A 57,098-nucleotide genomic window follows, 5' to 3' on the forward strand; every position below is an offset into this window, starting at 1 on the left:
GCATGGGTTCGATCAGGCGTAGTACGAAGCCCTGCGAGATGGCGTAGTCCAACAACCGCCGCACGTCCGCGTGCGGCGTTGCCGCGTGCACGACGCTATTGAGCTTGATGGGCGCAAAGCCCGCGTCGCGCGCAGCGGCAAGGCCGGCCAGCACGTCCGCCAGACAATCGCGCCCCGTGATCTGCTTGAAGGCCTCTGCGTCCAACGTATCCAGGCTGACGTTCAGCCGCGTCACGCCCGCCGCGCGCAGCGCCCGCGCATGGCGCGCCAGCCGCGTGCCGTTGGTGGATACCGACAGGTCGGTCACGCCAGGCATGGCGGCGACCACGCCGGCCAGATCCGCCACGCCCCGACGCAGCAGCGGCTCGCCGCCCGTCAGCCGCACCTTGCCTACGCCCAGCGCCACAAACAGGCCGATCACCCGCGCCATTTCGGCATGCGTGAGCCAGTTGGCGGGCGTTTCAAAGCCCTTGAAATCCTTGGGCAGGCAGTAGCTGCAACGCAGGTCGCAGCGATCCGTGACGGACACGCGCAGGTAATCGATGCGTCGGCCGTAGCCGTCGGTCAGCGTGCAAAAGTCGCGGGCGGCGGCGGGGTCGTCCATTACCGCAGGGTCGCCCATCACGCGGCCCTCCCGCCCACCACGCGATCCGCCTCGCTGCCTTGCAGGTCTATGCCCTGCACGTCCGCCTGATCCACCAGCAGCTTGGTGTATTGCCGCCAGGCGGTGTCCTGGCTCATGGCCGACAGCGACGCCGCGATCTGCTGCGCGACGTGTTCGTAGGGCAGCATGCGCCCTTCGATGCGGCGCGTCACCCGCACGATGTGCAGTCCGTGCCGCGTTTGCAGCAGCTGCGGCAACAGCCCGCCGGACGGCAGCGCGAACACCGCGCGTTCAAACTCGGGCACGGTATCGCCCCGGCCCAATTGGCCCAGGCTGCCGCCCACGGCGGCCGACGGGCAGTTGGACTGCTCGCGCGCCACCTGGGCAAAGCTTGACGGATCGGCCAGCAAATCTTGCAGCACCACGTTGGCATGGGCGCGCAGCATGTCCAGGTTGACGTCGGGCGTCACCTGGAAAAGGATGTGGTCGGCTTCGACCAGCTCGCCCACCATGAAGCGCTGCGGATTGGCATGATAGAAGCGCCGGCAGGCGGCGTCGTCCGCCACCGGCGCGGCGGCCTGGCGGGCAAGCAAGGCGGTGATGATGGCGTCTTCGTTGTCACCGATGGCGCTGTCGTTGGCGCCGTTGTTGTCGGCGTCCTGGTTGCCGACGCTAACCACGCCCAGGCGTCGCGCCTCGTCCAGCAACACCCGCCGCAAGACCAGCGCCGTGATGGCGTTGCGCATCGGGTTGCCGGCGTCGGCGTGCAAAGGCAGTTCACGTTCCAGATCGGCGTCGTTCAGTTCGACGCCATTGACGATGACAGGCATGTTGGGCTCCTGGTTCAAACGGTTTCAGCGTGGGCGCACCAGTTGCCAGGCGCGGCCCAGATAGCCCAGCGAGGCAAAGCCGCTCCAGACGTGGACCAAGCGGGTGAACGGGAAAATCACGAACAGCGTCAGCCCCATGAATAGATGCGCCTTGAACAGCAGCGGCACACCCGCGATATGGCTGGCGGCGTCGCCCTGGAACGTCACGATGTGCTGCGCCCACGTCATCAGCCGCACCATCATGTCGCCGTCCATGTGGCCGGCGGACAGCACGATGGTAGACAGCCCCAGCAGCAAGGTCACCAGTATCCAAAGCAGCAGCAGCTTGTCGCCCGGGCGCGTCGTGCGCGCGATGCGCGGATCGGTCAGGCGGCGATGGATCAGGATCAACAGGCCGATCAGGCACAGCCCGCCCATCACGCCGCCCGCCACCATGGCCACCGTCTGCTTGAGCGTGTGGCTTACGCCCAGCGTGTCCCACACCACCACCGGCGTCAGCAGGCCGGCCAGATGGCCGAAGAACAAGCCCAGGATGCCGACGTGGAAAAGGATATTGCCCAGCCGAAGCTGGCCGCGATGCAGCAGCTGCGAGCTGTCGGTCTTCCAGGTGTATTGCTCGCGCTCGAAACGGGCCAGGCTGCCCAGCAGGAAGACGGTCAGCGCAATGTAGGGATAAATACCGAAAAGGAATTGATTCAGGGAATTCATGATGCGTCGTCCTGAGCACGAATGGGGGGGGTGGCGCGGGGATAGAAGCGCACGGCTTGTGCGCCATCGCCCGCGAACGGCCGCAGCAGCGGTTCCACGCCGTCCGCGCTGACGCCGAACGTTTCCATGGCTTCGTCCATGTCGCGCACGGGCGCGTCGGTCTGCTCGCGCGGCACCACCCGGGCCGCCGCGCGCAGCACCTGGAAGATTCCCGCGTACGGGCTGTCGCCGCGCGCCAGCCGCGCACCGATGGCGGCCAGCACGTGGATGGCCTCGTCCAACAGGTCTTGCGCGTCGGCCGGGTCGATCACGCCCAGAAATTCCAGGAACAGCGGCACGTGGTCGGGCAGCTCGGACACGACCGGCTCAAAGCCGTGCTGCCGGTACGTATCCAGCAGGTCGACCATGGCCTGACCCCGGTCACGGCTTTCGCCATGTACGTGTTCGAACAGGTGCAGCGAATGCGAGCGGTTGCGGTCGAAGGTGGCAACGTAGTTTTCCTGCACGGTGGTCAGGTCATTGGTTGCCAGATAGGCGACCAGCGGTTGCAAGGCTTCTTCGGCGTCCGGGTCGTCGGTCAACGCGGCCTCGACCTCGCCCAGCGCGTCCAGCAGATCGGGCTCGGGGTAGCTGAGCAAGGCGGAAAGCAAGCGGTAGTGCGTCATGGTGTTCTCTCCTGTCCTAGCGCGCCTGGGCGGCCTTCTTGCGGGATTTGGGCATCTCGATGAAGATTTCGCTGCCCTGCGGCTTGCGGCCGAACAAAGTGCCTTCGGACACGCCGCCCGAGCAGCCGTTGCCGAAGGTAAAGCCGCAGCTGCCTTTTTCGTTGAAGCTGTCTTCCACGATTTCCTTGTGGCTGCTGGGTACGACGAAGCGGTCTTCGTAGTTGGCAATCGCCATGATCTGGTACATGTCCTGCACCGTTTCCTCGGACAGCCCCACCTGTTCCAGCAGCGCCGTGTCGCGTTCGCCGTGCACGGTTTCCGAGCGCTTGTAGGCGCGCATCGCCAGCATGCGTTCCAGCGCCTGCAACACAGGCGCTTCCTTGCCGGCCGTGAGCAGGTTGGCCAGGTAGCGCACGGGAATGCGCAGGCTGGACACGTCCGGAATCATCGCGCTCTTGCCCACGGTGCGCTGCGGCATCTGGCCGGCTTCGGCCGCCGTCTGGATAGGGGACAGCGGCGGGATGTACCAGACCATCGGCAAGGTGCGGTATTCCGGATGCAGCGGAAACGCCACGCGCCATTGCACGGCCATCTTGTAGACGGGCGACTGCCGGGCCGCTTCCAGCCACGATTCGGGTATGCCCTGTTCGCGCGCGGCGGCGATCACCGCCGGGGAATGCGGGTCCAGGAACAGGTCCAGCTGCGATTCATAAAGGTCCTGTTCGTTGGCGGCGGCGGCCGCGCGTTCGATCTGGTCGGCGTCATACAGCATGACGCCCAGGTAGCGGATGCGGCCCACGCAGGTTTCCGAGCACACGGTGGGCTGGCCGGCTTCAATGCGCGGATAGCAGAACGTGCACTTCTCGGCCTTGCCGCTGCTCCAGTTGTAGTAGATCTTCTTGTACGGGCAGCCCGAGATGCACATGCGCCAGCCGCGGCATTTGTCCTGGTCCACCAGCACGATGCCGTCGTCTTCGCGCTTGTAGATCGAGCCCGACGGGCAGCTGGCCACGCAGGCGGGGTTCAGGCAGTGTTCGCACAGGCGCGGCAGGTACATCATGAACGTGTTCTCGAACGTCGAGTACATCTCTTTCTGCACGCCTTCGAACAACGCGTCGCGGCTGCGCGCGCTGAATTCACCGCCCAGGTCGTCTTCCCAGTTCGGGCCCCAATGGATCTTGTCCATCTTCTTGCCGGTCAGCACCGACACGGGGCGCGCGGTGGGCGGCGTTTGCGACAGCGGCGCGTTCTGCAGGTGTTCGTAATCGAAGGTGAAGGGTTCGTAGTAGTCGTCAATGGCCGGCAGGTTCGGGTTGGCGAACAGGTTGGCCAGGATGCGCAGCTTGCCGCCCTGGCGCGGTTCCAGCTTGCCGGCGGCGGTGCGCTTCCAGCCGCCCTTCCACTTGTCCTGGTTTTCCCATTCCTTGGGGTAGCCGATGCCGGGCTTGGTTTCCACGTTGTTGAACCAGGCGTATTCGACGCCGTCGCGGCTGGTCCAGACGTTCTTGCAGGTGACCGAACACGTGTGGCAGCCGATGCACTTGTCCAGGTTCAGCACCATGCCGATTTGGGCGCGTATCCTCATGATTGCTTCTCTTCTTGTTGCGTGGCTTGTTCAGCCGGGTCCTCGACCAGCGGGCCTTCCAGCCAGTCCACCTTCTTCATCTTGCGCAGCACCACGAATTCGTCGCGGTTGGCGCCCACGGTGCCGTAGTAGTTAAAGCCGTAGGCCTGCTGCGCGTAACCACCGATCATGTGCGTGGGCTTGAGCACCGTGCGCGTAACCGAGTTATGGATGCCGCCGCGCTTGCCGCTGGTTTCCGCGCCGGGCACGTTCACGATCTTTTCCTGCGCGTGGTACATCAGGCACATGCCCACGGGCACGCGCTGGCTGACCACGACGCGTGCGGTCAAGGTGCCGTTCACGTTGAAGACTTCAACCCAGTCGTTGTCCACCAGGCCGGCCTGTTTGGCCTCGGTTTCCGACACCCACACGTGGGGGCCGCCACGGCTTAAGGTCAGCATGCGCAGGTTGTCGGAATAGGTGCTGTGGATGCCCCATTTCTGGTGCGGCGTCAGCCAGTTCAGCACCAGTTCCTTTTCGCCGTTGGGATACTTGCCCAGCATGGGCGCCACCGTCTTGGTGTCGATGGCGGGCTTGTACACGCACGAACCCTCGCCAAAATCCAGCATCCAGCGGTGGTCCTGGTAGAACTGCTGGCGGCCGGTCAGCGTGCGCCACGGGATCAGTTCGTGCACATTGGTGTAGCCCGCGTTGTAGCTGACCTCTTCGCTTTCCAGCCCCGACCACGTCGGCGCCGAAATGATCTTGCGCGGTTGCGCCTGGATGTCCCGGAAACGGATCTTGTCGTGCTCGCGGCCCACGGCCAGGTGGGTGTGGTCGCGCCCGGTGATCTTGCCCAGCGCTTCCCATGCCTTGACCGACACATGGCCGTTGGTTTCGGGCGCAAAGGTCAGGATCATTTCCGCCGCGTCGATGGCGGTGTCCAGGCGCGGGCGGCCCTGGCTGACGCCGGCCTCGCCCACGCTGGCGTTGATGCCGGCCAGCTCGTGCACTTCGTGCTCGGTGTTCCAGTTGATGCCCTTGCCGCCGTTGCCCAGCTTGTCCAGCAAGGGGCCCACCGACGTGAACTTGCGATAGATGTCGTTGTAGTCGCGCTCAACCACCGTCATCGACGGCGCGGTCTTGCCCGGCACCAGATCGCATTCGCCCAGTTTCCAGTCGCGCGGTTCAAACGCCTGGCCCAGTTCTCCCGGCGTGTCGTGCATCAGCGGGGTCAGTACCAGGTCGCGGCGCTTGCCCAGGTAGGGGCCGCCGATCTCGCTGAACTTCCTGGCCAGCAGCTTGTAGATTTCCCAGTCGGTCTTGCTTTCCCACAGCGGCTGCACGGCTTCGCTCAAGGGGTGGATGAAGGGGTGCATGTCGGACGTGTTCAAGTCGTCCTTTTCGTACCAGGTGGCCGTGGGCAGCACGATGTCGCCGTACAGGCAGGTAGTGCTCATGCGGAAGTCCAGCACCGTCAGCAAGTCCAGCTTGCCCTCGGCGGCGTCTTCCTGATAAGTCACTTCGGTGGGCTTGATGGCGGCGGCTTCGTCGCCGAACACGGCGTTTTGCGTGCCCAGCAAGTACTTCAGGAAGTACTCGTGGCCCTTGCCGCTGGAACCCAGGATGTTGGAGCGCCACACGAACATGTTGCGCGGAAAGTTGGCCGGGTCGTCCGGATCTTCGCAAGACATGCGCAGCGCGCCGGACTTCAGTTGTTCCACGGCGTGCGCCACGGGATCCTTGCCGGCGGCGTCGGCCTGGGCCACGAGGTCCAGCGGATTGGTGCGCAGTTGCGGAGCCGACGGCAGCCAGCCCATGCGTTCGGCGCGCGCGTTCAGGTCGATCATCGACAGGTCGCCGTACTTGGCGCGGTCGGCGGTGGGGCCAAGCACTTCCTGCACGTTCAACTTTTCATGGCGCCACTGGCTGGTGTGGGCGTAGAAGAACGACGTGCCGTTCATCTGGCGCGGCGGACGCACCCAATCCGACGCAAAGGCCAGCGGGGCCCAGCCGAACTGCGGGCGCAGCTTTTCCTGGCCCACGTAATGCGCCCAGCCACCGCCGCTCTTGCCCACGCACCCGCACATCATCAGCATGTTGATGATGCCGCGGTAGATCATGTCCATGTGGTACCAGTGGTTCAGGCCCGCGCCCACGATCACCATCGACTTGCCTTCGGTGTCGTGCGCATTCTGCGCGAATTCGCGCGCCACCTGGATCACCTGCGCGCGCGGCACACCGGTATGCTTTTCCTGCCAGGCGGGCGTGTAGGCCACGTCATCGTCGTAGGACGTGGCGACGTTGGCGCCGCCCAGGCCACGGTCCAGGCCGTAGTTGGCCATTTGCAGGTCGTACACCGTGGCGACCAGCGCGTCCGTGCCATCGGCCAGGCGGATGCGGCGGGCCGGCAGGTTGCGCACCAGCACGTCGTCGTGCTCGCCGCCAAAGTACGGGAAGCCCACGCCCACCGTTTCCGCGCCCTGGCCCAGCAGGCTCAGGGTGGGCTCGATGGCCTGGCCATTGCCGCCATTGCGGGATTCCAGGTTCCAGCGGCCAACCTTTTCACCATCGTTGACCGCGCCCTCGCCCCAGCGAAAGCCGATGCTGCCGTTGGGCGCCACCAGGGCGCCGCTGTGCGCGTCCAGCACCAGCGTCTTCCAGTCGGGGTTGTTCTGTTCGCCCAGCGCGCCGTCAAGGTGCGAGGCGCGCAGGAAGTGGTCGGGTGCGTAGAAGCCATCGCGCGGCTTGAGCAACACCAGCATGGGCATGTCGGTGTAGCGGCGCACGTAGTCGCGAAAGTACGGCGACGGGTTGGCCGACAGGTGGAATTCTTTCAGGATGACGTGGCCCATCGCCATCGCCAGCGCGGCATCGGTGCCTTGCTTGGGCGCCAGCCAGATGTCGCCGAACTTGACCATTTCACCGAAGTCGCTGGACACGGCCACCGTCTTGGTGCCCTTGTAGCGGACCTCGGTGTAGAAGTGCGCATCGGGGGTGCGGGTCTGCGGCACGTTCGAGCCCCACACCATCAGGTAGGTGGAGTTGTACCAATCCGCCGATTCCGGCACGTCGGTCTGCTCGCCCCAGATCTGCGGGCTGGCCGGCGGCAGGTCGCAATACCAGTCGTAGAAGCTCAGGCATGCGCCGCCCAGCAGGCTGAGGTAACGCGCGCCGGCGGCGTAGCTGACCATGGACATGGCGGGAATCGGCGAAAAGCCGATCACGCGGTCGGGACCGAATTTCTTGATGGTCAGCGCATTGGCGGCGGCAATGATTTCGGTGGCGGTGTCCCAATCGGCGCGAACAAAGCCGCCCAGGCCCCGGACTGACTTGTAGCGCTTGGCGCGCACGGGGTCCTGGCTGATCCATTCCCAGGCGGCAATGGGGTCCATCGTCTTGCGGGCTTCGCGCCACATCTGCATCAGGCGGCCGCGGATCATCGGGTACTTCACGCGCTGTGCGGAATACACGTACCAGCTGTACGAGGCGCCACGCGGACAGCCGCGCGGTTCGTGGTTGGGCAGGTCGGGCCGCGTGCGCGGGTAGTCGGTCTGCTGCGTTTCCCAGGTGATCAGGCCGTTCTTGACGTACACCTTCCACGAGCACGAGCCCGTGCAGTTCACGCCGTGGGTAGACCGCACCACCTTGTCGTGCTGCCAACGGGCGCGGTAGGCGTTTTCCCACTTGCGGTCTTCATTGACCGTTTCGCCGTGGCCATCGGCAAAGGTGGATTTGACCCGGGACATAAACTTCAACCGGTCCAGGAAGTGACTCATTGTGTTTCTCCAAGAGCGCCGCGTCGGCGGCGCGTACTGCAATCGTTGCGCTGGTTTCACTGTAGGTCGGGGTCCGTTCCCCGACCATTCGCCTGAGGGCCAGGCCGGGCGCGGCAAAGTGACTAGTCACCCGCCGCGCGCTTTGTTCAGCAGGGCACCGGCGCGTTCCTGCGCGCATAGAACCACCACGTAATCACCATGCACGTGGCGTAAAAACCGATGAAGCAAAACAGAGCCGCCTGCACGCTGCCCGTCATTTCCAGCGACGTGCCGAAACTGCGCGGGATGAAAAAGCCGCCGTAGGCGCCGATGGCCCCGGAAAAGCCCAGCACCGCCGCCGATTCCTTGGCCGCTTCGCCTAGCGCACGCTTGTGCGCGTCGGGGCCTTTGCCCGCGGCCGCCTGGGTGCGCTCGCGCAGGAAGATCACGGGAATCATCCGGAACGTCGAGCCGTTGCCCACGCCCGTCAGCGCGAACAGCACAATGAACATCGCTAGGAAACCGTTGAAGTTGCCGCCCTGGCCGGCCCCGGGCAGGAACAGCATCACGCCCAGCACCGCCGCAATCATTCCGGCGAAGGTGACCAGCGTGACGCGCGCGCCGCCCAGCTTGTCCGACACCCAGCCGCCCACGGGCCGCGTCAACGAGCCCACCAGCGGCCCCAGGAACGCGTACGCCATGGGGTTGACGTCGGGGAACAGCGTCTTGGTCAGCATGGCAAAGCCCGCCGAAAACCCGATGAAGGAGCCGAACGTGCCCACGTACAGCCAGCACATCAACCAGTTGTGCTTGCGCTTGAAGATCACCGCCTGGTCCGCGAACGACGCACGCGCGTCGGCGATGTCGTTCATGCCGAACCACGCCGCGATGGCCGCAATGGCGATCGGTACCACCCAGATGAAACCGGCGTTTTGCAGCCACAGGTTCTGCGACGCGCCATTGACCGTGATGTCCTGCGGCGCGCCGCCGGCCACGCCGAAGACGCCCACCGAAATCACCACGGGCACGACAAACTGCGCCAGCGACACGCCCAGGTTGCCGATGCCGGCGTTAAGCCCCGTCGCCAGGCCCTTCTTTTCCTTCGGGAAAAAGAAGCTGATGTTGGCCATGCTGGAACTGAAGTTGCCGCCGCCCAGCCCGCACAGCAGCGCCAGGATCAGCAGCGTTGGGAACGACGTGGTGGGGTCGCGCAGCGCAAAGCCCATGCCCAACGCGGGCACCAGCAAGGACGCCGTCGAGATCGCCGTCCACTTGCGCCCGCCGAACACGGGCACCAGGAACGAATAGAAGATGCGCAAGGTGGCGCCTGACAGCGCGGGCAGCGCCGTCAGCCAGAACAGCTGGTTCTTGGACAGCATGAAACCGGCGCGGTCCAGGTTGACGACGACCACGCTCCACAGCATCCAGATGCTGAACGCCAGCATCAGCGCGGGAATCGAGATCCAAAGATTGCGGTTGGCGACGCGGGCGCCGGTCTGCTTCCAGAAGCCGGGGTTCTCCGGCTCCCAACGCGTCAGGACATGTGTGGACATAGGAGCCTCTATTTGGAGGAAATGGGTTGCGGGGTCGGAAGCGACGCCCGCCCCAGCGCCGCGCTTTCAGGGCGGAAGCTGAAGTGCATGAAGATCAGCGACACGCAGACGGTGCCGTACAGCAGCATGAAGGCGCTGGACCGAACGCCGGTCAGGTCCAGCAGCACGCCGAACAGGATGGGCAACACGAAGCCGCCCATGCCGCCCGCCAGGCCCACGATGCCGGACACCGCGCCGATGTTTTCGCCGAACTCGTCCGAGATGAACTTGAAGACCGACGCCTTGCCGATGGCCATGGCGATGCCGACCACGAACAGCAGCACAGTGAAGGTGACCGGGCCCAACGCAATGCCGAACTGCCGGGGGCCGCCGGTGGTCATCACGGTGAACTGGGTTTGCGGGTAGCTCAGCAGGAAGAACGCCACCCAGCACACCCACATCACCCACCATGTGGTCTTGTAGGCGCCGTAGCGGTCCGAGATCCACCCGCCCATGGCGCGCAAGACGCCGCCGGGCAACGAGAAGCAGGCGGCCAACAGCGCGGCCAGCTTCATGTCGAAGCCGTATTCGCCGATGTAGTACTTGGTCATCCACAGCGCCAACGCCACATAGCCGCCGAACACCACCGAGTAGTACTGGCAGTAGCGCCAGACGCGCGGGTCGCGCAGCATGGCAAATTGCGCCGACAGCGTGACGCGCTGGGTCACCCGGTGCGACGGGTCCGATGCCGAGAACATCCAGAACAGCACCGCCGTGACCAGCAGCGCCACCGCGTACACCTGGGGCACGATGACCCAGGCGCCGCCGGCCGCCGCGATCAACGCGGGCGCCACGAACTTGGTGATGGCCGACCCGGAGTTGCCCGCGCCGAACACGCCCATGGCCAGGCCCTGCTTGTTGCGCGGAAACCAGCGCGCCACATACGGCGTGCCGACCGAGAACGAGCCGCCCGTCAGGCCCACGAACAAGGCCAGCACCAGAAACTGCCAGTACTCGGTGGCGTAGGACAGCAGCCAGATCGGCACCACCGCCAACAGCATCAGGATGAAGAACACGGGCCGGCCGCCGTAGCGGTCGGTCCAGATGCCCAGCGGCACGCGCACCAGCGAACCGGTCAATACCGGCATGGCGGCCAACAGGCCGAATTGCGTTTCGGACAAGCCCAGTTGCGCCTTGATGGGTATGCCCAGCACCGCGAAGATCATCCATACCGCAAAGCAGATGGTGAAGGCGAACGTGCTTGAAATCAGGACCCGCATCGGCCTGCCGGACGGGGATGTTGCTGCTGTCATGGTTACTCTCGCTTTACTCACGAAGACATGGCGCTAGCCTAGGCACGCGCCGCGCCGGCGACCATTCGCCGGCCGACCATTCGGGCCACGCCGATGTGCCTAGTCACCCGGGTTCCGCGCCCGCGTTTGCGCTAGATCAAGCGTTGGCCTATGCCCGGCGCAGGCTCAGGCTTAATATGTATTGTGAATACACCTTCACCAATACACCTTCAAAAAAAGCGCAGACCGCCATGCCCCCGTTGCTGACCATCGATGAACCCGCCGCGACGCCACACCGCCCTCGCCCGCAATGGCGCGCCTTTACCGAAATGGGGTTCCGGCCGCTGTATCTGGCCGGCTGCCTGTGGGCGTTGGTATCGGTGTGGTTGTGGGTGCATGCGCCGGGTCGCATCACCGGGCTGATGGCCGGCGTGTTCTGGCATGCGCACGAAATGCTGTGGGGATTTGTCGCCACGGTTGCCGTGGGCTTTCTGCTGACGGCCGGCGCCAACTGGACGGGCAAGAACCCCTTGCGCGGCAACGCGCTGGCGCTCTTGTGCCTGTTGTGGGTGGTAGCGCGCGTGGGCTACCTGACGCCGGGCAGGCCCGCGTACGTGATCGCCGTCGTGGCGGACCTGGGGTTTTTCGTGTGGGGCGCCGCCGCCCTGGGCCGCGCCGTGTGGGTCACGCGCAACCAGCGCAACGCGGGCGTGCCGGTCTTGATGCTGGGCTTGGCCGCCACCAACGCGCTGTATTTATGGGCCGCCGCGCAAGGCGACTATCTGGCGGTGATGCGCTACTTCAATGCCGGCCTGCTTTGCATGGCCGTGCTGACGCTGCTGATTGCGCGTCGCGTGATTCCGTTCTTTGCCAAGCGTGCCGTGACGGGCCTGGACATACCCGCCCAGACCCGCAGTGGTCATTGGCAATTGGGCACGGGCGTGGCGGCCATTGCCGGTTTGCTTGCGGGGCAGCCGCGTCTGGCCGCGGCGGCCTTGACGGCCACGGGCTTGATCGCGCTATGGCAATGGGTGTCATGGAAGCCGTGGGCCGTGCGGCGCGTGCCGCTGCTGTGGATCTTGTATGCCGGCTATGTCGGCCTGGGCGCCGGGCTGCTGGTGGGCGCGGCGCAATTGGCGGGCGTGGTCGTCCGGCTGGCGTGGCCCGCGCACGTGATCGGCGTGGCGGGGTTTTCGGTGCTGATCGTGGGCATGGTGACCCGCACGGCACTAGGCCACCTGGGGCGGCCCTTGCAAACCGATCGCTGCATGGTGGCCAGTTTCGTGCTGGTGATCGTGGCGGCGCTGTTGCGGCTGGCAGCCCTGTGGCCCAGCGTGGCCGCCACCGGTCTGCTGCATGCCGCCACCAGCGCGTGGGTACTGGCGATGGCTCTGTACCTGTGGCGCTTTTTCCCGCTGATGATCCGCCCACGCGCCGACGCCGCCAAGCCGGCGGCGCCGATGATGCGCGTGATGCCGGTCGCCCGGCCGCGCGTCTGAGTTTGGCGGCCCGCCCCGCCTGCCCGCCTGCCTGTTTAACAGGCCGGTTTAGCAGGCCGGTATAGCCGTCTCGTTTAGCCGCGCCCTTCCCGGCGCTCGATCGCCTCGACTTCGCGGCGCATAGCCTTCAGCCACGCCTTCAGCAACGCCTGATCCGAGAACTGCATCACCTCGTGTTCCAGTTCGCCGATGTACTCCTGGATGTCGACGATGTCGTCATCCAGTTCTTGCAGCACCGTCTCGGGGTCGAACGAGGCGAACGAGTCCAGGTCGTAGCGCAGCTTGAAGCCTTCTTCGGCGTAGCTGGCCTGATGCAGCACTTCGTCCAGCTGCGCCTGCAAGGTGGCGTTGGCTTGCGGCAGGCCGTCGTCGGGCACGTCCGCCAGCGGCGTCAAATCCGGCGTGCCCAGCTTGCGCCGCGCCGCTTCTTCGTCCTGCATCGCCTGCCACGCCACCGCGTTCGGCGTGGTGTTGCGCAACGCAGCGCGGGCCAGCGCCAGCAGGTCTTCAGCTTCGTCGTCTTCGAACTGGTCCTGGATGATGCGCAGCAGTTGCGTCGGCGTGAAGGTCGACAGATCGGTGTCGGGGTCCAGCTCCAGCGCCTCGATCAGTTCCGCCTTGGCGTCTTCGGATTCGTCAGCGGCGGCCTCGTCGTAGTCCAGGCCACTGTGCTTCTTGTAAAGGGTCTTGAGCTTGTCGGCATCGCAACCGGCCGGCAGTTCGCCCTTGGCGTCCAGCAGCAGCAATTCCGCCGAAAACTCGGTCACCAGCTCGGACACGAATTCGCGTTCGGCCTTGGACAGCCCCATGTTCTTGTGCGCGTGGTCAAAGCACAGCACAAGCTTCATGCGCAGTTCGTGCAGCTTCTTTTCCAGCGGCGCCAGGCCTTCCGTGTACTTGCGCTGGTATTCGGCCTCGACCGCCTGCCATTGATCCAGGCGACCGCGTTCCGTTTCCAGGCGTGCCTGTAGCCGCTCGAATAACTGACGCGGGGTTTCCAGTGAATGTTGGCCCATGACCTGCTCCTTGCAAACCGGGTAATGAAAGTAGCCGCCACTCTAAACGATTCGGGCAAAGCCCTCTTGGGTTTTTCAGTTAATAACGCTAATCATTATTATTAATATAGAATCTCGGCTGTCCGGCACACCCTGCCCGCAACCTCTTCGCCACGTCTTCGCCACGTCAGCGCAACATCTCTCAGCACAACATCTATTTGGCAGTCCCGATGTCTTCGCCCCCCGCCGCGGGCCCTGCCGCTCACCGCGCCCCCGCCCCAGTCCGCCCCGCGTCCTTTCTCAGATGCCAACGTCGCGTGATCGCGACGGTAGCCGTGCTGATACTTGCCTTGGCAGCGGGCCTGGCCATGTGGTGGAAAGCGAAAAACGGCCCCGCCGCCCCCCGTCCACCCGAATACAACCAGATACCCGTTGCCGTCAGCGTCGCGGCCGCCCGCGTCGGGCCGCTGCAACGCGACCTGCATGCGCTGGGCACCATCACGCCCTTGACCCACGTTGTGCTGCGCAGCCAGGTTGAAGGCGAATTGTTGCGCCTGCATTACACCGAGGGCCAGGCCGTGGCGCGCGGCCAGCTCTTGGCCGAGATCGACCCGCGTCCCTATCAGGCGGCGCTGGCGGCGGCCGAAGGTGAATTGGCGCGCACGCAGGCGCTGCTGGACAACGCCCAGGCCGATCTACAGCGCTACCGCACATTGGCGCGCCAGGAATCCGTGGCCGGGCAGCAGCTGGACACCGCCCAGGCGCAGGTGCGCGCCTACACCGCGCAGCGCGAACTGAACCGCGCACAGGTGGCCGATGCACAGCGGCTGCTGGGGCTGACCCGCATCACTGCCCCGCACGATGGCCGCATCGGCCTGCGCCGCATCGACGCCGGCAACCATGTGCGCGCCAACGATGCCGACGGGCTGACCACGCTGGTGCAGACCACGCCCATTTCGGCGCTGTTCAGCATTTCGGAAACGCGGCTGGACTTGTTGCGCCAGGCGCAGGCGCGAACGGACGTGTTGCGCGTGCAGGCCTGGGATGCCGACGACCGCCGCCTGCTGGCCGAAGGCACGCTTGAAGCCTTGGACAACCGCGTCCAGACCGGCAGCGGCACCGTGCGGCTGCGCGCCCGTTTCGACAACACCGACGAATCGCTGTTTCCCAATCAATTCGTGAACATCCGGCTGGCCCTGGTCCAGCAAGACAACGTGGTCACCATTCCGTCGGCCGCCGTGCAGTATGGGTCCGAAGGCGCGTTCGTTTTTGTGATCGGCGATGACGCGCGCGCCACGCGCCGCGTGTTGCAGCTGGGCCCCGCCAACGCGGGCCATATCGTCGTGCAAGCCGGATTGGCGCCGGCCGAGCGCGTGGTGGTCGAAGGCGTGGACCGCCTGCATGACGGCCGCAACGTCCAGATCGTAGACCCCCTGACTTGAACCGCGCATGAGCCTGTCACGCCCCTTCATCCTGCGTCCGGTGGCGACGTCTTTCCTGATGATCGCCCTGCTGCTGTCGGGCATCCTGGCCTGGCGCATGCTGCCCGTGGCCGCGTTGCCGCAGGTGGATTACCCCATCATCCAGGTCACCACGCAGTACCCGGGCGCCAGCCCCAACGTGACGGCGCGCGCCGTGACCGCGCCGCTGGAACGCCGCTTTGGGCAGATACCGGGCTTAAAGCAGATGTCGTCCACCAGCGGCAGCGGCATTTCGGTCATCACGTTGCAGTTTTCGCTGGACGTGTCGCTGGGCGTGGCCGAACAAGAGGTGCAAGCGGCCATCAGCGCCAGCGGCTCGCTGCTGCCCGGTGACCTGCCCACGCCACCCGTTTACCGCAAGGTCAACCCCGCCGACGTGCCCATCCTGACGCTGGCGGTGACCTCGGATTCCCTGCCCTTGCCCACCGTGTATGACCTGGTCGACACACGCATGACGCAGCGGCTGTCGCAGCTATCGGGCGTGGGCATGGTCAGCCTGGCCGGCGGCCAGCGCCCGGCCGTGCGCGTGCAGGTCAACCCGATGGCGCTAGCGGCGCGCGGGCTGCAACTGTCCGACGTGCAGGAAGCCATCGCCAAGGCAAATTCCAATCAACCCAAGGGCAGCTTCGACGGGCCGGTGCGCTCCGTCATCATGGACGCGAACGACCAGCTGCAAAGCGCCGCCGAATACCGCGAACTGATCGTGGCCTGGAAGAACGGCGCGCCGGTGCGGCTGGGCCAGGTCGCCACCATTGAAGACGGCGCCGAAGACCGCTACCTGGCCGCCTGGGTCGACAAGCAGCCGGCCGTGCTGGTCAATATCCAACGCCAGCCGGGCGCCAACGTCATCGCCGTGGCCGACCAGGTCAAGGCGCTGCTGCCGCAACTGACGGCCAGCCTGCCCGCCGCCGCGCAAGTGCGCATCCTGACCGACCGTACCGAAAGCATCCGCGCGTCGGTGCGCGGCGTGCAATGGGAACTGGTGTTTGCCGTGGGGCTGGTGGTGCTGGTCACGTTCCTGTTCCTCTCCAACCTGCCCGCCACGCTGATCCCCAGCCTGGCCGTGCCGCTATCGCTGATCGGCACTTTCGGCTTCATGCACCTGGCGGGCTTTTCCACCAACAACCTGACGCTGATGGCGCTGACTATCGGCGCGGGCTTCGTGGTGGATGACGCCATCGTCATGCTGGAGAACATTGCGCGGTATCGCGAACAGGGGCACAGCCCGATGTCGGCCGCGCTGAAAGGCGCCGGGCAGATCGGCTTCACGCTGGTGTCGCTGACCCTGTCGTTGATTGCCGTGCTGATCCCGCTGCTGTTCATGGAAGACGTGGTGGGCCGGCTGTTCCGTGAATTCGCCATCACCTTGGCGGTGGCCATCCTGATATCGCTGGGCGTATCGCTGACGCTGACGCCCATGATGTGCGCGCGCCTGCTGCCGGCGCATGGGCAGTCGCGCCCCGGCCTGCTGGACCGCATCCAGGCGCGCTACGCGGGCTGGCTGGACATCACGCTGCGCCACCAGCGCCTGACGTTGATGGTGATGCTTGGCACCGTGGTCTTGACTGGCCTGCTGTACCTGGCAGTACCTAAAGGATTTTTCCCGGTGCAGGACGGCGGCGTGCTGCAGGGCGTGACGCAGTCCACGCAAAGCACCTCGTTTGACGCCATGTCGGGCAGGCAGCAGGCCGTGGCCCGGGCGCTGCTGGCGGATCCCGATGTGCAAAGCCTGTCGTCCTTCATCGGCATCGACAGCATGAACGCGACCTTGAACACCGGGCGGCTGCTGATCAACCTGAAGCCCTGGGCCGAACGCAGCGCGCCGCTAGCCGATGTCATGGCGCGCCTGGACGCGCGCGCCCGCGACGTGCACGGCATCTCGCTGTTTTTGCAGCCGGTGCAGGAATTGAATATCGAAGACCGCGTCAGCCGGGGCCAGTACCAATTCAGCCTGACGTCCCCCGATAGCGCGCTGCTGGCGCAATGGAGCCAGGCGCTGACGCAGCGGCTGGCGCAATCGCCCGCGCTGGCCGAGGTGTCGTCCGACCTGCAAGGCAATGGCCGCCAGGCTTACCTGGAAGTGTCGCGCGATACGGCCGCGCGCCTGGGCGTCACGATGGACGACGTGGTGCAGGCGCTGTACAACGCGTTTGGCCAGCGCCAGGTGGCCACGCTGTTCACGCAGTCGAACCAGTACCGCGTGGTGCTGGAAGTGGACCGCAGCCTGGCGCTGGGGCCCGAGGCGCTGGAACGCATCCACCTGCAAACCGAGGACGGGCAGGCGATTCCGCTGTCGGCGCTGGCCACGGTCAGCGAACGCGCGGTGCCGCTGGCGATCAACCATCTGTCGCAATTTCCGGCCGTGAACCTGTCGTTCAACCTGCCGCCGGGCGGGTCGTTGGGCGACGCCATTGCCGCCATTGAATCGGCCAAGACCGACATCGCCCTGCCGCCCAGCGTGGAACTGCGGCTGCAAGGCGCGGCCTCGGCATTCCAGGCGTCCTTGTCCAATACGCTGTGGCTGATGCTGGCGGCGGTGGTCACGATGTACCTGGTGCTGGGCATGCTGTATGAAAGCGCCATTCACCCCGTCACCATCCTGTCGACCCTGCCGTCGGCCACCGTGGGCGCGTTGCTGGCGCTGTTGATTACCGGCCGGCCGCTGGACCTGATTGCCGTCATCGGCATCATCCTGCTGATCGGGCTGGTCAAGAAGAACGGCATCATGATGGTGGACTTTGCGCTGGACGCCGAGCGCACGCGCGGGTTGGCGCCGCGGGATGCCATCCGCGAAGCCGCGCTGCTGCGCTTGCGGCCGATCTTGATGACGACGCTGGCCGCGCTGTTCGGCGCGCTGCCGCTGATGCTGGCCACCGGCTCGGGCGCCGAACTGCGCCAGCCGCTGGGCTGGGTCATGGTGGGTGGCCTGCTGGTCAGCCAGGTGTTGACGCTGTTCACCACGCCTGCGGTCTATCTGTTCTTTCACCGGCTGGGGCAGCGGCGCCCGGCCGGTGTGAGGCCCGACGGGCGCAACGCATGATCCGCGCGTTGCTGCACCGCCCGGTCGCCTGCCTGTTCCTGGCGCTGGCGTTGACGCTGCTGGGCGCGGTGGCGTGGCGGCTGTTGCCCGTTGCACCCTTGCCCCAGGTGGACTTCCCCACCATCGAGGTGCGCGCCGAATTGCCCGGCGCCAGCCCGGAAAGCATGGCCAGCACGGTGGCCGCGCCGCTGGAACGCGCGCTGGGCAGCATCGCGGGCGTCAGCGCCATGAGCTCGTCCAGCAACCAGGGCGCCACGCGCGTGCAGCTGCAATTCGAGCTGGACCGCGACATCAACGAAGCGGCCCGCGACGTGCAGGCCGCGCTGAATGCCGCGCGCGGCGAACTGCCCGCGGGCATGCCGCAAAGCCCCAGCTACCGCAAGGTCAACCCGTCGCAGGCGCCCATCATGGCGCTGGCCTTGAGTTCCGCCACGCGCCCGGCCGGCCAGCTGTATGACCTGGGATCGACGGTGCTGGCGCAAAAGCTGTCGCAGATCAATGGCGTGGGCGAAGTCACCCTGGGCGGCAGTTCGCTGCCCGCCGTGCGCGTGCAGGTCAACCCCAACGCGCTGGCCCATTACGGCGTGGCGCTGGACGACGTGCGCAATGCCATCGCGAATGCCGCGCCCCTGCGGCCGCTAGGCCAGCTGGACGCGGCCGGCCAGCGCTGGGAAGTCGGCACGCTGGACCAGCCGCGCGGCGCGGATGAATACGGCCGCCTGATCGTGCGCCACGACGACGGCGCGGTGATCCGGCTGGCGCAGGTGGCGCGCGTCAGCGATTCCGTCGAAAACCGCTACAGCAGCGGCTTTCACAACACGAATCCGGCCGTCGTGCTGACCATCAGCCGCCAGACCGGCGCGAACATCATCGAGACCATCGGCGCGATCAACGCCGCCCTGCCCGGCCTGCGCGCGCTGATGCCGGCCGACGTGGACCTGACGGTGGCGCTGGACCGCTCGCCCGGCATCAACGCCACCTTGCGCGAGGCCCACATCACGCTGGGCCTGGCGACCGCGCTGGTCATCCTGGTGGTGTGGCTGTTCCTGGGCAACGCGCGCGCGGCGGCGATTCCCAGCGTGGCGATACCCGTGTGCCTGATCGCCACGTTCGCCGTCATGCACGCGTGGGGCTTTTCGCTGAACAACCTGTCGTTGATGGCGCTGATCGTCGCGGCCGGCCTGGTGGTGGATGACGCCATCGTCGTGCTGGAAAACATCTCGCGCCACCTTGAACGCGGCCTGTCGCCCCGCAAGGCGGCATTGCGCGGTGTACGCGAAGTGGGCTTCACGCTGGTTGCCATGACGGTGGCGTTAAGCGTGGTGTTCGTGTCGATCCTGTTCATGGGCGGGCTGGTCGAACGGTTGTTCCGGGAATTCTCGATCACGCTGGTGGCGGCCACGGTGATTTCGCTGGTGGTCTCCGTGGCGATCATCCCGGCCTTGTGCGCGCGTTGGCTGCGCGCGGATCAACCTTCGGCCCAATCGCCGCAATCGCCGCAATCGCCGCAATCGCTTCCTTCGCGCCCGTCGCGCCTGCAATCGGCCTTCGCCCGCGCGCACGATGCCTACGGCCGGTCCCTTGCGCGCGTGCTGGGGCATGCGCGCTTGACCCTGTTGCTGCTGGCCGCCGTGGTGGGCTTGAACGTGTATCTGTACGTCGAAGCGCCCAAGGGCTTTCTGCCCGTGCAAGACACCGGCCAACTGGTGGGATTCGTGCGCGGCGACGACGGGTTTTCGTTCCAGGTCATGCAACCCAAGATCGACCAATACCGCCAGCTGGTGCTCAAGCATCCGGCCGTGCAGGACGTCATCGGCTACAACGGCGGCAGCCTGGGCATCAGCAATTCGCTATTCCTGATCCGCCTGAAACCCGCCGCCGAACGCGGCGAGTCATCTACCGAAGTCATCAACTGGCTGCGCACCCACGCACCGCCCGTGCCCGGCGGCATGTTCTTCCTGAACGTCGACCAGGACCTGCGCATGCCCGGCGGCTTCGGCAATTCCGGCGACCACGAATTGGCCATCATGGCCAGCGACGTGCCCGCGCTGCGCAACTGGGCGCGCAAGATATCCAAAGCCATGCAAGACATCCCCGAACTGCGCGACGTGGACGCCCAAGGCGACGGCGCCACGCAGCAGGTCGTCATCAACATCGACCGCGCGGCCGCGCAACGGCTGGGCGTGGACATGGACACGATCAGCAGTGTGCTCAGCAATTCGTTCAGCCAACGCCAGGTCGCCACCCTGTACGACGCCATGAACCAATACCGCGTGGTACTGGAGCTGGACCCGCGCTACACCGAAGACCCCGACGTGCTGGAGCAGGTGCAGGTGGTGGCGGCCGACGGCACGCGCATCCCCCTGACCGCCTTCGCCACCTACGACAACGGGCTGGTCAACGACCGGGTCTACCACGACGGCCTGTTCGCGGCCGTCGGCGTCGGCTTTTCGCTGGCGCCCGGCGTATCGCTGGAACAAGGCCTGGCCGCCATCGACGCCGCCATGGCCAAGCTGATGGTGCCGTCCACCATCCAGACGCGCCTGGGCGGCGACGCGCGCAACTTCCAGCAAAGCCTGCAAGACCAGCCCTGGCTGATCCTGGCCGTGCTGGTCGCCATCTACCTGGTGCTGGGCATCCTGTACGAAAGCCCCCTGCACCCGCTGACCATCCTGTCCACCCTGCCGTCCGCCGGCGTGGGCGCGCTGCTGGCGCTGCGCATCGCCAACATCGAATTCACCCTGATCGCGTTGCTGGGCCTGTTCCTGCTGGTCGGCATCGTCATGAAGAACGCCATCCTGATGATCGACTTCGCCCTCAGCCTGGAACGCCGCGAAGGCCTGACTCCCCGCGCAGCCATCCACCGCGCCGCCATGCTGCGCCTGCGCCCTATCGTAATGACCAACCTGGCCGGCCTGCTGGGCGCCCTGCCCCTGGTGCTGGGCATGGGCGACGGCGCCGAACTGCGCCGCCCCCTGGGCATCGCCATCGTCGGCGGCTTGATGATCAGCCAGTTCCTGACGCTGTATACGACGCCTATTGTGTATCTGGCATTGGAACGGCTGCGGGTGAAGCTGGGGGGTGCGGGGCGAGCTACTCCGGCCACCGGGGCGCGGCGGTCAGGCGATCCGACATGAAGGCCAGGAATTCGCGGGCTAGCTGCGGTAGCGTTCTGCCTTGCAGGGTCAGCACCTGGATGCTGCGTTGGCGCATTTCGGGGTTGGTGAATGGCACGGCGACCAGGCCGCCTTCGCCCAGTTGGCCCATCAGCGTCAGGTAGCCGGACAAGGCGACGATCTGGCTGCCGGGCAGCATCGGCAGGAAGGCCGCGGAATGGTTCGAGACGTAGGCGGGTTCGATGTGCAGGCCCGCGTTGGCGCAGGCGGCGTCGAACAGCTGGCGCACGGTGGTGCCGTGGTCGCCCAGGGATAGCGGATAGTGGACCAGGTCGCGCATGCCGATGCTGCGGCGGCCGGCCAGCGGGTGCTGGCGGCACATTACGGCGTAGACGGGTGCACGGGTCAGCAGCTCGGTTTTCAGGCGGTCGTCTTGCGCCGTGGTGTAGCGCAGCGCCATCTGGGCCAAGCCTTCAAGAATGTGGCGGCTGACTTCTTCGGGGCGCTCCACGTACAGATGAAAGCGCGCCTCGGGCCGCTCGCGTTTGAACTGCGCCATGCACATGGGCAGGAAGTGATGGGCGAAGCCTTCGGTGCAGGCCAGGCGGACCGTCACGTCGCCCACATGACCGCGCTGGCGAATTTCGGACGTGACGCGTTCTGCTTCCAGCGCCGCCGCATTGGCGTACGCGGCCAGTTGCCGGCCGGCCTCGCTCAGTTCCATGCCGCGCGCCTGGCGCTCGAACAGCGCAACGCCCAAGGCGTCTTCCAGCTTGGCAATCTGACGGCTGACCGCCGAGGCGGCCACGTGCTGCGACGCCGCCGCGCCGGCGATCGAGCCGCTGCGCGCGACCTCAAGAAAATACCGCAGTCCCAACGAGATCATCCCGCCTCCGTGTGACACATGCCAAAAAGGCAATGCAAAGATGCTAATTATCTGATTGTGGCATGTAGCGATGCGTAATAACTTTGTGCCTCCCTCGTCCCGAGTGCCGCCGTGAACCGCGAACAAGCCGTCCTGCAAGCCGTTGAAGCCTTTGACAATGGCACCCTTGAAGCCGCCCTGGCGCGTCGCGTCGCGTATGCCACGGAAAGCGAAGTGCCCGAGCAGGCGCCGATGCAGCACGCCTATCTGAACCAGGACCTGATCCCGGTCCTGAGCCGGATGGGCTTTGCCTGTGAAGTGCATCCCAACCCCAACGGCGTGGACCTGCCTATCCTGGTGGCGCGGCGCATTGAAGCGCCCGGCTTGCCCACCGTGCTGATGTACGGCCATGGCGACGTGGTGCGCGGCAATGCGGCCAAGTGGGAAGCGGGCCGAGACCCCTGGCAGTTGCAAGTGGACGGCGACCGCTGGTATGGCCGGGGCACGGCCGACAACAAAGGCCAGCACAGCATCAACCTGGAAGCGCTGCGGCAGGTGATTGCCGCGCGCGGCGGCAAGCTGGGGTTCAACGCCACCTGGCTGATCGAGACCGGCGAAGAAGCCGGTTCACCTGGCCTGGCCGCGTTCTGCGACGCGAAGCGCGATACGTTGGCGGCGGACGTGTTCATCGCCAGCGACGGCCCGCGTCTGCATGCAGCGCGCCCCACGCTGTTCATGGGATCGCGCGGGGCGGTTAATTTTGAATTGAAGCTGCGTGCGCGTGAACGTGGCTACCACTCCGGCAATTGGGGCGGCCTGCTGGCCAACCCCGCCATCGTGCTGATGCACGCCATCGGCACCCTGGTGGACGCGCGTGGCCGCATAACGGTGCCGGCGCTGCGCCCCCCCGCCATCCCCGACGCCGTGCGCGAGGCGCTCGCGGATCTTGAGGTAGGCGGCGGCGAGGACGACCCCGACATCAACGCATGGTGGGGCGAGCCCGGGCTGACGGCGCCTGAAAAAGTATTCGGCTGGAACAGCCTTGACGTGCTGACCTTTGGCGCGGGCGACCCGGCCAAGCCCGTGAACGCGATTCCGCCCGAGGCCGTGGCCTGGTGCCAGTTGCGCTTCGTGGTGGGCACCGATTGGCGCGCGCTGGAAACGCATGTGCGCGAGCACCTGCGCCTAGGCGGTTTTGAAGACGTGCAAGTGCGCGTCGGCATGCAAGGCGGCGCCACGCGCTTGTCGCCCGATAACGCCTGGGTGCGCTGGGCGGCGGCGTCGCTGCAACGCACGACCGGCAAGCGCCCCGCACTGCTGCCGAACCTGGGCGGCTCGCTGCCAAACGAAATTTTTGCCGACCTGCTGGGCCTGCCCACCTTGTGGGTGCCGCATTCATACCCCGCCTGCGCGCAGCATGCGCCCAATGAGCATCTGCTGGGCAGCGTGGCGCGCGAAGGGCTGGCCATCATGGCCGGCCTGTTCTGGGACCTGGGCGAAGCCGTTCCCGCCTGACCGACCGTTTCACTACCGAGAGCGTTGCCATGACTGCTAGATTCTGTGCCGCCGTGATGGCGTTCAACCTTGCCGTCGCCGCTTATGCGGGCGACGCCCATGCCGCCTACCCGGAGCAGCCGATCAAGATCGTTGTGCCCTTCACGCCGGGCGGCGCGACCGATACGGTGGCGCGGCTGCTGGCCAACAAGCTGTCGGGCCGCCTGGGCCAGTCGGTCATCGTCGAGAACCGCCCCGGCGCGTCCACGGTGATCGGCGCGGACGTCGTGGCGCGCGCCCAGCCCGATGGCTACACGTTGCTGCTGTCGGGCAGCACCACGTACACCGTCTTGCCCGCGTTGAATCCGTCACTGCCCTACGACCCCGTGCGCAGCTTCGAACATGTGGCCATCGTCGCCCTGGCGCCCGTGGTGCTGCTGGCGCAGAACGGCTTGGCGGCCACCACCGTGCAGGAAGCGGCGGCGCTGGCCAAGCAGCAAAGCAGCAAGGGCGGGCTGATGTACGGCACGTTCGGGCCGGGCTCGGCGCCGCATCTGGCGGGCGAAATGTTTGCCGAGGCCGCGGGCGCGAAGATGATGCCGGTGCCGTACAAAGGCAGCGCGCAGCTGATCACCGCGATGATCGGCGGCGAGGTGTCGCTGGGCGTGGACACGGTGTCATCCGCCGCGCCGCAAGTGCGCGCGGGCAAGGTGCGGGCACTGGCCGTCACGGGCGAACACCGCGTGCCGCAGATGCCGGACGTGCCGACTTTCGAGGAAGCCGGGATTCCCCAGGTGTCGTTCGTGGGCTGGTACGCCCTGGCCGCGCCGGCCCATACGCCCGCGCCGGTGGTCGACACGTTGAACCGCGCGGTCGCGCAGATCATGCAGGACCCGCAGGTGAAAAAGGCGGTGTCGGACCTGGCGTTGGAACCTGTGTTCTTGCCGGGCCAGGCGTTCAAGGACCGGATTCAAAAAGAAGTGCAGACGTTCAGCGCCGTGGCCAAGCGCGCCGAGATCAAGCTGGAATAGACGGAAAAACAGGCACGGGCGCAAGGCGGCTAGGCAGCAGCATCAGAGCCGCACCGCACCGCCACGCCACGCCACCTCCAAGGGCTGACACCACCAGTCACGACCGCAAAAAAAACGCCTGGTCATGCACGCCGCGAAGCGTGCACCACCAGGCGCCGGTGCAGGCCGCAAACGCGGCCTGCCAAACCGTCGGCGTCAGACCATCGGCGGCATCGTTTCCCGTTCGGGGTGCCGATGCTTGGCCAGGGCCTTGATGAACGCCGTCGCGCTTTTCGCGGGTGCGCCGCCGCCCATCAACAACCCTTCGTCGGCTTCGTCGGGCGCGATGCCCGCCGAGCCGAACAGTTGCCCGCCACGGCCCAGCCCCATCAGCGTCTTGCCGTGCCGGAAGGCGTCGCGCAGGAATTCCAGCGCGCGGCCGTCCGTCTGCAAGCGCGCCACGGCGGCGTCGCCCCCGGGCACCACCGCGCCGTCAAACAGCGTCGACGGGTGGTTGTCCAGCGACGCGTCGGCATCCAGCATGCCGCCGCCTTCGGTCTGCACGGGGCCGATGCGCTGGCCTACCAAGCGCACCACCACGCCGGCCTGGATCAACGCGTCGGCCACGGCCGACACGGCGCCTTCATCCACGCCCTCGGCCACCAGAATCGCTACCTTGCGCGTGGCCACATTGCCATCACCCGGCCTTGCGGTCAGCGACAGCGCGGGCGACACCTCGATCTCCGGCTTGGGCGGCTGCGCAATGGCACGGGGCAGCGGGTCGGGCAAGACCATGCCCAGCAGATCCGCCACGCCCTGGGCCAATTCGTCGGACACGTTGCGCAACGAGGCCACCATGCGCTGGCGAATCGCGGGCACCGTCACCTTGCTCAGTTCAAACGAGAACGCGTGCACGATGTGGCGCTTTTCCCAGTCGGTCTGGCTGTTGTAGAACAGCGTGGCCTGGTTGTAGTGCTCGGCAAACTTTTCGGGATGGCCGCGCAATTCGTCGCCCGCGATGGGCTCGGGAAACGGCACATAGCCTTCCATGCCGGCCTGAAACGGGCACCCGCCCGCCAGCGAGTTCGGCTCGTACGCGACGCGACCACGATGAATCGCCTGGCGGTGCATGCCGTCGCGCTGGTTGTTGTGCACCGGCGCCACGGGCGCATTGATGGGGATTTCGTGGAAGTTCGGACCGCCCAGCCGCGAGATCTGCGTGTCCACGTAGGAATGGATGCGGCCGGCCAGCAGCGGGTCGTTGGTGAAGTCCACGCCCGGCACCACGTGCGCCGTGCAGAACGCCACCTGCTCGGTCTCGGCAAAGAAGTTGTCCGGGTTGCGGTCCAGCACCATGCGGCCGATCGGCACGATAGGCACCAATTCTTCCGGCACGATCTTGGTGGCGTCCAACACATCGAAGCTGAAGCTGTCGGCTTCTTCTTCCGTGAAGATCTGCACGCCCAGTTCCCACTCGGGGCCCTTGCCCGCGTCGATGGCTTCCCACAGGTCGCGGCGGTGAAAGTCGGGGTCGGCGCCAGACACCTTGACCGCCTCGTCCCACACCTGCGAATGCGTACCCAGGATCGGCGTCCAGTGAAATTTCACCAGGCGCGATTCGCCACGCGCGTTCACAAAGCGGAACGTGTGCACGCCAAAGCCCTGCATCATCCGGTAGCTGCGCGGGATGGCGCGGTCGGACATCAGCCACATCAGCATGTGGGTGGATTCCGGCATCAGCGACACAAAGTCCCAGAACGTATCGTGGGCCGACGCGGCCTGCGGCATGCCGTGATGCGGCTCGGGCTTGACCGCGTGCACCAGGTCCGGGAACTTCATCGCGTCCTGGATAAAGAACACCGGCATGTTGTTGCCCACCAGGTCCCAGTTGCCTTCGTCGGTATAGAACTTGACGGCAAAGCCGCGCACGTCGCGCGCCGTGTCCTTGGAACCGCGTTCGCCGGCCACCGTGGAAAAGCGCACGAACACCGGCGTGCGCTTGCCCTTTTCGGCGAACAGCGACGCGGCGGTCAAGTCGGTCAACGGCCGATAGCATTCGAAGTAACCGTGCGCCGCCGAACCGCGCGCGTGCACGATGCGTTCGGGGATGCGCTCGTGGTCGAAGTGCGTGATCTTTTCGCGCAGGATGAAGTCTTTCAACAAGGCGGGGCCGCGCAGGCCGGCCTTCAGCGAATGCTGGTTGTCGGCGATTGGCACGCCCTGATTTGTCGTCAGCACCTGGCCGCTGCCGTCGGCGCGCACACGGCCCAAGCGGCCATCCACCGCGTTCACGCCGGGTTCGGCGGCGTCACCCGTCTTGGCGTTGGCTTCCGATTCCGACAGGGAACTGGCGCCCACGGACGGGTCCGGCGGTGTCGTGTGCGCGCCGGTGTAGGGGCAGCGCGCGCCTTCCTCGCCGTACTCGGCGGCCTTATTGGCGTTGTGCGGCAGGGACGCAACCGTGGCGCCCACGGCCGCGGCCCGCTTGAGCGCCGGGTGGACCGGTTTGCCCGCGGGGCCGGCGGCCGGGCCGCTGTCGGTATTCATATAGGCGGTGTCGACGGCGCCGGCCGCGCCCTTGTTTACGGGTTTCTTGCTTGCCATCAAGGCTCTCCTAGTGTTTGAGCATTTCGCCGCGGGCCTGCTCGGCGCGCGAGGCGCCAATGGCGGATTTCACTTGTTTGACTTCTTCAGGCGGCGGCAGCACGGCGGGCAGGCCCAACGATTCCACCCACAGTTCGCGCGACCAGCCCTGCGTGTGATACAGGTGATGCTCTTCGTCCAGCGCCACCGCGTCGTAGGCCTGCTTCAAGATGGCGGCTTCCTTGCCGGAATGCTGGTCGGCCAGCAGCCCGATCAGCGACCAGTTGGAATGGTCCTTGGTTTCGGCCAGCACCACGCATTCGGTCGCCACCAGCTGCGCGGCGTCGGGGTCACCGGCGTTGATGGCCATCTTCATGGCCTTGACCAGCGATTCCCCCAGGTGGCGCACCACCTCGCGGCCCGGCGTCTGCTGCGCGGGGTCAAGTCCCAGTTGTTCAAACACGGTCAAAAGCACACGTTGGTGCGTCCGCGTTTCTTCCAGGTATTCCTTCCACTCTTTCTTCAGGTCTTCATTCACGGCACAGGACACGGCGGTTTCATACACCGTCAAGCCGCCGATCTCGGTTTCCAGGGCCTGGTAAAGCAATTCGTTGATTTGTTTGGCATTTGCCGCTTTGCGTTTCATCAGGGGCTCCTTGTGTCCATGGGGATTCATGCCGGCCACGGCCCGCGAGCGCGCACCTGCCAGCATGAAACGGTCCTTCAGCAAGCGCCGTGCCCATCCGACGCCACAACAGCGTCCCCGATTCGCTTAGAATTGGAACCATTCTCAATACAAGATCCTTGCCGGCCGGCTCGCGGCGGCAATCAACGATAAGAGGCTTCCTCTGAAATCCGGTTTTCGCCTGTCAATGGCCTGGCTGCACACCTGGGTCGGCCTATGGTTTTCATGGCTGCTGTACACGGTGTTCCTGACCGGTTCGTTAGCCCTTTTCGCCGAACCCATCACCCACTGGATGACGCCCGAGCACCAGGCCGCCGAAGCGGCGTCGGCGGCCCAGGCCAGCGCGCCGGTGGACCGCGCGCGCCGGCTGGATCTGGCGGTGGACTACATGGCCAAGCATCACGCGGGCGCGGGCATGTGGGAGTTCTGGCCCGTTAACCGGGGCCATGACAACGGCTTGTCCGTCTACTGGTTCGACAAGAACGGCCTGTACGCCGAGGCCGAGCTGGACCCCGAGACGGGCGCCGAGCTTGCCGACCACCACGACGACGAAGGCCGCGCCACGCGGGGCGGCACGCACTTCGTGAACTTCCACTACATGCTGCATGAAAGCCGTTTCGGCGTGTGGGTGGTGGCATTTGCGACGATGGCGATGCTGGTGGCGCTGGTGTCGGGCGTGGTCACGCACAAGCGCATCTTCAAGGACTTTTTCACCTTCCGCGCCAAGAAGGGCCAGCGCTCGTGGCTGGACGCACACAACGCGGTGGCGGTATTGACGCTGCCCTTTCAATTCATGATTGCGTACACCGGCATCGTGATATCCAGCGCGCAACTGATGCCCGCGCCGGTCGCCGCGCATTACGGCGCCGGCATGGATGCCATGCGCCTGTATCTGGCCGAAATGCAGGGCGAGGAAAAACCGGTGCGCACGGGTCAGGCCATGTCCATGCCGCCCCTGGAACCGATGGTGGCGCGCGCCGAAGCCATGATCGGCCAAAGCGCACGCGCCGTCGTCATCCAGAACCCCGAAGACACCTCGATGCGCATCGCCGTGTACGGCTGGAACGAAGCCGGCGACGCGCAGCGCAACATCAGCGCCACCACGGGCATGGTTGAATTCCAGGGCGCGACCGGGCAGGTGCTGCGCATGCGCCCGGCGGGCGGGGTCAACGGCGGCGCGCCCGCCATGGTGCGCCAGGTGATGAACGACCTGCACATGGCGCCATTCGGCGGCTGGGCCATGAAGTGGCTGTACTTCGTGTGCGGGCTGGCCGGTGCCGCAATGATGGGCACGGGCGCCGTGCTGTTCATGGTGAAACGGCGCGCCAAGGCGGGCAATGAATTCGGCGCCGCCACGGCGCGCATGTACCGGTTGTTTGAAGGCATGAACGTGGCCGCGTTGGCCGGGCTGGCGGTGGCGTGCATCGGCTTCTTCTGGGCCAATCGGCTATTGCCCGTTGCACTGGAAAACCGCGCGCTGTGGGAACTGCGCTGCTTTTTCGGCTTGTGGGCGTTGATGTTGGCGCACGCGTGGCTGACTCGCCCGCGCACCGCGTGGATCGCCCAGCTTGGCTTGCTGTCCGCCTTGTGCCTGTTGCTGCCGATGGTGTCGCTTGCCACGCTGGGCGACCACCCCGTGGCGCAAATCGGCCGTGGCGATTGGGAAAGCGCGGGCGTTGAGCTGACCGCCGTCGCCATTGGCGTACTATCCGCGTGGGCGGCGATCCGGTTGTGGAAGCAGCCGCAATCCGCGCCTGCCCAGCGCACCCCTCGCGCGAATCACAAGGCCGCGGCATGAACACGAACGACCTATTTGGCATTGCGATGGCATTGCTGTTGACCTATTCCGGCATGGCGTGCCTGAGCCTGGCCATGCCGCGCCACTATGACCAGGTGTGGGGACGCGACCCCTCGGCCGGCCACACCCGCGTGCTGCGCGGCGCCGGCGCGCTGTTGCTGGCGCTGGCGCTTCTGCCCTGCGTGGGTCTGTGGGGCAACACGGTCGGCGTGGTGGCGTGGCTGGGTTGGCTGTCCGCCGGCGCGTTGCTATGGGTGGGCATGCTGTCCTGGGCGCCCCGCCCCGCCGCCCGCACCGCCGCGCTGGCGATGGCCATTTCCCTGGCGGGCATCGGCATCGGCTTCTAAGGCCAGGCGCCCGCCGGGCGATATTGCGATTTGTCCGTTGTCGCCTAGGCGTTTGACCCGCATCAATCCAGCCTGACATCGCGCCGCCGTGCAGCGCAAAAAACCGCTTTCCCCACCATATGTGGTGATAGAGTTTTGACACCCTACTACATATGGTGTCAGCGATGCTTCTTCAGCCCCCTCTCCCCCGCGACGTTCCGCCCGTGGCCTTCGACCGCGCCAAGCTGGTGGACGTGGAAAGCGCCATGGAGGAATACCTGGAACGGCGCGACTGGCGCGTCAACGCCAACGCCAACCAGGGGTACAGCCTAGGCGGCCTGATCTTGAACGTGGCCGGCAAGGTCACGGCCAACTACTGGCTGTCGCACGTCTTCACGCCAGAGGCCGGCCAGGCGCATCGCGACGGCGACATCCACATCCACGACCTGGACATGCTTAGCGGCTATTGCGCCGGCTGGTCGTTGCGCCAGTTGCTGACCGAAGGCTTCAACGGCGTACCCGGCAAGGTGGAATCCACGCCGCCCAAGCATATGTCGGCGGCCATCGGCCAGATCGTCAACTTTCTGGGCACGCTGCAAAACGAATGGGCGGGCGCGCAGGCGTTCAGTTCGTTCGACACCTACATGGCGCCCTTCATCCGCCGCGACGCGATGACCTACGCCGACGTCAAGCAGGCCATGCAGGAACTGATTTTCAACCTGAACGTGCCCAGCCGCTGGGGCACACAAACGCCCTTCACCAACCTGACCTTCGACTGGACTTGCCCGGCCGACCTGCAACAGCAAGTGCCCTACGTGGGCGGCGAGGAAATGCCGTTTTCCTACGGCGACCTGCAACACGAAATGGACATGATCAACCGCGCCTACATCGAAGTGATGATGGCCGGCGATGCCAAGGGGCGCGTGTTCACCTTCCCGATTCCCACCTACAACATCACCCCGGATTTCGATTGGGACCATCCCAACACCGACCGCCTGTTCGAGATGACGGCGCGCTACGGCCTGCCCTACTTCCAGAACTTCCTGAACTCCGACCTGGAACCGCATATGGTCCGCTCCATGTGCTGCCGCCTGCAACTGGATCTGCGCGAATTGCTCAAGCGCGGCAACGGCTTGTTTGGGTCTGCCGAGCAGACCGGTTCAGTCGGCGTGGTGACGGTCAATTGCGCGCGGCTGGGCTACACCAGCCAAGGCGATGAAGACCGCTTGATGCAGCGCCTGGACACCCTGCTGGACTTGGGTCGCGACGTGCTGGAAACCAAGCGCGCCGTGGTGCAACGCTATATCGACGAAGGCCTGTATCCGTACACGCGCCGCTACCTGGGCACGCTGCGCAACCACTTCAGCACCTTGGGCGTGAACGGCATCAACGAGATGATCCGCAACTTCACGAACGACGCGGACGACGTCACCACACCGGCCGGCCACGCGCTGGCCGTACGATTGCTGGACCGCGTGCGCGCCCGCATGACCGAATTCCAGGAACAGACGGGGCACCTGTACAACCTGGAGGCCACGCCCGCGGAAGGCACCACTTACCGATTCGCGCGCGAAGACCGCAAGCGCTTTGCCGGCATCTTGCAGGCAGGCACCGACGCGCAGCCGTACTACACCAACTCCAGCCAGCTGCCCGTGGGCCATACCGACGACCCGTTTCATGCGCTGCAATTGCAGGAAACGCTGCAAGGCAAATACACCGGCGGCACCGTGCTGCATCTATACATGAACGAGGCCGTCTCGTCGGCGCAGGCATGCAAGCAGCTGGTGCGCCGCGCGCTGTCGAATTTCCGGCTGCCGTACATCACCGTCACGCCCACGTTTTCCATCTGCCCCAACCACGGTTATCTGGCCGGGCACCACGAGTTTTGCCCCAAGTGCGACGCCGAACTGCTGGCCAGACAGGCCGCGTGCTGCGCGGCGGCTTGATGCTTGGTGCCTGATGCGCGATGTGTGATGCGCGATCCGTGATGCGTGATGCGTGATCGCCAGCTTTGATTGTCAACCTTTCCCCGATGCAAGGAGTTTCCTGATGCAAACCTTGACCCTGCCCGCCCGCGCCGCTGCCGTCACCGCCGCCAAGGCTGACGACCGCCCCGCCCTGTCGCTGGACGACAGCCAGCGCGTGCGCTGCGAAGTCTGGACCCGCGTAATGGGCTATCACCGCCCCGTTGCTTCCTTCAACACCGGCAAACAAGGCGAATTCAATGAACGCCGCTTCTTCGTCGAGCAACGCGCCTGAGGGCGCAGCGGAACACAGCCAGCCCGGCACGCGCAGGCTGGCCGTCAGGCCGGCCTACAGCGCGCCGCCGCAACCGGTTGCCGAAGCCCTGCCCCGGCATGCGCCGGCCATCGGCGGCCTGGTGCCTTTTTCCAGCGTGGATTGGCCGGGGCAACTGGCGGCGGTGGTGTTCATTTCCGGTTGCCCGTGGCGCTGCCATTACTGCCACAACACCGAACTGCAAACCCGCACCGCTCGCTACGACTGGCGCGATGCGCGGTCGTTCCTGCAGAGCCGTGCGGGCCTGTTGGATGCGGTGGTGTTCTCGGGTGGCGAACCGCTATCGGAACCGCGCCTGCCATCATTGATCCGCGATGTGCGGCGCATGGGTTACCGCGTTGGGTTGCATACGGCCGGGATTTATCCGCTGCGTCTGGCCGACGTGTTGCGCCATCTGGATTGGGTGGGTCTGGACATCAAGGCCGATGCGCAAGGCTACGACGACATCACCGGCCGGCGCGATTCGCAACGCCCGGCGATGGCGTGCCTGACGCAGTTGCTGTCGGCCGGCAAAGACTTTGAATGCCGCATCACCTGGCATCCCGATTGGCTGGACGAAACGCGGCTGCTGGCGCTGGCCGATGCGTTGGCCCGCCGTGGCGTGCGGCGCTTTGCCGTGCAGGCGGCGCGCAGTTCGCCGGGCACACCGCCCGCGCGGGCGTTGACGACACGGGCGCAGGCGCGCATGAGGCAGCTGTTTGAGGACTTTGCGTATCGATGACGCCACCTCGCCGCCACCTCATCGCAACATCATCGCCACCTCATCGCCACCTCATCGCCACCTCATCGCCGCGCCAACGCCGCCTCCAACGTCGCGTGAAAGCGCGGTGATCCGATCGCGCCCACATTGCACCGCGACCAGGGCGACACGGCCGTCGGGTCCACGCTGAACACGCGGCCCGGCGCCATGATGACTTTCTCGGGCATCAGCTCGGCGGCCAGCGTCAGCGTATCGTCCACGCCGGGAAACGCCGCCCACAAATACATCGATCGCGACGGCCGCGCGAACACCTGCGCGCCCAGCGAATCCAGCACCTGCAAGGCGTTGCCCGTGGCCGCTTCCAGCCGCTGGCGCAAGCGCGCAAGATGGCGTTCGTAATGCCCGTCGCGCAGCATCACGTCCACCATGCGCTCGCAATATTCCGAACTGCTGACGTGCACCAAGGCCTTCAGGTCGGCCAGGTCGCTGGCCAAGGCCGCGTTGCAGCCGATGAAGCCCACACGCAACGCCGCGGAAAACGACTTTGAAAAGCTGCCGATGTAGATCGTGCGTTCCAACTGGTCCAGCGCCGACAGCCGCACGGCCGACGTCGGCTTGAAGTCCGCCAGCGCGTCGTTCTCGACGATTGTCAGGTTGTGGCGCTCGGCCAGTTGCAGCACCTTGTACGCCTTGGCCAAAGAAATATCGGAACCGGTCGGATTGTGCGCCAGCGACTGCGTAAAAAACAGGCGCGGCTTCTCGCGCTGCAACAAGGCTTCCAGGGCGGCCACATCGGGGCCGTCCGCCAGGCGCGGCACGCCCAACATGCGCACGCCCGCCAGCTTCAGCTTGCCGAACAAGGGGTAATAGCCCGGGTTGTCGACCAGCACCGTACCGCCCGGCGGCACGAAGTAGCGGATCACCAGGTCCATGGCCTCGTTCGCGCCATGCGTCAGCACCAGCTGCGACGGCGCCACGTTAACCCCGACGTCGCCCAGCTTGCGCACCAGGCTTTCGCGCAGGGGCGCATAGCCAAAACGGCTGCCATAGCGGAACAAGGCGCCCAGCCCCGTGCGCACCACCTTCTGGTGATAGCGGTCCATGCGCATGTCGGCCAGCCATTCCACGGGCGGAAAGCCGTCGCCCGCCTGCACCGCATCGGGCTGCGTCTTGAGCTGTTCGCGCATCAGCCAGACGATGTCCATGGCGCGGCTCAACTGGCCCGGTTCTTCATCCGCCGCCTTGCGCGTGTAGCCGCCGTCCAGCACGAAAAAACCGGAGCCCCGGCGCGGTTCCACCAGCCCCTGCGCCACCAGCATTTCAAACGCCACCACCACCGTGTTCTTGGCGTAGCGATGCAACTGCGATAGCTCGCGCAGCGACGGCAGCTTGTCGCCAGGCCGGTACACGCCATCGGCAATCTGCTGGCCTATCAGCTTGGCCAAACTTTCGGCAATGGGGGCCGCGCGCGGCCGTCTTCCAGTCATGGCTGAGTCTTCCATAGGTGCATTCTTGCGCCGGGCGCTACTCAAAATTGGTGCAGTGCGATGGTACTGTTTGGCAAAACTGTACCTCTCAATAGCGGTACAGTTTACCTAGAATCAGGCCACCTAATACCAATACGGAGACCTGCCATCGTGGCCGATTCACGCCTACCCAACTTCCGCGCACTGACCCCCGCCGACCGCCTTGGCGTCATTGCGAAAGCCGCTTCGTTGACGCCCGAAGAACAGCAACTGCTGGCCCGGCCAGGCGCGCTGGCGCTGGACCGCGCCGACGGCATGATCGAAAACGTCATCGGCACGTTCGAACTGCCGATGGGTGTGGCCGGCAACTTCCAGGTCAACGGCCGCGACGTGCTGGTGCCCATGGCGGTTGAAGAGCCGTCGGTGGTGGCCGCGGCGTCGTACATGGCCAAGCTGGCGCGCGAGTGCGGCGGCTTTGAAACGTCCAGCACCCGCCCGTTGATGCGCGCCCAGGTCCAGGTGCTGGGCCTGACCGACCCGCACGGCGCGCGCCTGGCGCTGCTGCGCGAACGCGAGCGCATCCTGACGCTGGCCAACAGCCGCGACAAGGTGCTGATCGAGCTGGGCGGCGGCTGCCAGGACATAGACGTGCATATGTTCGCCGACACACCCCGTGGCCCGATGATCGTGCTGCACCTGATCGTGGACGTGCGCGACGCCATGGGGGCCAACACCGTCAACACCATGGCCGAAGCCGTTGCCCCGCTGGTGGAAGCAATCACCGGCGGTTCGGTGCGACTGCGCATCCTGTCCAACCTGGCCGACCTTCGGCTGGCGCGCGCCCGCGTGCGCCTGACGCCCCAGGTGCTGGACACCAAGGAACGCAGCGGCGCCGAGATCATCGAAGGGGTGCTGGACGCCTACACGTTCGCCGCCGTGGACCCGTACCGCGCCGCGACGCACAACAAGGGAATCATGAACGGCATCGACCCGGTCATCGTCGCCACCGGCAACGACTGGCGCGCGGTGGAAGCCGGCGCGCATGCCTACGCCGCGCGTTCGGGCCGCTATACGTCGTTGACGCAATGGGAAAAAGACACGTCCGGCGCCTTGGTCGGCACCATCGAAATGCCCATGCCCGTGGGCCTGGTGGGCGGCGCGACCAAGACGCATCCGCTGGCGCGCCTGGCGTTGAAGATCATGGACGTGCGCTCGGCGGATGAGCTGGGCCAGGTGGCGGTGGCCGTGGGCTTGGCGCAGAATCTGGGCGCGCTGCGGGCCTTGGCCACCGAAGGCATTCAACGCGGCCACATGGCGCTGCACGCGCGCAACATCGCGCTGGTGGCAGGCGCGGTGGGCGCCGAGATCGACACCGTGGCCAAGCGCATGGCGGCGGAGAAAGACGTGCGCACCGACCGCGCGCTGGCCCTGCTGGAGGAATTGCGCAAGCAGTAAGCGGCAGGCAGGAAGCAATAAGCCCTAAGCAATAAGCGATGAGCGATGAGCAATAAGCAGTGAGCAGCACACAGTCATAAGAACAGAGGCGTGCGCGGCCCCGACCGCGCCGCCCGCCCCCCAACGGAGAGAGACATGGAACCAAAATCGCCCGCGCCATCCTGGCGCCTGGCAGAGGTATGGAGCGACACCGTCGACCTGCGCCAATTGGCGTGGGCCATCGGCATTGGCATCGCCATCAGCGTGACCGGCTTTTTTGCCGCCAGCCGCTGGCTGCGCGGCATGGTGGCGTCGCCCGAACTGGCGCACGCCTACGCCATGCTGGCCGGCCTGGCCGGCTGCGTGATCGCGGGCGTGATCTGCGCCCGCCTGTTCCCGCCCAAGCGTGAAGTCATCGAACACACCTCGACGCACGACCCTGCCTGGCGCGCCGAAGTGCTGGCCGAACTGGCGGACCAGCCGGGCGGCCTGGGCTCGCTGGCCGACCTGCCCGAACCCGTCGTGCGCGAACTCAAAGAACTGGGCCTGTACGACCTGTTCACCGAACCGCCGCCCCCGCCCACCACGGCCGCCACGGTCTCCACCACCGCTTCCTCCACCGCCTCGCCGCAAGGCTCGTCCAAGGAGGCGCTGGCATGAGCGACCCGATCCTGCTTGAACAAATCATGGTGGCTGCCGCCATGGGCCTCTTGGGCGCGGTGGTGTTCGCGGCCATCGGCCTGGTGTCCGGCACCGACGAAACCACCACGCTTGCCCCGCTGACCTTGCTGGTGGTGCTGCTGGGCGTGCCGCCCGCCGGCGTGTTCACCTTCTTTCTGGCCGGCGCCGTGGCCAAGCACATGACGCATGCCGTGCCCACCGCGCTGCTGGGCATCCCCGGCGACACGCTGGCAACACCCTTGCTGCAAGACGCGAACATGTTGCGCAAGCTGGGCGTGCCGCACATCGCACTGCGCAAGATGGTGTCCGGCGCCATCGTGGCCGCCTTTGTGGCCGTGCCGCTGGCCGTGTTGTTCGCCGTGCTGCTGGCGCCGTTTGGCGCGGCCATCACCAAGTCGGCGCCGTGGATCTTCCTGGCGGCCGCCGTGCTGATCGCGTATTTCTCGGCAGGCCGCTGGGCGGCGGTCGCGCTGCTGGTGCCGTTCGTGGTGGTGATCATTGCCTTGCAAAGCCTGACGGCAAAGTACGGCGTCAAGCTCAGCATCAGCTACTTCCTGGGCATCGCCATCGGCCCGCTGATTGCCGACCTGTTCACCGTGATTTCGCCGATGGGCCGCGCGAAGATGATGCGCGAGAAGGTGCGCACGTTTTCGTTGGCGCCCGACGTCAAGGGCTGGTCGGGCTATTTCCCCAACCCGCTCAAGGTCATGGACCGCACGCAGACCCGCTGGACGCTGGCCACTGCCGCCATCTCCAGCGCCACGTTCGTGTTCAGCCCCGTCGCCATGACGGTGGTGCTGGGCGAGCTGGTGGGCTCGCGCATCAAGCACGCGTACCACCGGCTGACCACCGTGCTGTCCGCGCGCAATGGCGTCACCGAAGCCACCTACATCGCCGAAGCGCTGATTCCGCTGATCGCCTTCGGCCTGCCGCTCAGCCCCGTGGCGGCGGGGCCGGCGGCACCGCTGTTCAACGCCCCGCCCCGCTTCACGGTGGACGCGGCCACCGGCCAGACGCACAACCTGCACAACCTGCTGAATCACTGGGAATTCCTGGGCTACGGCATGCTGGCCGTGCTGCTGGCGGCCGTGGTGTCATACCCGTTTGCCATGAACTTCGCGCGCCGCGCCGCGCTGTTCGTGTCGCGCCGCGTCAGCCACGAAGCCATCATCGCCACATTTGTGGGCTTGATCATCGTGATCAGCATCTGGGAAGGCCAGTTCCTGGGCCTGCTGGTGATCCTGACGATGGGCCTGTTCGGCGGCTTGCTGTCGCGCCTGTTCGGCTTTAACACCGGCGTGCAGTTCATGGGTTACTACACGGCGGTGCTGTCGGTGCCGGCCATCGTGAAGTTGATGGCGTGATCTGCGGGGTCGGGGGATCGAGGGATCGGCTAAGCGGCTGCCCCCCTGATCCCGAAATCGCCTCCCAGCCCGTCCCGCGTCGCAGCCTGTCCCGCGTCGCGGCCCGTACCCTTACGCCGGCAACGGCGCTTCAAGAATCGCCCCGGTCGCGGATTCCGTCATGACGACGGCGCCGCCATCGGGGCGTATTGCTACATTGGTCACCGTGCTGCCGGCAATCGGGCTTTTCAAGAAGTGGGTGACTTCACCCCCCGCGTTCAGCACGAAGACGCCGCCCAGGCTGGCATGCGCCACCAGCAAGCCACCCGCTGGCGTGCTGGCCAACCCGTCAGGCCCGCTGGTGCCGAAGAAGGTGCGAAACGCCCCCATCTTCGATAACGAGCCATCGCGCATCAACGGGCCGCGCCATACCTGGTTGGCACGGGTCACGGCCACGAACAGCACCTGTTCATTCGCGTCCAGCGCAATCCCGTTCGGGCTGGGTGCATTGGCCAGCAGCAGGTCCAGGCGGCCGCTGGCCGGGTCATAGCGATACACGCGGCCATGCGGATCGTGCAACCCCGTCTGCCCCTGGTCGGTAAAGTACAGCCGGCCGACGCGGTCAAACACCAGATCATTCACGCCCTTGAAGGATTCGCTGTTGCGCTCGCCCAGCACGGTGTCGACCTGGCCCGTGGCCGGGTCGCATCGCAAAATGCCAAGCCGGTAATCGGCCACCCACAGGCTGCCGTCGCGATGGCGCGCCAGGCCGTTGGGCCAGCCGCCCGTTTCGGCCACCACGCACCAATCGTTGTCGCCATCCACGCGCAGGATGCGGCCATGTGGAATATCCGTTACGTACAACCCGCCGTCGGCGTCGAACACCGGCCCCTCAAGAAAGCAATCCACAATATGCCCCGCCTTGTTGGCGTCGGCCCACGCGCTGCGCCGAGGCAGCCGTAACGCGGCGGGCATGGCGGCGATAACGCGCGCTTCGATCACCACCGGCGGCGCGAAGTTCAGATTCCACATGCTGTCTTCCCCTTGTCCGCATTATTCGGGCTTGATACCCACGCGTTTGCCCACGTCGGCCCACAAGCGCACCTGGTCCTGCACATAGGCACCAAATTGCGCCACGGGCAGGGACCGATGCCGGGCGCCTTGCCGCGCCATGTTTTCCTGCATGGCCGGCTCGCTCATCACCTGAGTCACCAGCTGGTTCATCTTGTTGACGATGGCCGGCGGCGTGCCTTTAGGCGCGGCCAGGCCAAACCAGTTCAGCACTTGATACGACGGCAGCCCCGCCTGCGCGAAGGTCGGCACGTCCGGCAACGCCGCCAGCCGCGTGGCGCCCGTAACGGCCAACGCGCGCACCCGGCCGCCCTGCACCGGCGGGATGGCCGTGGGCGCGGCCGTGATCAACAGGTCGATCTGCCCGGCCATCAGGTCGGACAACGCCGCGCCCGCGCCGCGATACGGAATGTGGGTCAGCGACACCTGCGCTTCGCTCTTGAACATCTCGGCGGCCAGGTGGGTAGAGCTGGCCTGCCCGCCCGACCCGTAGTTCAGCGTGCCGGGTGCTTTGCGGGCCTGCGCGATCAACGCGTCCATCGTTTTGTACGGGGACTTCTCGGGAACCAGCAGCACCAAGGGCGTTTCGATGATTTCACTGACGTGGACAAGGTCGTTCTGATAATCCCAAGGCAGCTTGGAAAACAGCAGCGGCAGCATCGTGTACGTGGTGTCGGTGACCAGGAACGTGCTGCCGTCGGGCGCGGACCGCGCCACTTCCTGCGTGGCAATGGTTCCCGACGCCCCGGTCTTGTTGTCCACGATGAAGGTCTTGCCGGTGGCCTCGGACAGCTTCTGCGCCACCTGCCGCGCGGCGTAGTCCGTCGTGCCGCCCGGGGAATAAGGAACGACCAGGCGCACGGGCTTGTCGGGCCAGTTGGCGGCGTCGTCGGCCGCGTGCGCCGGCACCCAGGCCAGCGCCGCCGCAACGGCGAGCAGCGCGCGGCGCACGGCGGCGCTGCGCGTGAAAAGCGTAGTCATAATGTTGTCTCCTGTTGGCTTCTGTGGCCCCGCGTCCGCATCACGCCGCGGTCTGGATGTTGGCTTCGCGGATCAAGCGCGCCCACTTCTGTTGTTCGTCCAGGATGTATTGCTGCGCGGACTGGGGCGAGCCGCCCATCGGCTTGCTGCCTTCGGCCGTGAACATGGCGATGGTGGCGGGGTCGGCCAGCACCTTTTCCACGACGCCATTGACCTGGGCAATGATCTCGGGCGGCGTGCCGGCCGGGGCCACCAGCGCCTTCCAGTCCACGGCCTCGAAGCCGTCGAAGCCGGATTCGGCCACGGTCGGCACGTCGGGCAGGATGGACAGGCGTTCGCGCGACGTAACCGCCAAGGGGCGCAGCACCTTGCCTTTCAGCATTTCCTGCGCGGCTTGCGGCGTGGCGAACATGTAGTCGGTGTTCTCGCCCAGCAGGTCGTTCAGCGCCGGCGCCGCGCCTCGGTACGGCACGTTCAGCACCTGGAATTTGGCCTGATACGCCAACAGCTCGCCCGCCAGGTGGCCCACGGTGCCCGAACCGGCCAGCGCCTGCTTGATGTTGCCGGGCTGCGCGCGCGCTTCCTTGACCAGATCGGCCAGCGTGTTCCAGCGCGCGTTGGCCTTCACGACCAGCACCACCGGCAAGGACGCCACCATCGCGACCGCCGCGAAATCCTTGGCGGCATCGAAGGGCATCTTGGCCATCAGCGCCGGGTTGATCGCCAGGTTGGCGGTTTGGCCCAGGCCCAGCATGAAGCCGTCCGGGCGCGTCTTGGCCACGTAGTCCATGCCAATATTGCCGCCCGCGCCCGGGCGGTTTTCCACCACCACGGACCAGCCGGCGGCCCCCGTGATCTTGGCCGCGATGGCGCGCGCCACGGAATCGGTGCCGCCACCCGGCGTGTACGGAACAATCAGCCGGATGGGCCGGCCGTCGGGATAGGCGGACGCGGCATGCAGCCGCAGCGGCAGCGCGGCCGCGCAAAGCGTTGCGCCCAAAAACGAGCGTCGGGTCAGCGTGATCATGATGGTTAGTCTCCTTCTGTTATGCGCCTTGCCTTCAAGGCCGCGATCTCGTCGTCGCGATAGCCCACCGCCCGCAACAGCGCGTCGGTGTGTTCGCCCACAGCCGGCGGCTGCAAGCGGATGGGGGGTTGCCGCCCGTCCAGCGTCAAAGGGGCCAGCGGCACGAAGCTCTCGCGCCCGTCGGGCAGCGTGATGGGCGCCAGCCCGCCGGTGGCGTTCAGGTGCGGGTCGTCAAACAGCTGCTCGGGCCGCGTAATGGGCGCAAAGGGCAAGCCTTCTGCTTCAAAGCGCGCGGCCAGCGCCGCCGCGCTATGGCCAGCCAGATGCGAACGCAGCAAGGGCATGAGCCATTCGCGGGCGCGTACGCGGTCGTTATTGCTGACCAGGCGCGGGTCCGACAACCATTCCTCCAGGCCAAAGGCGCGGCAGAAAATGTCCCACTGTTTGTCGCTGACCACGGCCAGGAAAATCTGCTCGCCGTCCTTGACGGTGAACACGTCGTAGACCGCCCACGCGGAAATGCGGGTGGGCATCGGCGCGGGCGCGCGGCCCGTCATGGCGTACTGCATCATGTGCTGGCCAACCAGGAACACGTTGTTCTCGAACAGCGAGGCCTGCACTTCGGTGCCCACGCCCGTGTGCTCGCGCTGGGCCAGCGCCGCCATGGCGCCCATTGCGCCGAACATGCCGCCCATGATGTCGTTCACGCTGGAACCCGCGCGCAGCGGGTCGCCGGCGCGGCCGGTCATGTAGGCCAGCCCGCCCATCATCTGCACCACTTCGTCCAACGCCGTGCGGTTGTCGTAAGGGCCGGGCAAAAAGCCCTTGTGGCTGACGTAGATCAGCCGGGGGTTGCGCGCTTTCAGCGTGGCGTAGTCCAGGCCCAGTTTTTGCATCACGCCCGCCTTGAAGTTCTCGCTGACGATGTCGGCGGTGTCGATCAGGCGTAATGCGGCTTCTACGCCTTCGGGCTGTTTCAGATCCAGCGCGATGCTTTTCTTGTTGCGGTTGAACATGGGAAAGAAGCCCGCGCCCGATCCCAGCAGGCGGCGCGTGGTGTCGCCGCCTATCGGTTCGACCTTGATGACTTCCGCGCCCAGATCCGCCAGCAGCATGCCGCAGGTCGGCCCCATCACCATGTGGGTGAATTCGACGACGCGGATGCCTTCGTACGGAAGGCGGGACGTTGCACGGCTAGTCATGGGTGATGCACCTTGATTGCGAAAAGGGATGAACGGATGGCCTCAGCGAGCCTGAACAAAGCCCAGGGGCAAGCCCGCGTCGGGCGTCATGCCGTAGAGCGGTTCGCCGGGCAGGCCGGCGGCCAGCGGCTGGCGCGCCGCGATGATTTTTTCCAGGTCGATGCCGGTGCGCACGCCCATGGCCTCGAACATGAAGACGAGGTCTTCCGTGACGACATTGCCCGACGCGCCGGGCGCGTAGGGGCAGCCGCCCAAGCCACCCAGCGAACTGTCGAACGTGCGCACGCCTTCGTCCCACGCCGCCAGGCAATTGGCCAGGCCCAGGCCGCGCGTGTTGTGCATGTGCGCGGCGCCGGCCTTGGCGCCAAGTTCCGCGCGCAAGCGGCGGAACAACCGGCGCACCTGCGCCGGGTTGGCATGGCCGACGGTGTCCGACAAACCCGATTCATCGGCGCCCGCCGCCACGCACATCGCGGCCAGGCGGATGACCTCGTCTTCCGGCACCAGGCCTTGCAGGGTGCAACCGAACGCGGTAGAGATGCCGGCCTCAAGCTTGACCGCGGGCGCAAGTTCGTCGCGCAGCGCGGCAATGGCGCGCACTTGCTCGACCATTTCTTCGGGGGTCTTGCGCACGTTGGCCAGCGAATGCGCGCGGCTGGCCGATACCGGCATGGTCAGCTTGTGCACGCCGGCCCGCAACGCGGCCTCGGCGCCGCGCAGGTTAGGCACCAGGGCCATCACCGTCAGGCCGGGGATACGCGCGGCGTACGCCACGACTTCGGCGGCGTCCGCCATTTGCGGCAGCAAGCGCGCGGGCACGAACGAAGCCACTTCGATTTCACGCACGCCGGCGGCAACCAGCGCGTCGATCCAGCGGAATTTGTCCTCGGTCGCCATCGTGGTCGACACGGACTGCAAGCCGTCTCGCGGGCCTACCTCGCTGATCAGCACGTGCCCGTCGTGGGGGCTGGAATCCGACATGACGATGTCTCCTCGTGGTTTTATATGTTCTATCTTATAGAATGACGTTCTTTCTTGTGGAATTAAAGACGATGCGAAAAAAGCTGTCAAGCGGGTTGCCGGGTAGAAATCACGACGGGCCGGGGACGCGGCACGTTGCCGCACCGCGCTGTGCCTACAATGGCGGCGCCTGTCGTTCTAAAGGATGGAATATGCCGATCGCCCTTCCCTCTGCCGTGCCGCATAGCCCGGCCATCACCTCGCAGGTTCGCCATGCCGCGTAAAGCCGCAACCGAATCCGTTGCCGATGCCGACGCCGCTGCCGGTGGCGTGGCGGCGGTAGACCGCGCGCTGAGCCTGATGGCCGTGTTCACGCCCAGCGATCGCACGCTGTCCTTGGGCGAGCTGGCCGAACGCACCCGCCTGTACAAAAGCACGGTCTTGCGCCTGCTGGCCTCGCTGGAACACGCGCAATGGATACAGCGCCTGGACGATGGCCGCTATGCGCTGGGACCCGAAGTGGCGCGTTTGCATGGGATCTATTCGGCGTCGTTTTCCCTTGAACATGTGGTGGTGCCGGTGTTGCGCGACCTGGTAGCGGCAACCGGCGAAAGCGCGGCGTATCACGTACGCCAAGGCGATGCGCGCCTGTGCCTGTATCGCGTGGACTCGCCTCACCCGGTGCGCGACCACATCCGCGCGGGCGATTTGCTGCCGCTGGAACGGGGCAGCGGCGGGCGCGTGTTGACGGCGTTCGACGACATCCTGGGCAACGCGCCAGGCCCCGAACAAGCGCTGTACGCGCGCATCCGCAAGGACGGTTATTTCGCCGCAACGGGCGACCGCCTGAACGAAGTGGCGGGCATCTCGGCGCCCGTGTTCCTGCTGTCGGGCGGCATCGCGGCGGCCGTCACGCTGACCGCGCCCGCGCACCGCTACAACCCCGATCACCTTAGCCATGTGCTGAACGCCGCGCGCCGCCTGACGGGCCGCGTGGGCTGAAGGCCAAAGCGCCCGCCACGCGCCATTGCCCGCCGCTTGATCCTGCGCAAGGCGACCCGTCATGCCTTGCTCTAGCCTCTGTCCACTTGACCAGAGCAAAGGCTTTAAACATGACGTGGTTCAAATCACTCAAACTCGCCGGCCGCGAACTGCTGCCCATCGTGCAGGGCGGCATGGGCGTCGGCGTGTCCGCGCATCGGCTGGCGGGAGCCGTCGCCGCCCAGAATGCGGTGGGCACCATCGCCAGCATCGATTTGCGCCACCACCATCCCGATCTGCTTGAGCAGACAGACAAGTGCAATGACCGCGACTTGATCGACCGCGTCAACCTGCTGGCGCTGGACCGCGAAGTGCGCGCCGCGCTCGACGCCGCCCAGGGCCGGGGCGTGGTGGCGGTGAACGTCATGAAGGCCGTGCGCGGCCACCCGGCGCTAGTGCGGCAGGCCTGCGAAAGCGGTGCGCAGGCCATCGTGATGGGCGCGGGCTTACCCATGGACCTGCCGGAAATGACGGCCGACTTTCCGAACGTGGCCTTGGTGCCGATTCTGTCGGAGTCACGTGGCGTGGCCGTCGTGCTGAAAAAATGGATGAAGAAAGGCCGCATGGCCGACGCCGTGGTAATCGAGCATCCCGGCTACGCGGGCGGCCATCTGGGCGCGGCGCGGCTGGACGATATCCACGACGAACGCTTTGATTTCCAGCGCGTGCTGGCCGAATGCCACACGCTTTTCGACGAACTGCAACTGGGGCAAGACGCGCCCAAGCTGATCGTGGCCGGTGGCGTGGGCAGCCACGACCAGGTGCGCCATTGGCTGGCGCACGGGGCCGACGGCGTGCAGGTAGGCACCGCGTTTGCCGTCACGCACGAGGGCGATGCGCACGAGAATTTCAAACGCGTACTGATTGATGCCGACCCCACCCAGCTGGCCGAATTCACCAGCGTGGCCGGCCTGCCCGCGCGCGCCGTGGCCACGCCGTGGTTGACACGCTATCTGCGGCAAGAAAAAACGCTGCAAGCCGGCACGCGCTGCGATCCACGCCGTTGCAGCCAGCGCATGGACTGCCTGACGCAGTGCGGCCTGCGCGATGGCCTGTCCCGCTTTGGGCAATTCTGCATCGACCTGAAGCTGGCCGCCGCGCTACGCGGCGAAGTCAGCCGTGGGTTGTTCTTCAGGGGGGCATCCAAGCTGCCCTTCGGCAGCGCGATGCGGTCGGTGCGCGAGCTGATGGACTATCTGCTGCACGGGCAGATGCCGGCAGCGGCGTAGGCCGCTGATTCAATGGCGCGCGTCTAGGGGCATCGGGGCCTGCCCCTATCGCGCCGCCGACAGATCAAACTGAAACACCGCGCCCGGCTCCGGGCGTTCCACCAGCCGGATCTCGCTTTGGTGCAGTTGCAGGATGCGCTGCACGATTACCAACCCCAAGCCGCCGCCATCGCGCGGCCCGCGGTTCAGCGCCGAGGCGCGCGTAAACAAGCCCGTGCGCAGTTCTTCCGGTATGCCCTGGCCCGTATCGCTGACCTGCACCTGCACCCGGTTCTGCGCCACGCCCAGCTGCAAATCGATGCGGCTGCCCGGCGGGCTGTGCCGGATGGCGTTGTCCAGCAGGTTGGTCAGCACGCGTTCGATCAGCCCCAGGTCCGCCCGCACCAGCGGCAGTGCCTGCGGAATGTCGGTGCTTAGCTGTTGCTGGCGCGCCTCGGCGGCAAGCTCAAACTTTTGCATGACGTCCTGCACCAGCTCCGGCAAGGAAAACGTTTCTGGCTCCAGCCGCACCAGCCCGGACTCCAGCCGCGCCAGTTCGAAGAGCTCTTGCGCCAGACGCCCCACCTTGCGGCTTTGCCCCAGCGCGATGTCCAGATAGCGGCGCCGTTCGCCGGGGTTCAGGGTGTCTTCTTTCAGGCGCAGCGTTTCCAGATAACCATGCAGCGACGTCAGCGGCGTGCGCAGGTCATGCGAGATATTGGCCACCAGATCGCGCCGCTGCTGGTCCTGCCGCGTCAGTTCGCGCCATTGGTCGGAAATGCGTCGACCCATCTGCACAAAGCTGCGGCGCAACACCGAGATCTCGTCCTGGCTGGTGTCGGTGTCATCGCCCGGGCGGCCCAGGGCGGCCAGCGCCTTGCCGTCATCGCCCTCGAATGCGCGTACCGCTCGCGTCAACTCGCGCAGTGGCCGCGTGATCAGCGCAAACGCCGTCAAGCCCGCCACCAGCCCCAGCAAGGCCACCAGCGCAATCGACCACAACGTGGTGCGCAACACGGAACTACGCGACACCGCCATCGCCAGCGCGTCGTGCGCCTGCCCTTGCAGCACCACGTAAACGTAGCCTTTTTCCTGCCCGCCCACGCGCACGGGCGCGGCGCTGAACACCTTTTGGCCGTCCTGGCTGCGCGGGTCGTCGCCCACGATCGGCAGCATGCCGCCCGCCAGCAGATGCTTGACCGGGCCCAAGTCCACCTGCGCGCGCTTGATCTGGCCGGCCGGCGCGGCATCGCCCACGATGCGCCCGTCGTTGGACAGCAGATAGACCTCCACGGCCGGGTTCACCGCCATCAGCATGTCGAACAGCGAACGCACGGCGTCGGGCTTCCAGCCGTTGGCATCCATCAATTCCGTGGTGCCCGCGATGTGTTGCGCCAGCCCGCTGGACAGGCGCTGCACCACCTCTTGTTCATAGCGGGAGTTGGCGGCGATCTGCAACCACGCCGATGCGCCGCAGCACGCCAGCAGCAGCATCGCGAACACGGCGGACAGGCGTTGGGTCAAGGTAAATCGTTTCATGTCGGGCCTCCGGCAGCGCCCGGTTCGGCGGCGAATTTATAGCCCCGACCCCACACCGTCAGGATGCGGCGGGGGTCGGACGGGTCGGCTTCGATTTTCGTGCGCAGCCGGTTGATATGCGTGTTGACCGTGTGTTCGTAGCCTTCGTGCTGATAGCCCCACACGTGGTTCAGCAGGTCCATCCTGGAAAACACCTTGTCGGGATGGCGCGCAAAGAAATGCAGCAGGTCGAATTCGCGCGGCGTCAGGTCCAGCCGGCGGTCGTCCACGTCCACCGTGCGCGCAATCGGGTCAATGGACACCCCGTGCACCGCCAGGCTGCCGGCGTCGATGCGCGCATTGCGTTCGATGGCGCTGCTTCGGCGCAGCAAGGCCCGCACGCGCGCCACCAGTTCCAGCATTGAAAACGGCTTGGCCAAATAGTCGTCGGCGCCCAGCTCCAGGCCCAAGATGCGATGCACCTCGGACGACCGGGCGCTGGTGATGATGATGGGGGTGTAGCGCGCCATGGCCCGCGCGCGCTTGCAGATTTCCAGACCGTCGATGCCGGGCAGCATCAGGTCCAGTACCAGCGCGTCCCAGTTGCCCTCTTCCAGGCGACGCATGCCGTCGTTACCGTCGGCGGCGTGTTCCACCTCGTAGCCTTCGTCGCGCAGGTGCAGGCGCAGCAATTCGGCAATGTGGGCGTCGTCTTCAACAATCAACACGCGGCGGGGGGTGTCCATGGGCGGCTCGGGGGTAGGAATACCGCCATTGTCGCCAATCCACGGGCGGCCAGTTATCACAATTTTTTTAAGTTTGCGTGAGGACTTCGATATCGGCCTGGGACAAGAATGGCTCCAACGACAGCACCCCGCCCCCGGAGACCCGCCATGATGGCAAGCCCCGCCCCCCACATTTCCCCCGCCGCCCGGCCTCCCGGCGTCATCCACCCCGGCTGGCTGCGCATCATGCACTGGCTCAATGCCCTGGCGGTGGTGTTGATGGTCATGAGCGGATGGCGCATTTATAACGCCGCCCCGTTCTTCGACTTTGCCTTTCCCAACAACATCACCCTGGGCGGCTGGCTGGGCGGCGCGCTGCAATGGCACTTTGCCGGCATGTGGCTGCTGTTTTTCAACGGGCTGCTGTACCTGACGCTGAACCTGGCCACCGGCCGGTTGCGGCGCAAATTCTTCCCCGTCAGCCCGCGCGGCGTCGCCACGGACCTGAACGCGGCCTTGCACGGCAAGCTGTCCCACGGCGACCTGCGCCACTACAACCAGGTGCAAAAGCTGGCCTACCTGTTCGTCATGGTCGATATCGCCGTGCTGGTCTTGTCCGGCCTGGTGCTGTGGAAGTCCGTGCAGTTCAGCGTGCTGCGCGACTTGATGGGCGGCTATGAATTCGCGCGCCGCATCCACTTTGTCGCCATGGCCCTGCTGGTGGCGTTCGTGGCGGTGCATCTGGTGATGGTGGCGCTGGTGCCCCGTAGCCTGGTCGCGATGATCCGCGGCAAATAAGGAGCCCGACATGAGCCAAAAGAAACGCTTGTCGCTGCTGGGCCTGGACGGCGCGGCCATTCTGAAAGAAGCCAGGAATCTGCTTGCCCGGCGCGTCGAGCAGCCGTCGCGCCGCGCATTCCTGCGCAACAGCCTGACCCTGGGTGGCGTGGCGATGCTGTCCGGGTGTTCGCTGTCCGACGACGAAAACGTGGAAAAGGCGCTGACATCGGTGTCACGCTTCAACGACCGCGTACAGGGCTGGTTGTTCGACCCGAACAAGCTGGCGCCCACCTATCCGGAATCCATGATTACGCGGCCGTTTCCCTTCAACGCGTACTACGGCATCGACGAAGTGCGCCACGTGCAAGAGGAATCGTACCGCCTGGAAGTGACCGGCATGGTGGCCGACAAGCGCCAATGGCGCCTGGAAGAACTGCGCGCCATGGCACAGGTGGACCAGGTAACGCGCCACATTTGCGTGGAAGGCTGGAGCGCCATCGGCAAATGGGGCGGCGTGCCCTTCTCAACCTTTCTGAAACGCGTCGGCGCGGACCTGACGGCCAAGTACGTTGGCTTCAAATGCGCGGACGACTACTACACCAGCATCGACATGCCCACGGCGCTGCACCCGCAGACCATCCTGGCGCTGACCTATGACGGCAAGACGTTGCCCCCCGAGTACGGCTTCCCCATGAAGCTGCGCATGCCTACCAAGCTTGGCTACAAGAACCCCAAGCATATACAGGCCATTTTCGTCACCAACACCTACCCAGGCGGTTACTGGGAGGACCAGGGCTACAACTGGTTCGGCGGAAGCTAGGTGAAATTCCTGTCTTACCCCCTCCATCAAAGGAACGCATCATGAAGAAAATCACCACCGCCGCTTTCTCCCTGTGCCTGGCATTTGGCGCCGTCGCCGCGCACGCCGCCGACACCATGGGCAAGGACAGCATGAGCAAAGACGGCATGAGCAAGAGCTCGATGTCCAAGGACGGCATGGCCAAGGATGGCATGGCCAAAGACGGGATGGCCAAGGATGGCATGGCCAAGGACGGCATGGCGAAAGACGGCATGTCCAAGGATGGGATGGCCAAGGACGGCATGGCGAAAGACGGCATGGCCAAAGATGGCATGTCGCACGACGGCATGAAGAAGGATTCGATGTCCAAGGACGGAATGAGCAAGTAAGCGCAGCAAGCCGCACGCGCGCGGGCCGCCCGATCGGCCCGCGCCCGGCATGCCGCATTGTTGACGGAGCCACGCCATGACTTTGAACCGCAGACACTTCCTGACGCTGGGCGGCGCCGCCGCGCTTGCCGCGGGTCTGGCCCCCTGGCTGACCCCGCGTAACGCCTCGGCCGGCCCGGCCGCCGCTGCCTCCTTTCCCTACGCGTTGACCGACGAGCAATGGCGCGCCCGGTTGACGCCCGCGCAATACCAGGTGTTGCGCCGCGAGGGCACCGAACGCCCCTACACCAGCCCGTTGAACGACGAACACCGCACCGGCACGTTTTCGTGCGCCGGCTGCGAGCAGCACCTGTTCTCGTCCAGCACCAAATTCGACAGCCGCACCGGCTGGCCCAGCTTCTGGCAGCCACTGCCCAACGCCGTGGGCGAAACGCGCGACACCGGCTTCGGCATGGTCCGCACCGCCGTGCACTGCGCCAACTGCGGCGGGCACCTGGGCCACGTCTTTGATGACGGCCCCCGCCCCACCGGCCTGCGGTACTGCATGAACGGGGTCGCCATGACCTTTGCCGCACAGGGCTGAGGCGCGAAGCCGCTACCCCTTTCTTTCAGGAATCCTCTGACCATGAACTTCCAAGCCAAAAAATTCTGCGCCGCCCTCGCTGCCGCGTGCGGCCTGCTGGCAGCGGGCGCGGGTGCGTCCCGCGCCGCTGAAACCGCGTTCATCATCCCCGCCCCGTCTGTCGACGACGCCCAGGCCGCCGCCGCGCAAGAAAAAGCCGTCATCGCCGGCGGCTGCTTCTGGGGCGTGCAGGCCGTGTTCCAGCATGTCAAAGGCGTCAGCAACGCCGTCTCGGGCTACGCCGGCGGCAAGGCCGACACGGCCAACTACGACACCGTCAGCGGCGGCCGCTCGGGCCACGCCGAAGCCGTCGAGATCACCTACGACCCCAAGCAGGTCAGCTACGGGCAGCTGCTGCAAATCTACTTTTCCGTCGCCCACGACCCCACGCAACTGAACCGCCAGGGCCCCGACCGTGGCACGCAATATCGCTCCACGGTGTTCCCGGCGAATGACGGGCAGCGCAAGGTGGCCGAAGCCTATATCGCGCAGCTGAACAAGACCGGCGTGTATTCCAAGCCATTGGCCACCACCGTGGAACCGTTGCAAGCGTTCTACCCGGCCGAGGGCTATCACCAGGATTACCTGGTGCGTAATCCGAACAGCATGTACATCGTGATCAACGACGTGCCCAAGGTGGAAAATCTGGCGAAGACGTTCCCGGAAAAATATCGCGACAAGCCGGTGCTGGTGGGCGCGAACGGCAAGTAAGCCTGGCCGAAGATCTGAGCGCGGGCGCGCTGCCATGGGTCGGTGGTGGCGCGCAGCCCCGCGTGCATTCTGCGTGCGTCAATCGAAACCGATTCGCCTGGCCGCATTCTTGAACAGGGCTTGCGTGTCGGGCGTCAGGCGGAACGCGTCCAGGAAACTTGAGATGCCATAGGCGGGATTCGCCTTGTGTATCGTCGCCACAAACGCCAGCGCCTCGTCCTGCCTGTCGGCCAGTGCCAGGCAGTGCGCGGCGATAGCCAGGATGTGCACGTGAGCGTTGGGACGCATGGCCGCCTTGACCGCCCAGTCGGCGGCCTCGGCGACCCGGCCCAACCGCACCAAAGCCAGCGCGCGAACCGCCAGCATGCCGAACATCAAGGGATCGAAGGGGCTCAGATGGCGCGAATGATCGGCAGAGCCAATCGCCGCCTGCGCGTCGCCGGATTGGCAATGGACAAAACCCAAGGTGTAGTGGCCCAACGCAAAGTTCGGGCTCAGGTCCACGGCGCGCTGCAATTCCGACAATGACGGCTCCTGGCTGCCGCGCAGCCACAGCGCCCGACCCATGGCCCAATGCGCAGCGGGGTCCCGGTCGTCGGCGATCAGGCTCTGGCCGGCCGCTTTGTACGCGAGATCGACCGACGAGTTTTGCTCGCCCCAACGTTGGAATGCGTCCTGCCAATGCGTGAACGACAGCCCGGCGTACGCCCGCGAATACGTGGGATCCAGCCGCAGCGCCAACTCGAAGAAATGCCTTGCCCGCGCGTTATCCGCCCGGTTGAACCGGTACATGTGCCACAGGCCGCGATGATGGGCCGACCAGGCGTCCAGCGAATTCGGCGGCGTAAGGATGGCGCGCTCGCGCTCGGCGGATTCAATTTCGATGTCGACCGAGGCGACGATCCGGTTGCCGATGTCGTCCAGCGCCACAAAGGCGTCGTCCATCGGGTGATCGAACGTTTCCGCCCACACGATGCGCGCGGTGCGCGCCTCGACCAGCGCCACGTCAACGACGATCCGCTTGGCGTGCCGTCGCAGCAAGCCGCTGACCACGAAGTCCACATTCAGCGTCCGCCCGGCCTCTTCAGGCCCCACGCTGCGCTGATCCAGGGCAAACACGGTTCCCTGCGCAATGACGAACAGGCTACGCAGCTTTGCCAATCGCGTGATGATGTCGTAAGCCAGGCCATCGCCCAGGCCGCCCCGCACCCCGCCAGGTGCTGACGCGTCCGCGAACGGCATCACGGCAATCGAGGCGCGACCGGTGTGATCCTTGCTGCCTTCTGCCTGCTCGGCAAGCACCGCCCTGCCCAAGCCAGCCGGCGGTTCAGGCGGGTCGGATGGCGCCCGCCCCAATTGCCGCCTCAATTGGCTCCACGCATCGCGCAACGGTCGCCAGTCCAGCCCTTCGTCTTCAAACGCGCGAATCGCGGCGGCCACGTGTTCTTCGCCTTCGCGAAGCTGCTTTCGCGCGCTGAGCGATTGCAGCATCAGCATGTGCGCGTGGCGATCGAACGGCGCCAGGCGCAACCATTTGTCCAGGCAGTCGTAGCGCTCTTCAGAGCCGTCCGGCAGCAGCGCCGCCAAATGTTCCAACACCGCGGCCTGGCATGCCCTGAACCGCCGCCGCTGCGCCACCAGCCAGCTATCGAACATCGGGCAGGACCGGATGTGCAGCCCCTCCAGGAATTCTCCGACGAACAGCGCCGCCATCGCGCGCAACGGTTCCACACCCACGTTGCCGATGCCCTGCCGCATCGCCTCTTCAATGTCGACCACATCCACGTGGCAGTCGTGCAGGTCCAGCGTCACGCTGTCTTGCGCGGCCTGCACGCGGCGTTGGTCCGCGTCGTCCAGCAACGGGCGGGCCTTGCTGAGGCACCAACGAAGCTCGCCGCGCGGATCGTTCGGCAGGTCCCAGAGCAGTTCGCACAGATATGCCCGGGACACCGGGTGCGTGGCCAGCGCCAGGTATGCCACCAGCGCGCGCAGCTTGCGCGATGGCGGCAGCGGCAGGGCCGCGCCCGCGCGGCGGATCGCCATCGGCCCCAGCAGCTGGATATGAATGGCGCCGCTCTGGGGAATACCCTCCCCCCCGGTCGACGCGAATTCCACGCCGGCTACCACGTTGGCCTCCACGCGCCCGCTCTACGGTTGAGACCCGATCGCGCGCTACCCGAATAGCCTTTCGTCCGCGCATCGGCACCGCGTCGGCGATATCCGCCCACGCCTTCACCTTGTGTCAATGGAGTCCAGCTATGTCCCCAACCGATATTGCCGCTGTTCCTCTTGCGCCGGCTGCCGCGCCGCCCGATCTGGCTGCCGTAAAAACCCGCCAGCAAGCCACCTGGTCTTGCGGTGACTACGCCGTGGTCGGCACCACGCTTCAGATCGTCGGCGAACAACTGTGCGAGGCGATGGATGTGCGCGCCGGGCAAAAGGTGCTTGATGTGGCGGCCGGTAACGGCAATGCGTCGCTGGCGGCGGCGCGGCGTTGGTGCGAGGTCGTCGCCACCGACTATGTGCCCGCGCTGTTGAGCCGAGCCCGCGAACGCGCCGCCGCCGAACGGCTGAAGATCGAGTTTCAGGAAGCCGACGCCGAAGCCCTGCCTTTCGCGCCCGGCAGCTTCGACGCCGTCATGTCCACCTTCGGCGTAATGTTCACGGCCGACCAGGACAAGGCCGCCGCCGAATTGGTGCGTGTCTGCCGCGCAGGCGGCAAAATCGGCATGGCCAACTGGACGCCGGAGGGCTTCGTGGGCCAGATTTTCAAGACGATCGGCAAGCACGTCCCCCCGCCGGCCGGCGTCAAATCGCCCGCGCTGTGGGGCACCCGCGCGCGTATCGACGAGATGTTCGGCGCACATGCCAAGGCGATCCAGGCGGAACCGCGCCATTTCGTTTTCCGGTATCGCTCGCCGGCGCACTGGCTGCAAGTCTTCAAAAGCTATTACGGCCCGGTCCTCAAGGCGTTTTCCATACTGGAGCCCGCCGCGCAAGCCGCCCTGGAAAGCGACCTGATAGCGCAAATAGACCGGTTCAATCGCTCTGGCGATGCCGGGGTGGTGGTGCCCAGTGAATACCTGGAAATCGTGATCACCCGTCAGTGACGGGGACACTGCCCGCAGCCCCGTGGCGCAGGGACTAGCCGGGCGGACAGCAAGCAGATGGTCCATGGCGCGACGCCTTCCTTCCCATCCGCGTGGCGGGCAGACGGGGCGATGCGAAGCATGTGGCATGCAAAGCTGGCGCGCGGGCTTGCCGCCCGCCGCCAGGCCGGTGCTGGTCCTTCGCCTGAAATCATACGCCTGCCCGCGCGCCTGCTGGTTCTATGTGCCCGCTGTTATCCGGCACAGAGTGCCGCTGCGATCACTCGCGCTTGCGCTGCTTTGCGCTGGCCTCGAACTCGGCCGACAAACGCAGCTGCTCTTGCTCGTAGTCGTCCAGGCTGCCGCGGTAGCCGTCCAGATACAGATCCTGCCGGGCCTTGTCCATCGCCGTTGACGTCGCGGCCTGCCTGACGAAGTTTGCAAGCTGCGTACGCACGGGTTCGGGAATACCGCTGCGCACCGCCACGCTGTAGCTGCTGTGAAACACCATGTCGGGCACGCCAAGCTCGGCAAACGTCTTCACGCCCGGCAGATGGCTTACGCTGCCCGGCCGCCCGGTGTAGGCCAGCACCTTGACGTGCGGATTGTCCTTGACGCTTTGCGTGGTGCCGATCGTGGTGAAGTAGCCGTCGATCTGGCCGCCGAGGATGGCCGTCAGCCCTTCGGCCCCGCCCTTGAAGGGAATCGGGCGGTATTGCGTGCCCAGGCTTGCTGCCAGCCTGGCCGCCAAGGTGGAATAGGTGCCGATGCCCAGGTCCGCAATGCCGATATCCATTTCGCGATTCACGCCTTTCAGGTCCTGAAGCGAGTTCCAGCCGCGGTCGGCCGGCACGATGAAGGCGTAGCTGCTTTGGGCCAGCGGGGCCAGGATGTCGAAGTCCGAAAATTCGTATCCCGCGCCGGGCGTCGTCAGCTTCGCGCTGTAGAAACCTTCGGCATGCACCAGCAAGGTGTAGCCGTCGGCGGGCCGGTTCTTGACGGCCATGATGCCGATGGCCGAGCCGGCGCCCGGCCGGTTTTCCACCACCACGGTCTGCCCCATGATTGCCCCGAGTTGCTGGGCGAACGCGCGCGAGATGGCGTCCGTAGCGGCCCCCGGCGGATACGGGACCACAAGCCGCACGGGCTTGTCCGGATACGCCGTTTGCGCGGCGGCCGAAAAGGAAAACAGTGCGCTGAACACCGCGCCTGTCAGCAGCAGACGGCGGCGAATGGTGAAAGGCATGGCTTGCTCTTTTTCAGTTGTCCCCGCGAAAGTGTATCGAGCCGCCGCGCGTTCCATTCCGCCAAAATCTGAAGATGTCTTCTGCAAAAAATGCAGCACGCCGGCACCGCGCGCCGCCATCGGCCATGCCCATCACTCCTTCGATTCATGCAGTTCTGATCTGCGCCCGGAGCTATAGCCAAGCCGGTTCAGCTACCTAGAATTTAGAGCTCCAGATAACTCAAAAGTGAATTGAAAAATCAATTCAAACATTCCGGAGACAAGCCATGACCCACCCCCTTCCCGCCCGACGGGCCATCCTGCTGGGCGGCGTGCTGATAGGCCTGGGCGTCAATGCCCTGGCCGCCCCCAGCGCTTGGCCCGACCGCCCCATTCGCCTGGTCGTCGCCGGTTCGCCCGGCGCGGGTGGCGACATTTTTGCCCGCCTGATCGCCGCCCCCTTGTCCAAGACGCTTGGGCAGCCCATCGTCGTGGAATCCAAGCCCGGCGCCAACGGCATGATTGCGTGCGACGCAGTGGCCAAGGCGGCGCCCGACGGCTACACCTTGCTGCTGGCGCCCTCGTCCGCCATCTTGCTGAACCCGGTGGTGCTGCCCTCGCTGCCTTACGACCCGGACAAAGACCTGCTGCCCATTGCGCAGGTCGGCGCCGCGGGCATCCTGCTGGTCGCCAACCCCAGCATGGGGTTCAAGAACCTGGCGGACATGGTCGCGTATGCCAAGGCCAACCCCGGCAAGTTGGCGTACGGTTCGTGGGGCACAGGCTCATCTGGCAACCTGGCCATGGAAGGCATCAAGGCGCACTACGGCCTGGACATGCCGCACATTCCGTACAAGCAGCTGGTCACGGAAAGCACCGACCTGATCGCCAACACCATCAGCGTCGGCTTCATGGACATCGCCTCGCCGATTCCGTTCATGCGTAGCGGCAAATTGGTCGCGCTGGGCCAGACGGGTTCGCGGCGCTGGCCCGCCACGATGGACGTTCCCACACTGGCCGAGCAAGGCTACAACTTCGAAGCCGACGGCTGGTATGGCGTTTTTGCGCCAGCGGGCACGCCGCCCCAGATCATCGACCGGCTCAACACCGAGATCTATCGCGCGCAGCACGCCCCCGACGTCCGCGAAAAAATCGAAGGCCAGAACATGATCATCCCCGCGGATATCTCCGCCAAGGAATTCGCGGCATCGATCAAGCGCGACGCGGTCATCTGGCAAGGCCTGGCGCAAGTGGCCGACTTGAAGAACAAGTAGGCGGCGCGCATGGATACCTCTTTGAACGCCCCGTTTGCGGTCGACGCCTTGCAAGGCCGCGTGGCCGTGGTCACCGGCGCCAGCGGCGGCATCGGCCTGGCCATCTGCCGGCAACTTCAATCGATGGGCGCGGCCGTCGTTCGGGTGGACGTCAACGCGGGCGACGCCGGCGTCCAGGCGGATGGCCCGCTGAACCTGTGCTGCGATATCGCAGAGCCGGACGCGGTGGCGGATATGGCCGAGCAGGTGGCCAGGCGCTTCGGCCGCTGCGACATACTGGTCAATAACGCGGCCATCAGCGCCGCGCCGGTGGGCCTGGAGGCGTTCCCGATCGACTTATGGGACCGCATCTTTCGCGTCAATCTGCGCGGCGCGTTGCTGTGCGCACAGCAGCTGTTTCCGCTGATGCGCGATCAACAGGCGGGCAGCATCATCAATGTGGCGTCAATCTCTGCCCAGACGCCCACGCGAGTCGGCGCCTACGGTTCGACCAAGTCTGCCCTACTGGCGCTGACCCGCCAGATGGCGGTGGAATGGGGCCCCCAGGGCATACGCGCCAACGCCATCAGCCCGGGGATGATCCGCACGCCGCTGTCGGAACCCCATTACCGCGACGACGCCGTGCTGCAAAAACGCGTCGCCCACATCCCGGCGCGGCGTATCGGCCTTCCCTCGGACATCGCGGGCGCCGTGGCCTTTCTGGCCAGCG

The 57,098-nt window shown here is 66.0% G+C and carries 45 protein-coding genes and 1 pseudogene (2 of these 46 cut by a window edge); 24 read left to right on the forward strand and 22 right to left on the reverse strand.

What is annotated here, in order from left to right:
* From AC6LJY_RS06505 to AC6LJY_RS06540, 8 genes are all read right to left on the reverse strand, one after another.
* Window positions 1-622, reverse strand: the 5' portion of a protein-coding gene (locus AC6LJY_RS06505; RefSeq protein WP_498135623.1) for a GTP 3',8-cyclase MoaA. The gene continues 482 nt to the left of window position 1, outside the view; only the first 622 of its 1,104 coding nucleotides appear in the window; its start codon is at window positions 620-622; its stop codon lies beyond the left edge, outside the window.
* Window positions 622-1,434, reverse strand: coding sequence for a peptidylprolyl isomerase (locus AC6LJY_RS06510; protein ID WP_498135535.1), 813 nt, complete (start codon window positions 1,432-1,434; stop codon window positions 622-624). Before AC6LJY_RS06510 ends, AC6LJY_RS06505 begins: the two co-directional genes overlap by 1 nt.
* A 24-nt stretch (window positions 1,435-1,458) precedes the next feature.
* Entirely contained in the window at window positions 1,459-2,142 is a 684-nt protein-coding gene (gene narI, locus AC6LJY_RS06515; RefSeq protein WP_104145213.1) for a respiratory nitrate reductase subunit gamma, read from the reverse strand.
* On the reverse strand, window positions 2,139-2,807 hold the full coding sequence (gene narJ, locus AC6LJY_RS06520) for a nitrate reductase molybdenum cofactor assembly chaperone (RefSeq protein ID WP_498135536.1): 669 nt from the start codon (window positions 2,805-2,807) through the stop codon (window positions 2,139-2,141). The genes narI and narJ overlap by 4 nt, the downstream gene beginning before the upstream one ends.
* Before the next feature lie 16 nt (window positions 2,808-2,823).
* On the reverse strand, window positions 2,824-4,392 hold the full coding sequence (narH, locus tag AC6LJY_RS06525; RefSeq protein WP_498135537.1) for a nitrate reductase subunit beta: 1,569 nt from the start codon (window positions 4,390-4,392) through the stop codon (window positions 2,824-2,826).
* Window positions 4,389-8,150 (reverse strand): nitrate reductase subunit alpha, encoded by a 3,762-nt coding sequence (locus AC6LJY_RS06530; protein ID WP_219990275.1) that lies wholly within the window; start codon window positions 8,148-8,150, stop codon window positions 4,389-4,391. The genes narH and AC6LJY_RS06530 overlap by 4 nt, the downstream gene beginning before the upstream one ends.
* Window positions 8,151-8,296: 146 nt before the next feature.
* Window positions 8,297-9,682, reverse strand: coding sequence for a NarK family nitrate/nitrite MFS transporter (locus AC6LJY_RS06535; RefSeq protein WP_498135538.1), 1,386 nt, complete (start codon window positions 9,680-9,682; stop codon window positions 8,297-8,299).
* A gap of 8 nt (window positions 9,683-9,690) precedes the next feature.
* Window positions 9,691-10,941 carry an MFS transporter gene (locus AC6LJY_RS06540; RefSeq protein ID WP_498135624.1) on the reverse strand — a complete coding sequence of 417 codons (1,251 nt, stop codon included), beginning with the start codon at window positions 10,939-10,941 and terminating at the stop codon, window positions 9,691-9,693.
* A gap of 263 nt (window positions 10,942-11,204) precedes the next feature.
* On the opposite strand from AC6LJY_RS06540, the gene AC6LJY_RS06545 reads away from it, so the two are divergent.
* Window positions 11,205-12,452, forward strand: a complete 1,248-nt coding sequence (locus AC6LJY_RS06545) for an NnrS family protein (protein WP_498135539.1) — start codon at window positions 11,205-11,207, stop codon at window positions 12,450-12,452.
* Between the two features lie 74 nt (window positions 12,453-12,526).
* Here the strand turns inward: AC6LJY_RS06545 and AC6LJY_RS06550 are convergent, their stop codons facing one another.
* A complete protein-coding gene (locus tag AC6LJY_RS06550) occupies window positions 12,527-13,468 on the reverse strand; it encodes a molecular chaperone DnaJ (RefSeq protein WP_314363948.1) in 942 nt (313 codons plus the stop codon).
* Between the two features lie 296 nt (window positions 13,469-13,764).
* On the opposite strand from AC6LJY_RS06550, the gene AC6LJY_RS06555 reads away from it, so the two are divergent.
* The 3 genes from AC6LJY_RS06555 to AC6LJY_RS06565 are packed head-to-tail and all read left to right on the forward strand — an operon-like array spanning window position 13,765 to window position 21,105.
* The gene (locus AC6LJY_RS06555; RefSeq protein ID WP_498135540.1) at window positions 13,765-14,889 is read left to right on the forward strand and encodes an efflux RND transporter periplasmic adaptor subunit; all 1,125 of its coding nucleotides are present in this window, start codon (window positions 13,765-13,767) and stop codon (window positions 14,887-14,889) included.
* Between the two features lie 7 nt (window positions 14,890-14,896).
* A complete protein-coding gene (locus AC6LJY_RS06560; protein ID WP_498135541.1) occupies window positions 14,897-17,968 on the forward strand; it encodes a multidrug efflux RND transporter permease subunit in 3,072 nt (1,023 codons plus the stop codon).
* Window positions 17,965-21,105 carry an efflux RND transporter permease subunit gene (locus AC6LJY_RS06565; protein WP_498135542.1) on the forward strand — a complete coding sequence of 1,047 codons (3,141 nt, stop codon included), beginning with the start codon at window positions 17,965-17,967 and terminating at the stop codon, window positions 21,103-21,105. Before AC6LJY_RS06560 ends, AC6LJY_RS06565 begins: the two co-directional genes overlap by 4 nt.
* Here AC6LJY_RS06565 and AC6LJY_RS06570 read toward each other — a convergent pair.
* A complete protein-coding gene (locus AC6LJY_RS06570; protein WP_498135543.1) occupies window positions 21,062-21,970 on the reverse strand; it encodes a LysR family transcriptional regulator in 909 nt (302 codons plus the stop codon). The genes AC6LJY_RS06565 and AC6LJY_RS06570 overlap by 44 nt on opposite strands.
* A 111-nt stretch (window positions 21,971-22,081) precedes the next feature.
* Between AC6LJY_RS06570 and AC6LJY_RS06575 the strand changes: the two genes are divergently transcribed.
* On the forward strand, window positions 22,082-23,464 hold the full coding sequence (locus AC6LJY_RS06575) for a M20 family metallopeptidase (RefSeq protein WP_498135544.1): 1,383 nt from the start codon (window positions 22,082-22,084) through the stop codon (window positions 23,462-23,464).
* 29 nt (window positions 23,465-23,493) lie between these two features.
* Window positions 23,494-24,474 (forward strand): Bug family tripartite tricarboxylate transporter substrate binding protein, encoded by a 981-nt coding sequence (locus tag AC6LJY_RS06580; protein ID WP_498135545.1) that lies wholly within the window; start codon window positions 23,494-23,496, stop codon window positions 24,472-24,474.
* 195 nt (window positions 24,475-24,669) lie between these two features.
* Here the strand turns inward: AC6LJY_RS06580 and AC6LJY_RS06585 are convergent, their stop codons facing one another.
* The gene (locus AC6LJY_RS06585; RefSeq protein WP_498135546.1) at window positions 24,670-27,057 is read right to left on the reverse strand and encodes a catalase; all 2,388 of its coding nucleotides are present in this window, start codon (window positions 27,055-27,057) and stop codon (window positions 24,670-24,672) included.
* 10 nt (window positions 27,058-27,067) lie between these two features.
* Window positions 27,068-27,682: a hypothetical protein gene (locus AC6LJY_RS06590; protein ID WP_046807359.1), complete on the reverse strand. Its 615-nt coding sequence runs from the start codon at window positions 27,680-27,682 to the stop codon at window positions 27,068-27,070.
* A 226-nt stretch (window positions 27,683-27,908) separates the two neighbouring features.
* Here AC6LJY_RS06590 and AC6LJY_RS06595 point away from each other — a divergent pair, with 226 nt between their 5' ends.
* The 5 genes and pseudogenes from AC6LJY_RS06595 (at window position 27,909) to AC6LJY_RS06615 (ending at window position 32,864) form a co-directional block, all read left to right on the forward strand.
* Complete coding sequence (locus AC6LJY_RS06595; RefSeq protein ID WP_498135547.1) at window positions 27,909-29,519, forward strand: PepSY-associated TM helix domain-containing protein; 1,611 nt, start codon at window positions 27,909-27,911, stop codon at window positions 29,517-29,519.
* Window positions 29,516-29,866 (forward strand): DUF3325 domain-containing protein, encoded by a 351-nt coding sequence (locus tag AC6LJY_RS06600; protein WP_046807357.1) that lies wholly within the window; start codon window positions 29,516-29,518, stop codon window positions 29,864-29,866. The genes AC6LJY_RS06595 and AC6LJY_RS06600 overlap by 4 nt, the downstream gene beginning before the upstream one ends.
* A gap of 215 nt (window positions 29,867-30,081) precedes the next feature.
* Window positions 30,082-31,791 (forward strand): annotated as a pseudogene (locus AC6LJY_RS06605) (ribonucleoside triphosphate reductase); the annotation flags it as partial.
* A 103-nt stretch (window positions 31,792-31,894) separates the two neighbouring features.
* On the forward strand, window positions 31,895-32,104 hold the full coding sequence (nrdD, locus tag AC6LJY_RS06610; RefSeq protein WP_485857750.1) for an anaerobic ribonucleoside-triphosphate reductase: 210 nt from the start codon (window positions 31,895-31,897) through the stop codon (window positions 32,102-32,104).
* Window positions 32,070-32,864 (forward strand): anaerobic ribonucleoside-triphosphate reductase activating protein, encoded by a 795-nt coding sequence (locus AC6LJY_RS06615; protein ID WP_498135548.1) that lies wholly within the window; start codon window positions 32,070-32,072, stop codon window positions 32,862-32,864. The genes nrdD and AC6LJY_RS06615 overlap by 35 nt, the downstream gene beginning before the upstream one ends.
* A 62-nt stretch (window positions 32,865-32,926) precedes the next feature.
* Here AC6LJY_RS06615 and AC6LJY_RS06620 read toward each other — a convergent pair whose 3' ends face one another.
* The gene (locus AC6LJY_RS06620) at window positions 32,927-34,330 is read right to left on the reverse strand and encodes an aminotransferase-like domain-containing protein (protein WP_498135549.1); all 1,404 of its coding nucleotides are present in this window, start codon (window positions 34,328-34,330) and stop codon (window positions 32,927-32,929) included.
* A gap of 147 nt (window positions 34,331-34,477) precedes the next feature.
* Between AC6LJY_RS06620 and AC6LJY_RS06625 the strand changes: the two genes are divergently transcribed.
* The 3 genes from AC6LJY_RS06625 to AC6LJY_RS06635 all read left to right on the forward strand — a co-directional run bounded on the left by AC6LJY_RS06625 (window position 34,478) and on the right by AC6LJY_RS06635 (window position 37,788).
* The gene (locus AC6LJY_RS06625; protein ID WP_498135625.1) at window positions 34,478-35,764 is read left to right on the forward strand and encodes a hydroxymethylglutaryl-CoA reductase, degradative; all 1,287 of its coding nucleotides are present in this window, start codon (window positions 34,478-34,480) and stop codon (window positions 35,762-35,764) included.
* Window positions 35,765-35,899: 135 nt separating this feature from the next.
* A complete protein-coding gene (locus AC6LJY_RS06630) occupies window positions 35,900-36,403 on the forward strand; it encodes a hypothetical protein (RefSeq protein ID WP_498135550.1) in 504 nt (167 codons plus the stop codon).
* Window positions 36,400-37,788, forward strand: a complete 1,389-nt coding sequence (locus AC6LJY_RS06635; RefSeq protein ID WP_046807353.1) for a tripartite tricarboxylate transporter permease — start codon at window positions 36,400-36,402, stop codon at window positions 37,786-37,788. The genes AC6LJY_RS06630 and AC6LJY_RS06635 overlap by 4 nt, the downstream gene beginning before the upstream one ends.
* A 111-nt stretch (window positions 37,789-37,899) precedes the next feature.
* Here AC6LJY_RS06635 and AC6LJY_RS06640 read toward each other — a convergent pair whose 3' ends face one another.
* Genes AC6LJY_RS06640 through AC6LJY_RS06660 form a run of 5 tightly spaced genes read right to left on the reverse strand, consistent with a single transcriptional unit; the run spans window position 37,900 to window position 43,029 of the window.
* Window positions 37,900-38,799 carry an SMP-30/gluconolactonase/LRE family protein gene (locus AC6LJY_RS06640; protein WP_498135551.1) on the reverse strand — a complete coding sequence of 300 codons (900 nt, stop codon included), beginning with the start codon at window positions 38,797-38,799 and terminating at the stop codon, window positions 37,900-37,902.
* Window positions 38,800-38,820: 21 nt separating this feature from the next.
* Complete coding sequence (locus tag AC6LJY_RS06645; RefSeq protein ID WP_219990288.1) at window positions 38,821-39,819, reverse strand: Bug family tripartite tricarboxylate transporter substrate binding protein; 999 nt, start codon at window positions 39,817-39,819, stop codon at window positions 38,821-38,823.
* 40 nt (window positions 39,820-39,859) lie between these two features.
* On the reverse strand, window positions 39,860-40,846 hold the full coding sequence (locus AC6LJY_RS06650; protein ID WP_046807351.1) for a Bug family tripartite tricarboxylate transporter substrate binding protein: 987 nt from the start codon (window positions 40,844-40,846) through the stop codon (window positions 39,860-39,862).
* Between the two features lie 5 nt (window positions 40,847-40,851).
* Window positions 40,852-42,048 (reverse strand): CaiB/BaiF CoA transferase family protein, encoded by a 1,197-nt coding sequence (locus AC6LJY_RS06655; RefSeq protein WP_498135552.1) that lies wholly within the window; start codon window positions 42,046-42,048, stop codon window positions 40,852-40,854.
* 42 nt (window positions 42,049-42,090) lie between these two features.
* Window positions 42,091-43,029, reverse strand: coding sequence for a hydroxymethylglutaryl-CoA lyase (locus AC6LJY_RS06660; RefSeq protein ID WP_223264969.1), 939 nt, complete (start codon window positions 43,027-43,029; stop codon window positions 42,091-42,093).
* Window positions 43,030-43,281: 252 nt separating this feature from the next.
* On the opposite strand from AC6LJY_RS06660, the gene AC6LJY_RS06665 reads away from it, so the two are divergent.
* The gene (locus tag AC6LJY_RS06665) at window positions 43,282-44,010 is read left to right on the forward strand and encodes an IclR family transcriptional regulator (protein ID WP_498135553.1); all 729 of its coding nucleotides are present in this window, start codon (window positions 43,282-43,284) and stop codon (window positions 44,008-44,010) included.
* Between the two features lie 110 nt (window positions 44,011-44,120).
* Window positions 44,121-45,278: an NAD(P)H-dependent flavin oxidoreductase gene (locus AC6LJY_RS06670; protein WP_498135554.1), complete on the forward strand. Its 1,158-nt coding sequence runs from the start codon at window positions 44,121-44,123 to the stop codon at window positions 45,276-45,278.
* Between the two features lie 45 nt (window positions 45,279-45,323).
* Here AC6LJY_RS06670 and AC6LJY_RS06675 read toward each other — a convergent pair whose 3' ends face one another.
* Window positions 45,324-46,796 (reverse strand): sensor histidine kinase, encoded by a 1,473-nt coding sequence (locus AC6LJY_RS06675; protein ID WP_314355836.1) that lies wholly within the window; start codon window positions 46,794-46,796, stop codon window positions 45,324-45,326.
* A complete protein-coding gene (locus AC6LJY_RS06680) occupies window positions 46,793-47,521 on the reverse strand; it encodes a response regulator transcription factor (RefSeq protein WP_046807345.1) in 729 nt (242 codons plus the stop codon). Before AC6LJY_RS06680 ends, AC6LJY_RS06675 begins: the two co-directional genes overlap by 4 nt.
* A gap of 147 nt (window positions 47,522-47,668) precedes the next feature.
* Here AC6LJY_RS06680 and AC6LJY_RS06685 point away from each other — a divergent pair, with 147 nt between their 5' ends.
* The 5 genes from AC6LJY_RS06685 (at window position 47,669) to msrA (ending at window position 50,801) form a co-directional block, all read left to right on the forward strand.
* Window positions 47,669-48,298, forward strand: coding sequence for a cytochrome b/b6 domain-containing protein (locus tag AC6LJY_RS06685; protein ID WP_314355835.1), 630 nt, complete (start codon window positions 47,669-47,671; stop codon window positions 48,296-48,298).
* Window positions 48,299-48,308: 10 nt separating this feature from the next.
* The gene (locus AC6LJY_RS06690; protein WP_046806329.1) at window positions 48,309-49,100 is read left to right on the forward strand and encodes a molybdopterin-binding protein; all 792 of its coding nucleotides are present in this window, start codon (window positions 48,309-48,311) and stop codon (window positions 49,098-49,100) included.
* A 41-nt stretch (window positions 49,101-49,141) separates the two neighbouring features.
* Window positions 49,142-49,468, forward strand: a complete 327-nt coding sequence (locus AC6LJY_RS06695) for a pentapeptide MXKDX repeat protein (protein ID WP_314355834.1) — start codon at window positions 49,142-49,144, stop codon at window positions 49,466-49,468.
* 76 nt (window positions 49,469-49,544) lie between these two features.
* Complete coding sequence (gene msrB / locus AC6LJY_RS06700) at window positions 49,545-50,051, forward strand: peptide-methionine (R)-S-oxide reductase MsrB (protein WP_485857745.1); 507 nt, start codon at window positions 49,545-49,547, stop codon at window positions 50,049-50,051.
* A 42-nt stretch (window positions 50,052-50,093) separates the two neighbouring features.
* Window positions 50,094-50,801 carry a peptide-methionine (S)-S-oxide reductase MsrA gene (gene msrA / locus AC6LJY_RS06705; RefSeq protein WP_314355832.1) on the forward strand — a complete coding sequence of 236 codons (708 nt, stop codon included), beginning with the start codon at window positions 50,094-50,096 and terminating at the stop codon, window positions 50,799-50,801.
* Window positions 50,802-50,879: 78 nt separating this feature from the next.
* On the opposite strand, the gene AC6LJY_RS06710 is transcribed toward msrA, so the two are convergent.
* The gene (locus AC6LJY_RS06710) at window positions 50,880-52,940 is read right to left on the reverse strand and encodes a transcriptional regulator (protein WP_498135555.1); all 2,061 of its coding nucleotides are present in this window, start codon (window positions 52,938-52,940) and stop codon (window positions 50,880-50,882) included.
* A gap of 119 nt (window positions 52,941-53,059) precedes the next feature.
* Here AC6LJY_RS06710 and AC6LJY_RS06715 point away from each other — a divergent pair, with 119 nt between their 5' ends.
* On the forward strand, window positions 53,060-53,911 hold the full coding sequence (locus tag AC6LJY_RS06715) for a class I SAM-dependent methyltransferase (protein ID WP_104145238.1): 852 nt from the start codon (window positions 53,060-53,062) through the stop codon (window positions 53,909-53,911).
* 259 nt (window positions 53,912-54,170) lie between these two features.
* Here AC6LJY_RS06715 and AC6LJY_RS06720 read toward each other — a convergent pair whose 3' ends face one another.
* Window positions 54,171-55,136 (reverse strand): Bug family tripartite tricarboxylate transporter substrate binding protein, encoded by a 966-nt coding sequence (locus AC6LJY_RS06720; protein ID WP_498135556.1) that lies wholly within the window; start codon window positions 55,134-55,136, stop codon window positions 54,171-54,173.
* 266 nt (window positions 55,137-55,402) lie between these two features.
* Between AC6LJY_RS06720 and AC6LJY_RS06725 the strand changes: the two genes are divergently transcribed.
* Both AC6LJY_RS06725 and AC6LJY_RS06730 read left to right on the forward strand, forming a co-directional pair.
* Complete coding sequence (locus AC6LJY_RS06725) at window positions 55,403-56,389, forward strand: Bug family tripartite tricarboxylate transporter substrate binding protein (RefSeq protein ID WP_498135557.1); 987 nt, start codon at window positions 55,403-55,405, stop codon at window positions 56,387-56,389.
* A gap of 9 nt (window positions 56,390-56,398) precedes the next feature.
* Window positions 56,399-57,098: the 5' portion of an SDR family NAD(P)-dependent oxidoreductase gene (locus tag AC6LJY_RS06730; RefSeq protein WP_498135558.1), read on the forward strand. It continues 86 nt past the right edge of the window; only the first 700 of its 786 coding nucleotides appear in the window; the start codon lies at window positions 56,399-56,401; its stop codon lies beyond the right edge, outside the window.

Source organism: Achromobacter sp. RT286_PF, from assembly GCF_059760425.1.

What these genes read in the sequence shown, in the direction of transcription:
- AC6LJY_RS06530 (WP_219990275.1), bottom strand. Translation starts at nt 8,150, where the DNA reads ATGAGTCACTTCCTGGACCGGTTGAAGTTTATGTCCCGGGTCAAATCC.
- AC6LJY_RS06640 (WP_498135551.1), bottom strand. Translation starts at nt 38,799, where the DNA reads ATGTGGAATCTGAACTTCGCGCCGCCGGTGGTGATCGAAGCGCGCGTT.
- narI (WP_104145213.1), bottom strand. Translation starts at nt 2,142, where the DNA reads ATGAATTCCCTGAATCAATTCCTTTTCGGTATTTATCCCTACATTGCG.
- msrB (WP_485857745.1), top strand. Translation starts at nt 49,545, where the DNA reads ATGACTTTGAACCGCAGACACTTCCTGACGCTGGGCGGCGCCGCCGCG.
- AC6LJY_RS06690 (WP_046806329.1), top strand. Translation starts at nt 48,309, where the DNA reads ATGAGCCAAAAGAAACGCTTGTCGCTGCTGGGCCTGGACGGCGCGGCC.
- narH (WP_498135537.1), bottom strand. Translation starts at nt 4,392, where the DNA reads ATGAGGATACGCGCCCAAATCGGCATGGTGCTGAACCTGGACAAGTGC.
- AC6LJY_RS06560 (WP_498135541.1), top strand. Translation starts at nt 14,897, where the DNA reads ATGAGCCTGTCACGCCCCTTCATCCTGCGTCCGGTGGCGACGTCTTTC.
- AC6LJY_RS06720 (WP_498135556.1), bottom strand. Translation starts at nt 55,136, where the DNA reads ATGCCTTTCACCATTCGCCGCCGTCTGCTGCTGACAGGCGCGGTGTTC.
- AC6LJY_RS06645 (WP_219990288.1), bottom strand. Translation starts at nt 39,819, where the DNA reads ATGACTACGCTTTTCACGCGCAGCGCCGCCGTGCGCCGCGCGCTGCTC.
- AC6LJY_RS06650 (WP_046807351.1), bottom strand. Translation starts at nt 40,846, where the DNA reads ATGATCACGCTGACCCGACGCTCGTTTTTGGGCGCAACGCTTTGCGCG.
- AC6LJY_RS06510 (WP_498135535.1), bottom strand. Translation starts at nt 1,434, where the DNA reads ATGCCTGTCATCGTCAATGGCGTCGAACTGAACGACGCCGATCTGGAA.
- AC6LJY_RS06570 (WP_498135543.1), bottom strand. Translation starts at nt 21,970, where the DNA reads ATGATCTCGTTGGGACTGCGGTATTTTCTTGAGGTCGCGCGCAGCGGC.
- AC6LJY_RS06695 (WP_314355834.1), top strand. Translation starts at nt 49,142, where the DNA reads ATGAAGAAAATCACCACCGCCGCTTTCTCCCTGTGCCTGGCATTTGGC.
- AC6LJY_RS06715 (WP_104145238.1), top strand. Translation starts at nt 53,060, where the DNA reads ATGTCCCCAACCGATATTGCCGCTGTTCCTCTTGCGCCGGCTGCCGCG.
- msrA (WP_314355832.1), top strand. Translation starts at nt 50,094, where the DNA reads ATGAACTTCCAAGCCAAAAAATTCTGCGCCGCCCTCGCTGCCGCGTGC.
- AC6LJY_RS06620 (WP_498135549.1), bottom strand. Translation starts at nt 34,330, where the DNA reads ATGACTGGAAGACGGCCGCGCGCGGCCCCCATTGCCGAAAGTTTGGCC.
- AC6LJY_RS06665 (WP_498135553.1), top strand. Translation starts at nt 43,282, where the DNA reads ATGCCGCGTAAAGCCGCAACCGAATCCGTTGCCGATGCCGACGCCGCT.
- AC6LJY_RS06635 (WP_046807353.1), top strand. Translation starts at nt 36,400, where the DNA reads ATGAGCGACCCGATCCTGCTTGAACAAATCATGGTGGCTGCCGCCATG.
- AC6LJY_RS06535 (WP_498135538.1), bottom strand. Translation starts at nt 9,682, where the DNA reads ATGTCCACACATGTCCTGACGCGTTGGGAGCCGGAGAACCCCGGCTTC.
- AC6LJY_RS06615 (WP_498135548.1), top strand. Translation starts at nt 32,070, where the DNA reads ATGAACGCCGCTTCTTCGTCGAGCAACGCGCCTGAGGGCGCAGCGGAA.
- AC6LJY_RS06600 (WP_046807357.1), top strand. Translation starts at nt 29,516, where the DNA reads ATGAACACGAACGACCTATTTGGCATTGCGATGGCATTGCTGTTGACC.
- AC6LJY_RS06595 (WP_498135547.1), top strand. Translation starts at nt 27,909, where the DNA reads ATGGCCTGGCTGCACACCTGGGTCGGCCTATGGTTTTCATGGCTGCTG.
- AC6LJY_RS06550 (WP_314363948.1), bottom strand. Translation starts at nt 13,468, where the DNA reads ATGGGCCAACATTCACTGGAAACCCCGCGTCAGTTATTCGAGCGGCTA.
- AC6LJY_RS06565 (WP_498135542.1), top strand. Translation starts at nt 17,965, where the DNA reads ATGATCCGCGCGTTGCTGCACCGCCCGGTCGCCTGCCTGTTCCTGGCG.
- AC6LJY_RS06685 (WP_314355835.1), top strand. Translation starts at nt 47,669, where the DNA reads ATGATGGCAAGCCCCGCCCCCCACATTTCCCCCGCCGCCCGGCCTCCC.
- AC6LJY_RS06655 (WP_498135552.1), bottom strand. Translation starts at nt 42,048, where the DNA reads ATGACTAGCCGTGCAACGTCCCGCCTTCCGTACGAAGGCATCCGCGTC.
- AC6LJY_RS06585 (WP_498135546.1), bottom strand. Translation starts at nt 27,057, where the DNA reads ATGGCAAGCAAGAAACCCGTAAACAAGGGCGCGGCCGGCGCCGTCGAC.
- AC6LJY_RS06630 (WP_498135550.1), top strand. Translation starts at nt 35,900, where the DNA reads ATGGAACCAAAATCGCCCGCGCCATCCTGGCGCCTGGCAGAGGTATGG.
- AC6LJY_RS06590 (WP_046807359.1), bottom strand. Translation starts at nt 27,682, where the DNA reads ATGAAACGCAAAGCGGCAAATGCCAAACAAATCAACGAATTGCTTTAC.
- AC6LJY_RS06675 (WP_314355836.1), bottom strand. Translation starts at nt 46,796, where the DNA reads ATGAAACGATTTACCTTGACCCAACGCCTGTCCGCCGTGTTCGCGATG.
- nrdD (WP_485857750.1), top strand. Translation starts at nt 31,895, where the DNA reads ATGCAAACCTTGACCCTGCCCGCCCGCGCCGCTGCCGTCACCGCCGCC.
- AC6LJY_RS06670 (WP_498135554.1), top strand. Translation starts at nt 44,121, where the DNA reads ATGACGTGGTTCAAATCACTCAAACTCGCCGGCCGCGAACTGCTGCCC.
- AC6LJY_RS06580 (WP_498135545.1), top strand. Translation starts at nt 23,494, where the DNA reads ATGACTGCTAGATTCTGTGCCGCCGTGATGGCGTTCAACCTTGCCGTC.
- AC6LJY_RS06540 (WP_498135624.1), bottom strand. Translation starts at nt 10,941, where the DNA reads ATGCGGGTCCTGATTTCAAGCACGTTCGCCTTCACCATCTGCTTTGCG.
- AC6LJY_RS06545 (WP_498135539.1), top strand. Translation starts at nt 11,205, where the DNA reads ATGCCCCCGTTGCTGACCATCGATGAACCCGCCGCGACGCCACACCGC.
- AC6LJY_RS06725 (WP_498135557.1), top strand. Translation starts at nt 55,403, where the DNA reads ATGACCCACCCCCTTCCCGCCCGACGGGCCATCCTGCTGGGCGGCGTG.
- AC6LJY_RS06680 (WP_046807345.1), bottom strand. Translation starts at nt 47,521, where the DNA reads ATGGACACCCCCCGCCGCGTGTTGATTGTTGAAGACGACGCCCACATT.
- narJ (WP_498135536.1), bottom strand. Translation starts at nt 2,807, where the DNA reads ATGACGCACTACCGCTTGCTTTCCGCCTTGCTCAGCTACCCCGAGCCC.
- AC6LJY_RS06660 (WP_223264969.1), bottom strand. Translation starts at nt 43,029, where the DNA reads ATGTCGGATTCCAGCCCCCACGACGGGCACGTGCTGATCAGCGAGGTA.